General features: G+C 41.5%; 56 protein-coding genes and 1 pseudogene (1 of these 57 cut by a window edge). 24 read left to right on the forward strand and 33 right to left on the reverse strand.

The window, feature by feature from the left end; genetic code table 11:
* Nucleotides 1-390: pseudogene (locus tag IMPJCBKJ_RS06375) on the forward strand (IS4 family transposase); the annotation flags it as partial.
* A gap of 60 nt (nt 391-450) precedes the next feature.
* Here the strand turns inward: IMPJCBKJ_RS06375 and pyrC are convergent.
* Nucleotides 451-1,497 carry a dihydroorotase gene (pyrC, locus tag IMPJCBKJ_RS06380; protein WP_166339404.1) on the reverse strand — a complete coding sequence of 349 codons (1,047 nt, stop codon included), beginning with the start codon at nt 1,495-1,497 and terminating at the stop codon, nt 451-453.
* Nucleotides 1,498-1,688: 191 nt separating this feature from the next.
* On the opposite strand from pyrC, the gene IMPJCBKJ_RS06385 reads away from it, so the two are divergent.
* The gene (locus IMPJCBKJ_RS06385) at nt 1,689-4,061 is read left to right on the forward strand and encodes an EAL domain-containing protein (protein ID WP_166339406.1); all 2,373 of its coding nucleotides are present in this window, start codon (nt 1,689-1,691) and stop codon (nt 4,059-4,061) included.
* 58 nt (nt 4,062-4,119) lie between these two features.
* Here IMPJCBKJ_RS06385 and IMPJCBKJ_RS06390 read toward each other — a convergent pair whose 3' ends face one another.
* Nucleotides 4,120-6,399, reverse strand: a complete 2,280-nt coding sequence (locus tag IMPJCBKJ_RS06390; protein ID WP_138601660.1) for an acyl-CoA dehydrogenase — start codon at nt 6,397-6,399, stop codon at nt 4,120-4,122.
* A gap of 168 nt (nt 6,400-6,567) precedes the next feature.
* On the opposite strand from IMPJCBKJ_RS06390, the gene IMPJCBKJ_RS06395 reads away from it, so the two are divergent.
* Nucleotides 6,568-8,418, forward strand: a complete 1,851-nt coding sequence (locus IMPJCBKJ_RS06395) for a M2 family metallopeptidase (protein WP_166339408.1) — start codon at nt 6,568-6,570, stop codon at nt 8,416-8,418.
* 57 nt (nt 8,419-8,475) lie between these two features.
* Here the strand turns inward: IMPJCBKJ_RS06395 and IMPJCBKJ_RS06400 are convergent, their stop codons facing one another.
* The 11 genes from IMPJCBKJ_RS06400 to IMPJCBKJ_RS06450 form a co-directional block, all read right to left on the reverse strand.
* Entirely contained in the window at nt 8,476-9,264 is a 789-nt protein-coding gene (locus tag IMPJCBKJ_RS06400) for a putative porin (protein ID WP_054551566.1), read from the reverse strand.
* 220 nt (nt 9,265-9,484) lie between these two features.
* Nucleotides 9,485-9,859, reverse strand: a complete 375-nt coding sequence (locus IMPJCBKJ_RS06405) for a PH domain-containing protein (RefSeq protein ID WP_054551567.1) — start codon at nt 9,857-9,859, stop codon at nt 9,485-9,487.
* A gap of 2 nt (nt 9,860-9,861) precedes the next feature.
* A complete protein-coding gene (locus IMPJCBKJ_RS06410) occupies nt 9,862-10,770 on the reverse strand; it encodes an ABC transporter ATP-binding protein (protein ID WP_054551568.1) in 909 nt (302 codons plus the stop codon).
* Entirely contained in the window at nt 10,767-11,585 is an 819-nt protein-coding gene (locus IMPJCBKJ_RS06415; RefSeq protein WP_054551569.1) for an ABC transporter permease subunit, read from the reverse strand. The genes IMPJCBKJ_RS06410 and IMPJCBKJ_RS06415 overlap by 4 nt, the downstream gene beginning before the upstream one ends.
* Nucleotides 11,586-11,700: 115 nt before the next feature.
* Nucleotides 11,701-12,879 carry a cystathionine beta-lyase gene (locus IMPJCBKJ_RS06420; protein WP_054551570.1) on the reverse strand — a complete coding sequence of 393 codons (1,179 nt, stop codon included), beginning with the start codon at nt 12,877-12,879 and terminating at the stop codon, nt 11,701-11,703.
* A gap of 19 nt (nt 12,880-12,898) precedes the next feature.
* A complete protein-coding gene (gene nudC, locus IMPJCBKJ_RS06425; RefSeq protein WP_138601666.1) occupies nt 12,899-13,816 on the reverse strand; it encodes an NAD(+) diphosphatase in 918 nt (305 codons plus the stop codon).
* A 114-nt stretch (nt 13,817-13,930) separates the two neighbouring features.
* Nucleotides 13,931-14,725 carry a glucosamine-6-phosphate deaminase gene (gene nagB / locus IMPJCBKJ_RS06430; RefSeq protein ID WP_054551572.1) on the reverse strand — a complete coding sequence of 265 codons (795 nt, stop codon included), beginning with the start codon at nt 14,723-14,725 and terminating at the stop codon, nt 13,931-13,933.
* Between the two features lie 210 nt (nt 14,726-14,935).
* On the reverse strand, nt 14,936-16,066 hold the full coding sequence (locus IMPJCBKJ_RS06435; RefSeq protein WP_166339410.1) for a DUF5009 domain-containing protein: 1,131 nt from the start codon (nt 16,064-16,066) through the stop codon (nt 14,936-14,938).
* Between the two features lie 63 nt (nt 16,067-16,129).
* Nucleotides 16,130-17,242, reverse strand: coding sequence for an N-acetylglucosamine-6-phosphate deacetylase (gene nagA / locus IMPJCBKJ_RS06440; protein ID WP_166339412.1), 1,113 nt, complete (start codon nt 17,240-17,242; stop codon nt 16,130-16,132).
* Nucleotides 17,242-18,156, reverse strand: coding sequence for a BadF/BadG/BcrA/BcrD ATPase family protein (locus IMPJCBKJ_RS06445; RefSeq protein WP_166339414.1), 915 nt, complete (start codon nt 18,154-18,156; stop codon nt 17,242-17,244). The genes nagA and IMPJCBKJ_RS06445 overlap by 1 nt, the downstream gene beginning before the upstream one ends.
* Nucleotides 18,157-18,525: 369 nt before the next feature.
* On the reverse strand, nt 18,526-19,020 hold the full coding sequence (locus IMPJCBKJ_RS06450) for an NYN domain-containing protein (protein ID WP_138619303.1): 495 nt from the start codon (nt 19,018-19,020) through the stop codon (nt 18,526-18,528).
* A gap of 155 nt (nt 19,021-19,175) precedes the next feature.
* Here IMPJCBKJ_RS06450 and IMPJCBKJ_RS06455 point away from each other — a divergent pair, with 155 nt between their 5' ends.
* Nucleotides 19,176-19,790: a hypothetical protein gene (locus IMPJCBKJ_RS06455; RefSeq protein ID WP_166339416.1), complete on the forward strand. Its 615-nt coding sequence runs from the start codon at nt 19,176-19,178 to the stop codon at nt 19,788-19,790.
* Nucleotides 19,787-20,539 (forward strand): DUF3307 domain-containing protein, encoded by a 753-nt coding sequence (locus IMPJCBKJ_RS06460; protein WP_138619307.1) that lies wholly within the window; start codon nt 19,787-19,789, stop codon nt 20,537-20,539. The genes IMPJCBKJ_RS06455 and IMPJCBKJ_RS06460 overlap by 4 nt, the downstream gene beginning before the upstream one ends.
* Nucleotides 20,540-20,581: 42 nt before the next feature.
* Here the strand turns inward: IMPJCBKJ_RS06460 and IMPJCBKJ_RS06465 are convergent, their stop codons facing one another.
* The 7 genes from IMPJCBKJ_RS06465 to aspS all read right to left on the reverse strand — a co-directional run bounded on the left by IMPJCBKJ_RS06465 (nt 20,582) and on the right by aspS (nt 27,244).
* Nucleotides 20,582-22,030 (reverse strand): DEAD/DEAH box helicase, encoded by a 1,449-nt coding sequence (locus IMPJCBKJ_RS06465; protein WP_166339418.1) that lies wholly within the window; start codon nt 22,028-22,030, stop codon nt 20,582-20,584.
* A gap of 203 nt (nt 22,031-22,233) precedes the next feature.
* Complete coding sequence (locus IMPJCBKJ_RS06470) at nt 22,234-23,076, reverse strand: 2OG-Fe(II) oxygenase family protein (RefSeq protein ID WP_054551580.1); 843 nt, start codon at nt 23,074-23,076, stop codon at nt 22,234-22,236.
* 168 nt (nt 23,077-23,244) lie between these two features.
* Nucleotides 23,245-23,979 carry an alpha/beta hydrolase gene (locus tag IMPJCBKJ_RS06475; protein ID WP_166339420.1) on the reverse strand — a complete coding sequence of 245 codons (735 nt, stop codon included), beginning with the start codon at nt 23,977-23,979 and terminating at the stop codon, nt 23,245-23,247.
* Nucleotides 23,973-24,557 (reverse strand): GNAT family protein, encoded by a 585-nt coding sequence (locus IMPJCBKJ_RS06480; protein ID WP_166339422.1) that lies wholly within the window; start codon nt 24,555-24,557, stop codon nt 23,973-23,975. The genes IMPJCBKJ_RS06475 and IMPJCBKJ_RS06480 overlap by 7 nt, the downstream gene beginning before the upstream one ends.
* A 31-nt stretch (nt 24,558-24,588) precedes the next feature.
* Nucleotides 24,589-25,179, reverse strand: coding sequence for a pentapeptide repeat-containing protein (locus IMPJCBKJ_RS06485; protein ID WP_294407621.1), 591 nt, complete (start codon nt 25,177-25,179; stop codon nt 24,589-24,591).
* Nucleotides 25,176-25,382: a hypothetical protein gene (locus IMPJCBKJ_RS06490; protein ID WP_166339424.1), complete on the reverse strand. Its 207-nt coding sequence runs from the start codon at nt 25,380-25,382 to the stop codon at nt 25,176-25,178. The genes IMPJCBKJ_RS06485 and IMPJCBKJ_RS06490 overlap by 4 nt, the downstream gene beginning before the upstream one ends.
* A 92-nt stretch (nt 25,383-25,474) precedes the next feature.
* A complete protein-coding gene (gene aspS, locus IMPJCBKJ_RS06495) occupies nt 25,475-27,244 on the reverse strand; it encodes an aspartate--tRNA ligase (protein WP_166339426.1) in 1,770 nt (589 codons plus the stop codon).
* A 227-nt stretch (nt 27,245-27,471) separates the two neighbouring features.
* Between aspS and IMPJCBKJ_RS06500 the strand changes: the two genes are divergently transcribed.
* Complete coding sequence (locus IMPJCBKJ_RS06500; protein WP_166339428.1) at nt 27,472-28,320, forward strand: DUF72 domain-containing protein; 849 nt, start codon at nt 27,472-27,474, stop codon at nt 28,318-28,320.
* A 22-nt stretch (nt 28,321-28,342) separates the two neighbouring features.
* Nucleotides 28,343-28,837 (forward strand): YgjP-like metallopeptidase domain-containing protein, encoded by a 495-nt coding sequence (locus tag IMPJCBKJ_RS06505; RefSeq protein ID WP_054551586.1) that lies wholly within the window; start codon nt 28,343-28,345, stop codon nt 28,835-28,837.
* A gap of 37 nt (nt 28,838-28,874) precedes the next feature.
* Here IMPJCBKJ_RS06505 and IMPJCBKJ_RS06510 read toward each other — a convergent pair whose 3' ends face one another.
* The 3 genes from IMPJCBKJ_RS06510 to IMPJCBKJ_RS06520 form a co-directional block, all read right to left on the reverse strand.
* Complete coding sequence (locus IMPJCBKJ_RS06510; protein WP_166339430.1) at nt 28,875-29,891, reverse strand: DUF5924 family protein; 1,017 nt, start codon at nt 29,889-29,891, stop codon at nt 28,875-28,877.
* Nucleotides 29,892-30,023: 132 nt separating this feature from the next.
* Entirely contained in the window at nt 30,024-30,326 is a 303-nt protein-coding gene (locus IMPJCBKJ_RS06515; RefSeq protein ID WP_138599711.1) for a hypothetical protein, read from the reverse strand.
* 74 nt (nt 30,327-30,400) lie between these two features.
* Complete coding sequence (locus tag IMPJCBKJ_RS06520) at nt 30,401-30,679, reverse strand: hypothetical protein (RefSeq protein WP_166339432.1); 279 nt, start codon at nt 30,677-30,679, stop codon at nt 30,401-30,403.
* A gap of 343 nt (nt 30,680-31,022) precedes the next feature.
* Here IMPJCBKJ_RS06520 and IMPJCBKJ_RS06525 point away from each other — a divergent pair, with 343 nt between their 5' ends.
* From IMPJCBKJ_RS06525 to IMPJCBKJ_RS06535, 4 genes are all read left to right on the forward strand, one after another.
* Entirely contained in the window at nt 31,023-31,415 is a 393-nt protein-coding gene (locus tag IMPJCBKJ_RS06525; protein WP_138599713.1) for a hypothetical protein, read from the forward strand.
* 258 nt (nt 31,416-31,673) lie between these two features.
* Entirely contained in the window at nt 31,674-31,799 is a 126-nt protein-coding gene (locus tag IMPJCBKJ_RS20825; RefSeq protein ID WP_267237894.1) for a hypothetical protein, read from the forward strand.
* A gap of 27 nt (nt 31,800-31,826) precedes the next feature.
* A complete protein-coding gene (locus tag IMPJCBKJ_RS06530) occupies nt 31,827-32,144 on the forward strand; it encodes a hypothetical protein (RefSeq protein ID WP_166339433.1) in 318 nt (105 codons plus the stop codon).
* 149 nt (nt 32,145-32,293) lie between these two features.
* Complete coding sequence (locus IMPJCBKJ_RS06535) at nt 32,294-32,995, forward strand: hypothetical protein (RefSeq protein ID WP_166339435.1); 702 nt, start codon at nt 32,294-32,296, stop codon at nt 32,993-32,995.
* A 152-nt stretch (nt 32,996-33,147) separates the two neighbouring features.
* On the opposite strand, the gene IMPJCBKJ_RS06540 is transcribed toward IMPJCBKJ_RS06535, so the two are convergent.
* Nucleotides 33,148-33,828: a DUF3334 family protein gene (locus tag IMPJCBKJ_RS06540; protein ID WP_063705977.1), complete on the reverse strand. Its 681-nt coding sequence runs from the start codon at nt 33,826-33,828 to the stop codon at nt 33,148-33,150.
* A 118-nt stretch (nt 33,829-33,946) separates the two neighbouring features.
* Here IMPJCBKJ_RS06540 and cmoA point away from each other — a divergent pair, with 118 nt between their 5' ends.
* The 5 genes from cmoA (at nt 33,947) to IMPJCBKJ_RS06565 (ending at nt 38,328) form a co-directional block, all read left to right on the forward strand.
* Complete coding sequence (cmoA, locus tag IMPJCBKJ_RS06545; RefSeq protein WP_166339437.1) at nt 33,947-34,672, forward strand: carboxy-S-adenosyl-L-methionine synthase CmoA; 726 nt, start codon at nt 33,947-33,949, stop codon at nt 34,670-34,672.
* 27 nt (nt 34,673-34,699) lie between these two features.
* The gene (gene cmoB, locus IMPJCBKJ_RS06550) at nt 34,700-35,668 is read left to right on the forward strand and encodes a tRNA 5-methoxyuridine(34)/uridine 5-oxyacetic acid(34) synthase CmoB (protein WP_054551592.1); all 969 of its coding nucleotides are present in this window, start codon (nt 34,700-34,702) and stop codon (nt 35,666-35,668) included.
* A gap of 200 nt (nt 35,669-35,868) precedes the next feature.
* A complete protein-coding gene (gene purM, locus IMPJCBKJ_RS06555; protein WP_166339439.1) occupies nt 35,869-36,921 on the forward strand; it encodes a phosphoribosylformylglycinamidine cyclo-ligase in 1,053 nt (350 codons plus the stop codon).
* Nucleotides 36,921-37,568, forward strand: coding sequence for a phosphoribosylglycinamide formyltransferase (gene purN / locus IMPJCBKJ_RS06560; protein WP_138599716.1), 648 nt, complete (start codon nt 36,921-36,923; stop codon nt 37,566-37,568). Before purM ends, purN begins: the two co-directional genes overlap by 1 nt.
* On the forward strand, nt 37,513-38,328 hold the full coding sequence (locus tag IMPJCBKJ_RS06565) for a DUF3108 domain-containing protein (RefSeq protein WP_082389175.1): 816 nt from the start codon (nt 37,513-37,515) through the stop codon (nt 38,326-38,328). Before purN ends, IMPJCBKJ_RS06565 begins: the two co-directional genes overlap by 56 nt.
* A 15-nt stretch (nt 38,329-38,343) precedes the next feature.
* Here the strand turns inward: IMPJCBKJ_RS06565 and IMPJCBKJ_RS06570 are convergent, their stop codons facing one another.
* Nucleotides 38,344-39,108: a class II glutamine amidotransferase gene (locus IMPJCBKJ_RS06570; protein WP_054551596.1), complete on the reverse strand. Its 765-nt coding sequence runs from the start codon at nt 39,106-39,108 to the stop codon at nt 38,344-38,346.
* Nucleotides 39,109-39,444: 336 nt separating this feature from the next.
* Between IMPJCBKJ_RS06570 and fadE the strand changes: the two genes are divergently transcribed.
* Nucleotides 39,445-41,901 carry an acyl-CoA dehydrogenase FadE gene (gene fadE, locus IMPJCBKJ_RS06575; RefSeq protein WP_054551597.1) on the forward strand — a complete coding sequence of 819 codons (2,457 nt, stop codon included), beginning with the start codon at nt 39,445-39,447 and terminating at the stop codon, nt 41,899-41,901.
* Here fadE and IMPJCBKJ_RS06580 read toward each other — a convergent pair.
* Together IMPJCBKJ_RS06580 and IMPJCBKJ_RS06585 are read right to left on the reverse strand one after the other, a co-directional pair.
* Entirely contained in the window at nt 41,898-42,992 is a 1,095-nt protein-coding gene (locus IMPJCBKJ_RS06580; protein WP_054551598.1) for a DUF6136 family protein, read from the reverse strand. The two genes, fadE and IMPJCBKJ_RS06580, sit on opposite strands and share 4 nt — an antisense overlap.
* Nucleotides 42,989-43,579: an ATP-binding cassette domain-containing protein gene (locus IMPJCBKJ_RS06585; protein ID WP_166339441.1), complete on the reverse strand. Its 591-nt coding sequence runs from the start codon at nt 43,577-43,579 to the stop codon at nt 42,989-42,991. The genes IMPJCBKJ_RS06580 and IMPJCBKJ_RS06585 overlap by 4 nt, the downstream gene beginning before the upstream one ends.
* 149 nt (nt 43,580-43,728) lie before the next feature.
* On the opposite strand from IMPJCBKJ_RS06585, the gene IMPJCBKJ_RS06590 reads away from it, so the two are divergent.
* The 3 genes from IMPJCBKJ_RS06590 to IMPJCBKJ_RS06600 all read left to right on the forward strand — a co-directional run bounded on the left by IMPJCBKJ_RS06590 (nt 43,729) and on the right by IMPJCBKJ_RS06600 (nt 46,915).
* Nucleotides 43,729-45,654 carry a S9 family peptidase gene (locus tag IMPJCBKJ_RS06590; protein ID WP_138619333.1) on the forward strand — a complete coding sequence of 642 codons (1,926 nt, stop codon included), beginning with the start codon at nt 43,729-43,731 and terminating at the stop codon, nt 45,652-45,654.
* A 303-nt stretch (nt 45,655-45,957) separates the two neighbouring features.
* Entirely contained in the window at nt 45,958-46,395 is a 438-nt protein-coding gene (locus IMPJCBKJ_RS06595) for a SulA-like leucine-rich domain-containing protein (protein WP_054551944.1), read from the forward strand.
* A gap of 40 nt (nt 46,396-46,435) precedes the next feature.
* Nucleotides 46,436-46,915, forward strand: a complete 480-nt coding sequence (locus IMPJCBKJ_RS06600) for a YchJ family protein (RefSeq protein ID WP_054551601.1) — start codon at nt 46,436-46,438, stop codon at nt 46,913-46,915.
* Here the strand turns inward: IMPJCBKJ_RS06600 and IMPJCBKJ_RS06605 are convergent.
* Entirely contained in the window at nt 46,912-47,736 is an 825-nt protein-coding gene (locus IMPJCBKJ_RS06605) for an alpha/beta hydrolase-fold protein (RefSeq protein ID WP_166339443.1), read from the reverse strand. The two genes, IMPJCBKJ_RS06600 and IMPJCBKJ_RS06605, sit on opposite strands and share 4 nt — an antisense overlap.
* 2 nt (nt 47,737-47,738) lie before the next feature.
* Complete coding sequence (locus IMPJCBKJ_RS06610; protein ID WP_346774154.1) at nt 47,739-48,383, reverse strand: alpha/beta hydrolase; 645 nt, start codon at nt 48,381-48,383, stop codon at nt 47,739-47,741.
* A 362-nt stretch (nt 48,384-48,745) separates the two neighbouring features.
* Here IMPJCBKJ_RS06610 and IMPJCBKJ_RS06615 point away from each other — a divergent pair, with 362 nt between their 5' ends.
* Nucleotides 48,746-49,633 (forward strand): LysR substrate-binding domain-containing protein, encoded by an 888-nt coding sequence (locus IMPJCBKJ_RS06615; protein ID WP_054551603.1) that lies wholly within the window; start codon nt 48,746-48,748, stop codon nt 49,631-49,633.
* Nucleotides 49,634-49,950: 317 nt separating this feature from the next.
* A complete protein-coding gene (locus IMPJCBKJ_RS06620) occupies nt 49,951-50,715 on the forward strand; it encodes a YdcF family protein (RefSeq protein WP_166339445.1) in 765 nt (254 codons plus the stop codon).
* 5 nt (nt 50,716-50,720) lie between these two features.
* Here IMPJCBKJ_RS06620 and IMPJCBKJ_RS06625 read toward each other — a convergent pair whose 3' ends face one another.
* Complete coding sequence (locus tag IMPJCBKJ_RS06625; protein ID WP_138619339.1) at nt 50,721-51,473, reverse strand: Nif3-like dinuclear metal center hexameric protein; 753 nt, start codon at nt 51,471-51,473, stop codon at nt 50,721-50,723.
* Nucleotides 51,474-51,623: 150 nt separating this feature from the next.
* Here IMPJCBKJ_RS06625 and IMPJCBKJ_RS06630 point away from each other — a divergent pair, with 150 nt between their 5' ends.
* Entirely contained in the window at nt 51,624-52,001 is a 378-nt protein-coding gene (locus tag IMPJCBKJ_RS06630) for a hypothetical protein (RefSeq protein ID WP_054561783.1), read from the forward strand.
* 30 nt (nt 52,002-52,031) lie between these two features.
* Here IMPJCBKJ_RS06630 and IMPJCBKJ_RS06635 read toward each other — a convergent pair whose 3' ends face one another.
* Entirely contained in the window at nt 52,032-52,508 is a 477-nt protein-coding gene (locus IMPJCBKJ_RS06635; protein ID WP_166339447.1) for an HPP family protein, read from the reverse strand.
* A gap of 100 nt (nt 52,509-52,608) precedes the next feature.
* Here IMPJCBKJ_RS06635 and IMPJCBKJ_RS06640 point away from each other — a divergent pair, with 100 nt between their 5' ends.
* Entirely contained in the window at nt 52,609-53,151 is a 543-nt protein-coding gene (locus IMPJCBKJ_RS06640) for a TetR/AcrR family transcriptional regulator (protein WP_166339449.1), read from the forward strand.
* Nucleotides 53,152-53,205: 54 nt separating this feature from the next.
* Here IMPJCBKJ_RS06640 and IMPJCBKJ_RS06645 read toward each other — a convergent pair whose 3' ends face one another.
* Together IMPJCBKJ_RS06645 and IMPJCBKJ_RS06650 are read right to left on the reverse strand one after the other, a co-directional pair.
* Complete coding sequence (locus IMPJCBKJ_RS06645) at nt 53,206-56,391, reverse strand: amidohydrolase family protein (RefSeq protein ID WP_166339451.1); 3,186 nt, start codon at nt 56,389-56,391, stop codon at nt 53,206-53,208.
* 106 nt (nt 56,392-56,497) lie between these two features.
* Nucleotides 56,498-57,220, reverse strand: partial view of a M90 family metallopeptidase gene (locus IMPJCBKJ_RS06650; RefSeq protein ID WP_138602575.1) — the 3' portion only. Its footprint extends 102 nt past the window's final position; only the last 723 of its 825 coding nucleotides appear in the window; its start codon lies beyond the right edge, outside the window; its stop codon occupies nt 56,498-56,500.

Here is a 57,220-nt window from a genome sequence, read left to right on the forward strand (position 1 = left end):
CTTGGGTTCAGGGAAATGAAACAGTACTTGCTCAAAAATGAATTAACGTTACGTAGCAAAACCCCAGAGCTAGTAAAACAAGAGTTATGGGGCGTATTGCTCGCATACAATTTAGTACGATATATGATGACTAAGATGGCTTACAGCCTGAAAGGGATATGGCCTTATCAACTCAGTTACAGCAATGCTTCTGGCTATATCATCAAGGAGTTAATGATGTTGCCTCACACCTCAGCAGGAAAAGTACCGAGCGTAATAAATAAACTTATTGCAATGGCTGAAACCTTTGTACTGCCAGAGCGAAGAGAAAGACATTATCCAAGATGTGTGAAAAAGAGACCCAGTCGATACCCTGAACGAAAGCCCCAAAAAATGCCTGTCAGCTCTTAACTGACAGGCATTACATCAAATAGATGGGCTTTTTATTCTCGATTTAGACCTTGCTAAAACTTACTTAACTTGCCAGTCCATTTGTGCTTCTGCTTTGATTGGCACCACTTCTGAATCGCCTAGTTGATAGCTAGCTGGTACTGTCCAGCTCTCTTTTACTAGTGTAATGGTATCTTGGTTTCGAGGCATACCGTAAAAGTCAGGACCGAAGTGACTCGCGAAACCTTCAAGCTTGTCTAAAGCACCCGCTTCTTCAAACGCTTCAGCATAAAGCTCAATAGCTGCATGTGCAGTATATGCACCAGCACAACCACAGGCCGCTTCTTTTTTGTCTTTGTAATGTGGTGCAGAGTCAGTACCTAAGAAGAACTTTTTGCTGCCGCTTGTTGCAGCACCAATTAACGCTTGTTGGTGAATGTTACGCTTTAGAATAGGTAAGCAGTAATAATGCGGGCGAATACCACCTGCTAGCATATGATTACGGTTATAAAGAAGGTGATGAGCAGTAATGGTTGCAGCAACATTCTCTGGTGCATTATTAACAAACTCTACCGCATCTTTTGTCGTGATGTGCTCAAGCACAATTTTAAGACTCGGAAAGTCATTTACTACATCCGCTAAAATTGTATCTAAGAAGACCTTCTCACGGTCAAAAATATCAATTGATGAATCGGTTACTTCACCATGTACTAACAGTAACATCCCTACTTCTTGCATTGCCTCAAGTACAGGGTAAATATTCTTAACTGATGTCACACCAGAATCTGAGTTGGTCGTCGCGCCAGCTGGGTACAGTTTAGCAGCAACAATTTTACCTGTTGCCTTAGCTTTTTTAATTTCTTCTGGCGTAGTTTTATCTGTTAGGTAAAGCACCATTAATGGTTCGAAGTTACCTTGTGGGCCCGCAGCTTTAATTCGCTCATAGTAAGATAATGCAGTGTCTGTACAAGTTGCCGGTGGAACAAGGTTAGGCATGATGATTGCTCGCCCCATGTAACGGCTTGCATCACGAACGGTATCAACGAGTTGCTCACCATCACGTAAATGAATGTGCCAATCATCTGGGCGTGTAATTGTTAGAGTTTGCATCGAATTTAAATCTGACATTGCTTGTTTCCACGGCTAAAGTTAGGGGGATAGCATAAACATTGAGCAAATAACCTCGCTTATTTACCCAAGTTCATTTTCAGGTGCCTAGTTTACACCAGTATACGTTTTTTTTGAAAATAACTTTGTGGATAGTTTGATAGTAGGTTAACGTAATAAATTAATACAACATTTTGGTTACCTTTTATTCTATGCCTAAGAGTTTAGACACGGCTTTTGCACTTGAAGTCAAAACAGACCAATTACATATTATTAATCAGTTCTCATCATCTCTAATGCAGTTAGATACAGTTGAAGAGTTACTCGAATATGTTACATCAGAGGTAGTGAGCCGCCTGGGCTTTATAGAGTGTGTCATTTACCTAGCAGACGATAAAACACGTACCCTAAAAGAAATGGCCTCTATTGGCACGGCAAGTAGCCATGATACTTACCATATCGACCGAACAGAAATTAGCTTTGATCAAGGTATTACGGGTTATGTCGCAAGCACTGGCAAACCCTTAATGATTGGCGATGTCAGTCAAGACCCGCGTTATATTGCCGATTCTCGCCCTGCTCTTTCTGAGCTTTGCGTACCATTAGTTTACAAAGAAAAAGTACTGGGTGTCATTGACTGTGAGCACCCGCAAAAACATTACTACAATGATACGCATTTAGAGATTTTATCAACTGTCGCCCACTTACTCAGTGCCAAGATAAATCAAGTTCGCACCGTAGAAGACTTACAGCAAACTGTGATGCAGTTAAACGATGCACAAAAGCTAGAACGCTCGATGCTGCAAATCGCTAACTTAACCTATCAATCAAGCGAGCTAGATAGCTTCTTTGAATCTTTACACGGCATTATTACCTCTTTACTGAGGGCTGATAACTTCTTTATTGGCCTGTATGACAAGCAACTCGATGTGCTTGATTTAGTTTATATTATCGAAGAAGGCGTGCGCTCTAACGCCCATAAGAAAATATCGAAAGAACAACTAAAAGACACCGCATCTTATTATTTATTAAACATCGACCAATCTTTACTTTTTACGAAAGAAGAATTTCAACAACACATTGATGCGGGTCATTTTAAAATGGTTGGTCGTCAGGCCGAGTCTTGGCTAGGGGTGCCATTTAAAGTAAATGAGCGTATTAGTGGTGTTATCGCCGTACAAAGTTACAGTAAAAGCTATCACTATGACGAACATGACCGTGCCTTACTCACGTATGTGAGCCGCCAAATTAGCATGGCGATAGACCGCCAATTATCAAGACAAGAGCTTGAGCACCGAGCTCTTCACGACGAATTAACCGGCCTTGCTAACCGCTCGTTATTAATAGAGCGTATTAAACATGCGATCCTTCGTTTGGCAAGAGCAGATAAGCGCCACCAACATGCCCTGCTCTATCTAGACTTTGACCGTTTTAAAAGTATCAATGATTCATTAGGTCATGAGGTTGGTGACCACTTTTTGGTAAAAATCTGTGAGTTAATCTTAGGTACCATCCGCAATACCGATACCTTTGCCCGCTTAGGGGGCGATGAGTTTGCCATTTTTATGGAGAACATCACCGATAAACAACAAATTAAAGATGCCCTTGAACGAATTCAACAGGTTCTCGCTGAGCCTCTTGATATTGATGGCCACTTACTTCAGGCATCCACAAGTATTGGTGTTGCGTTTTGTGAAAGTAGTCGCGATCAAGCTTATAAGCTACTACAGCATGCTGATGCTGCAATGTACGAGGCGAAGTCATCAGGCCGCGGTAAAGTTAAGTTTTTTAACAATACCATGCGTAAAAAGCTTAAAAACCATGCGGATATAGAAAATGATTTACAGCATGGTATTGAACATGACGACTTTGAACTTTACTACCAGCCAATTTTTGCTATTCAAGATGCACAGGTTGTCGGCTTTGAGGCGCTTGTGCGCTGGCATCACCCAAGTAAAGGCTTTGTTTCGCCAAATGATTTTATACCCGTTGCAGAAGACACAGGCCAAATTATTAACTTAGATTTACACTTGCTTGAACTCGCGGCAAAGCAAATCGCACTGTGGGCAAGTAAAGGTAAAGCGTTTGGCCGAATTACCGTGAATGTGTCATCACGTCATTTTGCAAGTCTCGACTTCGTCGCGCAAATCCATGCTTTGTACTCTAAATACAAACTCCCTTTAGGCTCGCTGTGCTTAGAAATCACTGAATCTGGGCTAATTGGTAATTTAGAGCTAGCAACAAAAATCATTAAGGGCCTTGAGCCTCTTGAAGTTAAACTGTGCTTAGATGATTTTGGTACTGGCTACTCAGCGCTTGGTTATTTACATCAATTACCTATCCATATTTTAAAAATCGATAAAAGCTTTATCGATCATTTAAATAAAGCACACAACCCCTTGGTGGATGCCATATTATCGTTAGCACAGTCGTTAAAACTCGATGTTGTTGCGGAAGGGATTGAAACAGAAAAACAATTGGCAATCTTAAAACAAACGCAATGTAAGTTTGGTCAAGGCTTCTTAAAAGCGAAACCAATGCCAGCCAGCGAAGCAGAAAAAGTCATCACTCACGGATTGGTATAAGCTAGTATAAAAAAGCCTTGCAAATGCAAGGCTTTATTTATTTCAACTTGGCAAGAAGTTACAGCTCTCCGGGGGCGAAATTATCAACGGCTATCGCTTGTTTACGTAGCTCATTGGCTTGATTCATACGCTCTGCAACGGTTTCGTTTATCAAGTTTTTCTCTGCCGCTGCGGCAATTGCACCCTCAAGTTCAAGGTTTTTGGCAATAGTGCCTTCTTTTTGCCATTTACGAAGCTGCTTAAAGTCTTCATGGGTGTCAATCATGGCTAAAAAGGCATTTTCCATGACACCCGTGCCTGCATTTTCATCAACATAACAAAGATGGGTTAATCTGTCTCTAAAGACCCCTGGTTTGCTCATGTGCTCACACATTGTTTGTGCTAACTCATCGCTTGGACGGTGGTAATGATTACCCAGAGGGAACACAATACGTTTTAGTAAAAAATTAACCACTGGGTTAGAGAAGTTTTTAAAGAAGCCATCGAATGCTTGACCAATGCAGAATAACGAATGCTCAACGGCATATTGCACAAATGGTAGGTCAGCTTGCTGGCGTCCTTCATCTTCGTAGCGTTTCAATACACATGAAGCAAGATATAAGTGGCTAAGCACATCACCTAGACGCGCCGAAATCATCTCTTTGCGCTTTAACTCACCACCTAATACTAGCATCGCAACATCAGTACAAAATGCTAAACCACGACTCATGCGGCTCAACTGTTTGTAGTAAACAGTGGTTGCGCCACACACAGGAGCTTTAGCGAAGTAACTGCGCGTTAAACCGTGCACAAATGCCATACCAGCATTACTGCCAGCGAATAAAATATGTTGCAGCAGTAATGAGTCAAATTCTTTTAAAGCAACATCTTGGTCTTCCATTGCTGCTGCTTCCATTTCTTTTAAAACAAACGGATGACAACGGGTAGCGCCTTGACCAAATATCATCAAGTTACGAGTCAGAATATTTGCACCTTCAACGGTAATCGATACCGGGATCCCCATATAGCCATGGGCTAAATAGTTATTCGGCCCGACTTGAATACCCTTACCCGAATGAATATCCATCGCGTCGTTCATTACAGTACGGCCCATTTCAGTCATATGATACTTAGCTATAGCGGTAACCACAGACGGACTCAATTTTAAGTCTATCGCCCCTGCGGTCATTAACCTTGCTGATTCTAAGGTGTAAGTTAAACCACCAATGCGAGCGAGTGCTTCTTGAACACCTTCAAATTGGCCAATCGACACACCAAATTGTTGGCGTACGGTTGCATAGGCAGATGTCATTCTTGAAGCCAAATGACCTGTTGCCGTACTAAGTGCCGGTAACGAAATACCGCGACCCGCACTTAAACATTCAACTAACATACGCCAACCTCTACCTGCGCCCTTTTCGCCACCAATGATCCAATCAAGCGGAATAAACACATCTTTACCGTACGTTGTGCCATTCATAAAGGCCATATTTAACGGATAATGACGCTCACCTGTTTGCACACCTTCGTGATCAGTCGGAATAAGTGCACACGTAATACCAAGTTCTTTTTTATCACCCAATAAACCTTCAGGATCGTACATTTTAAATGCAAGACCCAGCACGGTGGCAATTGGCGCAAGGGTAATATAACGTTTTGACCAGTTAAGTTTTAAACCAATCACTTCTTCACCGTTATGCATGCCCTTACAAACCACCCCTGTATCAGGAATACTGCCTGCATCAGACCCAGCCTCAGGGCCCGTTAATGCAAAACAAGGCACATCATCGCCCTTAGCTAGGCTTGGCAACCAACGCTCTTGTTGCTCTTTGGTACCGTAATGAAGAAGCAATTCGCCAGGACCTAAGCTATTTGGCACCATAACGGTGACCGCAGCGGTTAAGCTCTTAGTGGCAATTTTCGATACAATGGTTGAATTAGCAATGGCTGAAAACTCTCGGCCACCAAATTCTTCAGGAATGATTAGTGCAAAAAACCCTTCTTTTTTTAGGTAGTCCCACACTTCTTTTGGTAGGTCTTTATCTTTTTGCACGATTTGATAATCATCAAGCATGGCTAGCAAAGTTTCGACTTGCTCACCCATAAATGCGCGCTCTTTTTCGCTGAGTTCAGGTTTAGGAAAACGATGCAGCTTTTGCCAATCAGGGTTACCACTGAATAACTCACCGTCCCACCAAACATCACCCGCTTCCATAGCTTCACGTTCTGTTTGCGATAACGGCGGCAAAACTTTTTTAAATAGTCTAAACGTAGGTCGTGTGACAAGATTGATGCGAATGTCTTTCACAGCAAAAATTACAATCACAGCAACTAGTAACAGAATGATTACGGTCGTCATTGTGCAATCCTTTTATTTTATTTAACTGGTTCAAGTATGACTGATCGTGCCATAAATACAACGTAAGCAGCGCTTACTTAGCTTGTTTTCAACTAGGCAGTTTGTTGTTTACTAAGACACTGCTATTATGCATGGGCAATAAATAACAATAAACTTCTAGGGAACGTTATGAAAAAGACTCAATTTAAGCTCAGCATCAGCGCGCTTATGGTCGCCAGTGCACTAGCACTTACAGGCTGTAATGATGACACTGCGAGCACTAAAACAACGACTGCTGAAGTCAAAACAAGCCAAGTAACCGCACAAGATGCCGCTAAATTTATCGCCGATACTGAAAAAGAATTAAGCGCGCTTTATTTAGAAGCAAGCCGTGCTGAGTGGATTTATGCCAACTTCATCACCCATGATACTGCTGAACTATCTGCTGAAGTAAATCGCAAAATGACAGAAGCTGTGGTTCGTCTTGCTAATGAAGCCGCAAAGTTCGATAGTTTAGAGCTTGATTACGATGCACGTCGTAAACTCGATAAACTTAAACTCGCACTTACCTTACCTGCACCACAAGATGCTGAAAAAACAGCTAAGCTCTCACAATTAGTGGCTGAGCTAGGGGGTATTTATGGTAAAGGTAAATACTGTAAAGAAGATGGTAGCTGTTTAAGCCTTGGCGAGATGACTGCTAAAATGGCAACGAGCCGTGATTACAATGAATTGCTTGATTTATGGCAAGGTTGGCGACAAGTTTCAAAACCTATGCGCCCACTTTATGAGCAACAAGTTGCACTGACCAATGAAGGTGCAAAAGAGCTAGGTTATGCAGATACAGGTGCTATGTGGCGTAGTAAATACGACATGCCAGCCGATGATTTTGCAAAAGAACTCGACCGTATTTGGGGCCAAGTTAAACCGCTTTATGATTCATTACATTGTCATGTTCGTGCCAAGCTAGGTGAAAAATATGGCGAAGATAAAGTACCACAAGACCAGCCTATCCCTGCACACCTACTAGGTAATATGTGGGCACAAACTTGGGGTAACATTTACGATGTTGTTGCACCAGAAAATGCCGATCCTGGTTATGACGTAACAGAACTATTAGCTGAGCACGATTACGACGAACTTAAAATGGTACGTGGCGCTGAGAAGTTCTTCACCTCAATGGGTTTTGCGCCATTGCCAGATACCTTCTATGAGCGCTCACTGTTCACTAAACCGCAAGACCGTGACGTACAATGTCATGCATCTGCATGGAATATTGATAGCAAAGATGATCTACGTATTAAAATGTGTATTCAACGCACAGGTGAAGAATTCTCTGTTATTCACCATGAACTAGGGCATAACTTCTACCAACGCGCCTACAACACACAGCCTATTTATTATCAAGAAAGTGCGAACGATGGTTTCCACGAAGCGATTGGTGACACCATTGCACTTTCTGTAACGCCAGGTTATTTAAAAGAAATTGGTTTATTAGACGACGTGCCTGATGAATCTAAAGATATCGGCCTGTTAATGAAAATGGCATTAGACAAAGTAGCATTTATCCCATTTGGTTTATTAGTAGACCAATGGCGCTGGAAAGTTTTCTCAGGTGAAGTAACGCCAGAGAACTACAACAAAGCGTGGTGGGAATTACGTGAAAAATACCAAGGTGTACAAGCGCCTATCGCACGTAGCGAAGCAGACTTCGATCCAGGTGCTAAGTATCACGTACCAGGCAACACGCCTTACACACGTTATTTCTTAGCGCATATTTTACAATTCGACTTCCACAGAAGTTTATGTGAAATTGCCGGTAACGAAGAAGCGATTCACCGTTGTTCTGTATACAACTCTGCTGAGGCTGGTGAAAAACTAAATGCTATGTTAGAAATGGGCTCAAGCCGCCCATGGCAAGAAGCACTTGCGACAATCACTGGTAAAGAAGAAATGGATGCAACAGCAATCTTAGATTACTTTGCACCGTTACAAAAATACCTTGATGAGCAAAATGAAGGCCGCCAGTGCGGTTGGTAATGATAAAAACGAAAAAGCCCGCATAATGCGGGCTTTTTTATATCATCAAATTAATGATTAAAACTGTAAGCTTAGGTTTGCAAAGTATGCATCGTAGTCTGAGTCATCCCAGTTGTTTGCATAACCAGCTTTTAAGCCAACGTTTTTATTAAAGAAGTGCTGAGCACCAAAGCTGTAGTCATCTTCTTTATTAAACGTTACAAATACCGATGTTGCTTTAGAGAAGTAGTAGTTAGAACCTAGTTCCCAAGAGCTACCACTATCATCAGTATCAGCAATTGTACCTTCAATCGTTAGGTAATTACCTTGTTGAAGATCCATAAAGTATTTAGCGCTAACCGCACGATAATCAAACTCGTCGTCTGCAGTGAACGTGAAACCTAAGTAATCAGTGCTGTTAATTTGATGATTGTACTTAAGGTCGAACATTACATAGTTATCACCATCTTCAACGTCAGTGAAAGTCGCTTTTAGAAGAAGGTTAGGGTTAAAGAAGTAACCCGCAGACACATTGAATAAATCAGTGTCTGAACCGTAATCGTAATTGCTGTAACCCGCACCGATTACAAAATCTTGTACGAAGTACTCACCGCCGATGTTAGTCACATCACCAAAGTCATCATCTGCGTACGAACCAAACACGTTAGTTGTTCTGTTGATGTATTCAAACTGGTCGTATGGACCCATCGTTTTCTTTGGTGCGAAGTAATAAGTTGAATCAACACTTACAGTGTCGTTGCCATCGGTGTCCTTGTATCCTAAATGGCTAATTGATTGGTAACTATCCGCAGCAGTCGCGGCAGTTGACAGAAGCATACTCGAAATAATAACTGCTAACTTTTTCATAAACAGATTTCCCTATTAACATTGTTTCATTGCTGTTGAAAACTAGCCTGATGGCTAAGTTGGGCACATGCTAACGTCAGAAAACTGAATGGAAACTTAACTAAGCGTTTGTTTTTACTTGATTAATTGTAATAAAGTGTCGGTAAATGTAAAGAAAAAGTTGGCCAAAACTTTCATCTTTTAGCCAACTTTTAATAAAAAAACAAGATTTGTCAGTACTTTATAAAGCAAATTGACTTATAATTCTATAAACCTCATTAATGTTATCTCCTGCTTTAAAGTCTTTACTGATTGGCGTTGGATCTGAACCAACCCAAATTTTCAGTTCAGCATCTAGGTCAAAATGCCCGGCACTTTCTTTACTAAACTTAGTAATTTTTGAGTAAGCAATACTCAGCATTTCAACTTTAGAACCGGTAACACCTTGTTTATCTATGATAATTAATCTTTTATTAGTAAAGATGAACATATCACGAATAACTTTATAGGCTTTTTGAACTGTTTCACCATCAATCAATGTATTAGCAAGCAGCTCTTCTAAGTCGTCGTTATCGACTTCACTTGCATTACCCATTAATCCACTTAATAGACCCATAACTAGCTCTCCTTATGAAAAATTTGATTTTCGAGTGTGTGACCATTTACCAGTTGACGATACTGCCAACCTTGCTGATAACAAAATTGTAGAAGATTGATGTCAAAAGGCTCAGCGGTTTTCTCAAACTCGATCACATATTCTTTTGCTTGGCTCATATAAACATGATGTACATGGGCAAGGCCAGCAAGCTTTGCTTCTACATCATCATAGTGTTGATTTAACTGCAGCGTAATAAAGTGTTTATTATCTTGCGTGCTAGAACGGGCTTGATGCTCACTTAACACCCCTTTATCGAGGTGTAAAACTTGTGAGCATAAACGCTCAAGCTCAGTTAAGTCATGGGAGCTTAAAATAAATGTTGCTTCGTTACTTAAAGAACTTACCAGCTCCCTTACCTCACGAGCATGAATTGGATCAAGGCCTGCAGTTGCTTCATCAAGCATCACTATTTCAGGTGAGCCAATTAATGCCTGTGCAATCGTCACTCGCTTACGCATACCATGAGAAAGATCATCTGGTCGTTGCTTAGCCACTTCTGATAAACCAACCAACTCTAAGACGCGAGCCGTTTCTTTTTTACGAACCGCACCACTGAGCCCTTGTAATTGGCCATAAAAGTTAAGTTGATGCGCAATACTAAAACGAGGATCAAGCTGGGCATCTTGCGGTAACGCGGTTAGCTTACCAAATAACGCCGCACTGCCTGGGGTATACCCCATTACCGATAGCTTTCCTGAGCTAGGTAAAATATAGCCACATAACAAACTGAATAACGTTGTTTTACCTGCACCATTAGGACCAACTAGCGCTACCGGTGCCCCTTTGTTTATCTCAAAGCTAACGTTATCGAGCGCTCGCTTAGCCCCATAGTTTTTTGACAAGCCTTGTGCTTGAATTAAAACGGTCATAATGAGCTCCTTGCAAAAATTCGTTCACCAGCAACCAGTAGCACTGCCGTTTGTAAAAGTGGTAAACCAAGAGCCAGTGTCACACCTGCACGTTGACCTGCCATTAAATCAAGTTGATAGCCCGGAAATATGTAATTTAAAACCTCAAACGCAGGCCATTGCCATGTTAGTAAGCCAATCACAATATTACCGCCAGCAAAAAACAAAATAGCCAAAACAAACGCAAGACGCGATGAACGGGCAAACGTGTTCAAAAAGCTCATCAAGGCAATAAATGGCATAACTGCAACAAGCAAATAAAATAACAACATAAAGCTTCGCGATAAGCCAGAAAGCAGTAAACTTGGCTCACGATAGCCAAGCATTGCAACCGTTGCCATCAAGGTAACAAACAACAATGCCGCTAAGATGAGTAGCTGTCCCAAAAAGCGGCCAATAATAATTTCTGAACGAGTCGCTCTTAGCGATAAAAAGCGTAACGTACCTCGCTGTCTGTCGCCCACTGTTTGGTCACTACATAAAAACAAACAAAAGCTTGGGAAGCTAAATAAAGCAATCAGCCAATAAACGGCAAGTTCAGATTCAGGCCAATCAAGTAATTTACTGATGCCAATGGCGCCAAATGCTTGCCTTGCAAAGTCGGCAAAATCAGGTGAGCTAATCAAGGTCACAGATTGGGCAATGGGATAGCGTAAAATTAGTAGCCAACAAATGGCAAAAGCGGCAACCGCCAACAAACCACGTTTGGTCAGAAATAGTCGTACCAGCTCAAATTGGGCAATTTGTGCAAGGCGTTTAGGATGTAACTGCGTCACTCATAATCCTTAATGAATTTTATTATTAGAATTACACTAAGTTGAAACAGCTTGAATTACCAGAAAAAAAAGACCCGACAAGCGGGTCTTATGTAACAAAGTATAAACTTTTAACCTAGAGGTGGCTTTCGTACACTGCAAGCGCTTGGTCAAGATCGGCTAGTAAATCAGCCACATCTTCAAGACCAATGTGTAGCCTTATTACCGGGCCTTGTGACCAACCTGTTTCAGAGCGAAGCCCTTTCATGCTCAGGTTTGCCGTGACCAAGCTCTCATAGCCGCCCCAAGAAAAGCCCATTTTAAAATGGTGCAGGCTATCTAAAAACGCATCAATTGCTTGTTGATTACCCTGCTTCATTACAAATGAAAATAAGCCGTTGCTGCCATCAAAGTCTCGTTTAAAGAACTCATGACCCGGGCACGTTGCAAAAGCGGGATGGCGAATATGATCAACCAATGGGTGTGTTTCAAGCCATTTAGCTACTTCGATGGCGGCTTGCTCATGCTGTTTTAAACGCACAGCCATAGTACGCAGACCACGTAGCGCTAAATAAGCATCATCCGCAGAGGTGCATTGCCCTAGTAGGTATGAATTTTCTCGAAGGGTTGGCCAATACTTTTTATTAGCGACCGCCACACCCATCATCACATCAGAGTGACCAACAATGTATTTTGTCGCTGCTTGAATACTAATATCTACGCCATGCTCAAGCGGTCTAAAATGCAGACCATTACCCCAGGTGTTATCTAGCATGGTCATTACACCGCGCTCATTAGCCTTAGCAACCATGGCTGGCACATCTTGTACTTCCATAGTGATTGAGCCTGGTGATTCTAAAAACAATACGCGAGTGTTATCTTTAATAAGCTCACTAATTCCTGCGCCAATTCCCGGTGGGTAATAGGTTGTTTCAATACCTAATCCAGCCAGTATTTTGTCGCAAAAATCACGGGTTGGCTCGTAAGCGGTATCCACCATTAAAATATGATCGCCCGTTTTTACAAACGATAGCAGCGCATTGCTTATTGCAGCCGCACCTGATGGATATAGCGCACAGCCTTCGCCGCCTTCAAGTTCAGCAATTGCTTCTTGCAAAGCAAAGTGTGTCGTCGTACCGCGACGGCCATAAAATAACGTTTTGTCGCCCCGTTTCTTCGCCGCTGCTTTTAAATCAGCCACTGAATCGAATACCACTGTTGATGCACGTTGCACCACAGGGTTCACAACCCCTTGTGTATATGCTTTTTTACGCCCTGCAGAGACGATTTGGGTATTTTTATTTGTCTTTGTCATAATTTGTCCAAGCTGTGCTTTACAGGTTGCGCCAGTGCTCAACCAAAAATCGAGAAATAGAATCTTGTCTGGTTAGTTTAAGATGGCTACCCTGCTCATGCCATTGGCCGAATTCATTAAGTTCAGCACGGCTAAACCATCTCGCATCGTCTAACTCGTCTTTATCTACCTGAATATCTTCTGAAACCGCTGTGGCCATAAAGCCAAACATGATTGATGATGGAAATGGCCAAGGCTGTGACGCGATATATTGAATATCTGTCACCGCAACACCGGCTTCTTCCATGACTTCGCGGGCAACGGCCTGCTCTAGTGTTTCACCTGGGTCAACAAAACCAGCAAGAGTTGAAAAAACACCGTCAGGCCAGCTTGCTTGACGGCCTAGTAAGCAGCGCTCAACTCCATCTGAAAAGGTTTTAGTCACGATCATAATCACCGCAGGATCAGTTCGCGGAAAAGTTTGATGCTGGCAAGTTTGGTTCTCACATAAACGTGAATGCCCTGCTTCAACCATGTTATTTTCATGACCACAACGACCACAAAAACGGTGCGTTGCGTGCCAAAAACACAAGCCCCTTGCCAGTGCGGCAATCGAGCCTTGTTTTAGCTCAACTTGTGGGCCTAACTTGCGAATATCAACAAATTCAGCGCCATTAAGCATAGGCTCAATGAGTGAGTCTGGAACATGGCTGACATCTAAAGCAAAATGCGCCACATCATCGTCGTCTAGACCCAATAAAATGCCTTTTGATAAATCGAGATGATCCACTTGAGATAAGCGTAAATAACACACTTCAGGACTGTCTTTAACAAATAAACTTTGATTGTTATTGACCAATAACCAGCGACTCTGAGAATTCATTTGAGCCTTTAACCACTTTGGATCTTTACGGCGATTTGATGCACGATCCAATGGCATTTGAGAGTAATTCAGCATGGCGTTCCTTGAAAATAGTTTACTCGCTAAAACTACCATAAGCGGATAATAAACCCAATTTATTACAGGCATAAAAAAAGCCCAAACTGGGCTTTTTTATTCTCTCTCACAATTTTACAAGGTCGCTAGATGCGCTTGTAGTTTTTGGTTCTCAGCTTCAATATGCTGATAGAACTCTAAATCTTCTAATTTACTCGCGGCAGCTTTATCAATGATGATCACCGCATCTTTATGAAGTTGCAGTGCTGAAGCTGGGCATTTAGCCATTAACGGGCCTTCTACCATGGCATGAACGGCATCCGCTTTACTTGCACCCGTTGCTAAAAGCACAACTTTTTTGGCTTCTAAAATAGTGCCAATGCCCATAGTGATTGATAAATGCGGTTGATATTCGCCTTCTGCAAAAAATCGTGCATTGTCTTCAATCGTCGCTTTCGTCAGTGTTTTTACACGGGTGCGTGATGTCAAACCTGATGAAGGTTCGTTAAAACCGATGTGACCATTACGGCCAATACCAAGTAGTTGTACGTCAACACCACCAGCCGCTGTGATTTTTTGCTCATATTCAGTACAAGCAATAAGCGGATTTACTGCATCACCCGGCGGTACATGGGTGTTTTGTTTGTCGATATCAACATGGTTAAACAGCTGCTCATTCATAAAGTAACGGTAACTTTGAGGATGCTCGCCAGTTAAACCTAAGTATTCGTCTAAGTTAAATGTTGTCGCTTGGCTAAACGAAATATCGCCAGCTTTATTTTTTTCGATCAGTTGTTGGTACAAAGCAACAGGTGTTGAACCTGTGGCAAGACCGAGTACCGAGGCTGGTTTTTTTAGTAATTGTTTAGCAAAGATGTTGGCACCATACGCTGCAACTTGGGCTGCATCATCAAGAATCACTATTTGCATATCGATTAGCTCTAATTATAAGTTGGAAAAAAATGGGACCTAAAACCCAACCCCACGTGCAATCGAGCTGGGTTTTAGATCAAACCACTGCCAGGATACGATGCAGTAGCTACAACCATTATGACAACGCTGTCATTATCACTTCTAGTTTTATCTTTGTAAAGTAAAAGTGAATAAAAAATTACTCTTTCTGTTAGTGTTTAATAATTATCAAACACTAACAAAGATCTTACGGCGATACATCCAATGCAATACCAGCATTTGTACTGCTAATAACGCAATCACCGCCATCAGGGGTTGCCATGCCGCTGGCACAGCTCGAACCACCCCACCAAATACGCTTTGGCTTACATAACCCCAATTCACTAGACTTGACGCTAAATAAATAATAATCGAGTTTGCACCTATGATCACAAATGGATACGCGGCGCGTTGCCCTGGCAGAATATCAACCAGTGCATAAAATACGGCGAGCAATATGGCACTCCAGCCAACGGTCACAAGCACAAATGAGCTGGTCCAAAGTTCTTTATTTACTGGGAACTGTAAATCCCATAACCAGCCTAAGCATACACTTACCACACCTGCGGCGAACAATAAGGCGGTCATTTTCCACTCGCCAATTTGCTGAGCACGTGCCACTAATTGACCTGCAAACACGCCCATTAATGCATTAACTATCGCAGGGATATTCGACAACACACCTTCTGGGTCTACTACACGGTTTTGATAACTAATCCCCGGCAGTAAGTGTGCATCAAACCATGCATTCCAACTCCCTGCTGCTGAAAGGTCACCAGCACTGCCACCCGGCACTGGAACAAAACAAAGTAGTAACCAATAACCCACTAAAATAGCCGCAGCGGTAATAATTTGTGTTCGTAAACCAGTATGCCAAACCAACATTGCACAGAAGAACCACGCAATAGCGATGCGGCCAAGCACACTGGCATAGCGAATTTCATCTAACGCCATCGGCATCCCTGTGCCCCAGCCGTGGTTATACAAAATACCCAATAAACACAATAGTAAAAGACGTTTACCCGCCTTACGGTAATACACTTTGCGCTCATCAAACGGTAAATGGTCAATGCGTTTCGGGGCTAACCCCATCGCAACACCCGATAAGAATATAAACAATGGGAAAATCAGATCGTAAAATGTGAAGCCATGCCAAACGCTGTGCACTGTGTGTGCTTCAAAAACTTTCCAGCCAGTCCAGCCAGTTAAAACGAAGAGCGCTGCGAATAGTGACTGTCCGCCTAATATCCAAAACATATCCATGCCGCGCAGTGCATCCAGCGATGCCAAACGTTTTCTTGTTGGTTGTGTTGTTGTCATTGTATTACCTTAAATAGAAAAAGCCCCGCGATACAACGGCGGGGTTTTTACCAGGGAAGCTTGTTATAGCGCTTTTCCAGCAATAAAGGTGGCTTGTACATTTTGCTGTGCGTCTAACACTACAAAGTCAGCGTCAAACCCGTTCAGTAAGCGACCTTTTTTATGTAAACCTAAATATTGTGCAGGATAAAGTGATGCCATACGTAAGCTCTCAGCAAGGCTAACATCCAATGTGTTCACTGTGTTGCGCACCGCACTTGCCATATCAAGTACGCTGCCTGCTAATTCACCGGTCGTTGAATTTAATCTATCGCCAGTACGAATAACTTTACGGCCATCAAAGAAATCAAACTCCATATCATCAGTCCCCACAGGTGGCATTGCATCTGTGACTAACATAATTTTTCCGCGCTGTTTGCTGCGAATTGCTAATTTAGCTGATGATGGGTGTACATGGTGACCATCAACAATTAAACCGCACCAGCTGTTATCATCCCAAAGTGCAGCACCCACAACACCAGGCTCTCGCGATGTAAATGCTGACATAGCATTAAATAAGTGGGTAAAACCATCTGCCCCTGCAGCAAGTGCTGCATTTGTGGTCGCAAAGTCTGCATTGGTGTGGCCAATTGATACTTTTACACCACACTCAACCAAGCGCGCGATATCATCAGCACTGACATTCTCAGGTGCTAAGGTAACCATTTTAATGCCTAAGTCTTGGCGGGCATAAATTGCAAATTCTTGCTCTGTAATAGGGCGAATAAATTGCTCGCTGTGGGTGCCTTTTTTCGGCAATGAAAGGTGCGGTCCTTCGAAGTGCACACCCATTACGCCCGGAACACCTTCAGCAATTGCTTGTGCAGTTGCATCGGCCGCTTTTGCCATGACTTCGACTTGGTCAGTGATCAGCGTTGGCATAATCGCTGTTGAACCAAACTGACCATGTGCTTTGGCTATTCTATCTAAGCAATCTGGCGTTTGTTCAGCGTTAAAAAACGCCCCGCCACCGCCATTCACTTGCACATCAATAAAACCGGGGGCCACTAACCCCGTTAATGCAACGGCATTAGCATCTGCTTCAACACGGTTAAATACACCATTATCGACGCTAAAATATACATCAGATAAAAATTCGTCACCGGTAAACAATGAACTTGCATGATAAATCGTCATTACAAACTTACCTCTTGGTTTTGTTCAAGCACAGATTGCTGAGCAAAATACACAGCGCCCATTTCCGGTGGTTGAATAGGAGATTCAACGCGTTTCGCAATATCTTCTGCAAGCCATTTATTTAATGGCTCAGCTAAACCGCCAATCATAGATAAACGTGGCGGGTTATTCTCTAATAAACGCTGAGCTAATTTACTGACGTAATCAGCACCCTCTTTAACAATCGAAACCGCAACTTTGTCATTGTTATTGGCTGCTTCAAATACATAGCGGGCTAATTTGGCAAAACTACTCGAAGGCTGACCTGACATTTGCTCAACAATCGCCATCGCATTGTCAGCTGCAAAATGCTCTGTGATCACGTTAGTTAGGTTTGTTGATTCGCCTAAGCCATCAAGGTCTAGTAATGTCGCTTTTATTGCTTCAAGACCCATCCAGGCGCCACTGCCTTTATCTCCCAGAGCAAAGCCATGACCGCCAAAGTTAGTTGTGCGACCATTTACACATGAGAAACCACATGAGCCAGTGCCTGTGATGATCACCGCACCATCACTCCCTTCGTGTGCGCCGATACAGGCTGTATGTAAGTCAGTAGTGAGGAACATTTGTTTAAATGGATGTTCCCATTCCATAACCTTGTCGTACAAACTTGGTAGGTTTACGCCTGCTAAACCTAAGCCAGCATAAAGCTGATGAACGGTTTCAAGCGGTAAACCCGCATCACGAAGTGCTAATTGTGTTGAGACCATAATTGATTCGAGAGTACGTTCCAAACCATGTAATGGATTTGCAGGACCACCTAGGCCAGTTCCTAATACACCTTGTTTAACAGAGTAGATAGTTGCTCGACATTTCGTTCCGCCACCATCAATACCAATAAACAATTGGTCCTCATTCACACTCTTCGCCATCATTTAACGACCCCTAGCCTTCGTTTAGTTTTTGTCTAAATCGCATTATTTTTCTTATCAGAATGCGAAATCATCTCAACCTTTGTTGATTTAATGTTACACAACAAATGACAGCGTTGTCATTATATTTTTTATAAAAATTCGTATAACTTTCATATTTATTTTTAATTTATTGAATTAAAACGCTTTATTTAACAGACAAGAAAATTAGAAACCACATCAACAATGTCCTATTACACCTTTATTTATGCTTTTTTGCATAATTTAGTGCGTTGTGCGTGACTATTCCTTTATTTATCATCAAGTGTAGCTAATGTTAGCTTAGCTGAAATAATACTTTAGTTAAACATTTTATTTTTATAGGAATATTTTTTACCTTGATAGTAGCAGTGAATCGTCAATACAATGAAATTCAGCAGCAGATTGCTTTAAGATATCAGCGGTGAGGTACTCTGCCCCATAGACATCACACGGTAGCTGATACTTATTCGCTAAGTGACCTAGTAATAATGCAAAATCACCATCACCCGAAAGTAATACCATTTTATCGAGCTGCTTAGCATGCTCTAGCATATCAATGGTTATGCCAACATCCCAATCCCCTTTCGCACTGCCATCTTTGCGTTGAATAAAAGGTTTCAGTTTTACCTCAAAACCAATTGCGCGCAGAATATTTTGAAACTGCGATTGCTTTTCATCGCCACGATATATTGCATACGCAATGGCGCAATCAATTTGATAGCGTTCGCTCATTTGTGCCCAAAAGGCATTGTAGTCAAAGTTTTTCTTGTAGCTTTCTCTACAGGTGTAATAAATGTTTTGTACATCTACAAAAATACCGGCTCTTGGCTTATCAGCTGCTGACATAGTTTTCTGTTCTTTAGTGATTTGTGTTCACTGTAGCATATCTAGGTTGATATTTACGAAAAAGTAACCTAAATTGGTTACATAAAACAAAGTAACCAAATTTGGTTACTTATCGCGATGTAACTAAATTAAGTTACTTAATCTAAGGGATCATAATGATTGCGGTGATCAGCGGTGATTTAATTAAATCACAAAAAATTCCACAGCAAGAATACGACGCTATGCTTTATCAGCTTGATCAAAGCTTGCGCTTTGTTGCCAAGCGTTTTAATGCAAGCTTTACCATTTACCGTGGCGATGCATTACAAGTACAGCTAACAAAGCCAGAACTGGTGTGTCATGCAGCCATCTTGTTGTATTTGCAAATGAAAGCAGCCAATTACGAGCTGCGACAAAGCTTGGCTATTGGCTCACTCGATAACCCCCGCGCCGATATTAAAACAGCCACAGGCAGTGCTTATACCTTATCAGGCCGTGGTTTAGATAACATGAGCCAGCAACGCTTAGTGTTAAATATTGAAAATAACACCCTTGAAGAAGCCTTTGCGCTTAATATTGCGCTTGTCGAAGTCCTGCTTGAAAAAATGAGTCAAAAGCAGGCCAATGCCCTGTTTTATTATTTAACCGCTGAGAACAATAGCCATGCAGAGCTTGCCAAAGAGCTTAATACTAGCCGAGAGAATGTCACTAAGTTACTCAACCTAGCCCATTATCAACTTATCGAGCGCTTTATAAATTATAGCCAAACCACACTCAAAGGATTGTTATGACCAGTTTTGCTCTATTACTCACCGCGTTAGTACTGGGCCACTTACTTGCAGACTTTTATTGGCAGCCAATGAGCTGGGTACACGACAGAAACAACCGTCACTTTCGTGCCAGTAAACTCTATTTGCACGTATTAACACACGGCGTGACTTCTTTAGCAGTGCTAACACTGTGGGAATACACCTACGGCTGGCAAGAGTTCTCTCGTGTATTGTTAGCAACGGTTGCGATTATGCTAAGTCACTATGTCATTGACTTGGCAAAGTCATACTCAAATAAAGGCGTAGTGCCGTTTTTACTCGACCAGTTGGCGCATCTTGTTGTGATTGTAATGCTAAGCGTTTGGCTTAGTGATAAGAATGAATTTTATAGCTTAGCGTGGCAAAAGCTGATTGCCCTCGATACTTTGTTTGTTATTGCAGCTTATTTATTGGTGCTTAACCCAAGCTCTGTGTTTATTCGCATGATGCTAGAGAAAATCAATATTCAGATAAACAATGAAGGCAGCATTCCTGCCGCGGGGCATTTTATTGGCTTGCTCGAGCGAGTGTTAATGTTGAGCTTTATCTTGTTAGGTGAATACGGCGGCGTGGGCTTTCTACTGGCGGCCAAATCTATCTTTCGATTCGGTGATTTAAAAGAAAGTAGCGAAAAACAACTTACTGAGTATGTCATGCTGGGCACTTTGTTAAGTGTCACCGTGACACTCTTTATTGGTGTCGCCACCTTATATTGCATTAAACTCATTTAAAACAAAAAACGCGCAATTGCGCGTTTTTTGTTTTAACTGTTATTAACTATCCGCAGCGGGTTTACGTCTTGGGCGAGATGGCCCCGATACACGCTGACGATTACCCGCAGGTTTATTACCTGCTGGTTTAGTGCTATTCGATTTTTTCCCGTTGTTAGCGCCTTTTTGGTTTTGGCCCTGCTCTTTACCCTTACCCTGCCACTTACCTTGTGAAGGTCGCTTTTGCGATTTAGGTTTTGGCTTTTGTGCAGATTTTGCTGCACCTTGACCATCTTGAGCTGGTGCTTTTGGCTTTTTCGGTTTCTTTGGTTTTTTCGGCTTGATTGGACGCGTATCTAGTGGCTTTTCAGCAACTGGTTTGCTTGGCTCAAAGCCTGCTTCGGTTGCACGCGGAATAAGCTCACCAATAAATCGCTCAATACCATATAAATCGTCAGCATCATCTGCTGTTACAAACGAAATAGCATGGCCCGATGCACCAGCTCGGCCTGTACGGCCAATACGGTGTACGTAATCTTCATAAATATTCGGTAAATCGTAGTTAACAACGTGAGGTAGCTCAACAATATCAAGACCACGGGCAACGATATCGGTTGCAACTAGTACGCGCACTTCACCGGATTTAAAGCCTTCGAGTGCTTTAACACGAGCGCCTTGCGATTTATTCCCGTGAATGGCAGCGCCGACAATATCATCGCGTTCAAGCTGCTTAACTAAACGGTTAGCACCATGCTTAGTACGGCAAAATACCAATACTTGCTGCCAATCGTTAGTACGGATCAGGTGGCTAAGCAATGCTGTTTTACGTGATTTATCTAGCGCATAAACAGATTGAGCAACCGTTTTAGCTGTGGTGTTTTTTGCCGCGACTGAAATTTCAACGGGGTCGTTAATGAGCCCTTTTGCAAGTTCACGAATTTCGTCAGAAAAAGTCGCTGAGAACATCAAGTTTTGACGTTTAGCAGGCAATTTAGCAATGATACGTTTGATGTCATGAATAAAGCCCATATCAAGCATACGGTCGGCTTCATCAAGGATCAGCACTTCTAAATCATCAAACTTAACAGCATTTTGATTGTGTAGGTCTAATAAACGACCAGGTGTGGCAACTAAAATATCAACACCTTTACGAAGGCGCATCATTTGCGGATTAATTTTAACGCCGCCATAAACAACAAATGAGCTAACATTTGAATGCTTAGCGTATTGCTCAACATTTTCGCTTACTTGTAAAGCCAGCTCACGGGTTGGTGCCAATACTAATGCACGTACTTTATTGCCACCCGCTTTAGGGCCTTTTGACAAACGCTCAATTAACGGCAGCGTAAAACCTGCAGTTTTACCTGTGCCAGTTTGCGCTGCGGCCATAACATCACGGCCTTCAATGATCGCAGGGATAGCTTGTGATTGAATAGGCGTAGGTGCTTCATAGCCCTTTTCTAAAACTGCATTTACTAAAGCTGGTGATAAACCTAACCCATCAAAACTCATACTATCTCTCTTTAAAAAATTCAGCCGATTCGGCGAAGTGCGCGCATTATACCTAGGATAGTCAATAATGCATGGAATTATTTACAAACTAGTACTTAATAGTGAACTTAGCAGCCTAATTTCAGGCATAAAAAAAGCGGCTCAAATGCCGCTTTGTCTTATATACCCATATCACCTCAAGGTGGTTCGGGTATAACCAATCTTTACTTAACACCAAGTTCGCGTAAACGCTCTTGTAAGTAACTGTCTGCTGTGTAGCGCTCAGAAAGCACAACATCAGGACGCGGGTGTAAGAATAATGGTAACGAAATACGTGATTTCGTTGACGCTTTACCCGTTGGGTTGATCACGCGGTGAATCGTTGATGGAAAGTAACCACCTGACGCTTCTTGTAACATGTCACCAATATTGATGATCAGGTTACCAAAATCACATGGTACGTCTAACCAACCACCATCTGTTTTTTGTACTTGTAAACCTGGCTCATTCGCCGCAGGTAATACAGTTAGTAGATTGATGTCGCCATGCGCTGCTGCACGGATTGCACCTGGCTCTTCATCACCTGTCATTGGTGGGTAATGCAGAATACGCAGAAGTGTTTGCTCAGAGTTAGCAATCATATCTTTAAGGTCGATAGAGAACTTAGCGCGCACCTCTTCTGGTGCTTCAGCTTGAACCCAGCTTAATAATGTTGCTGCAAACTCATTCGCTAAACGGTAGTACTCACGGATTTCTTCTTCTAGCTGTGCTGGAACGCGGCCTTTTGGATAAACGTGGTAGTACTCTTTAATATCTTTAACGGTAAAGCCTTTTGCAACTTCTGACACTGATGGTGGGAAGTAACCATCTTGTGTTTCTTTTGAAAATAAAAACTCGTGCTTTTGCTCAGAATTAAAGAATTCTTGCCAATTTTTGTAAATAGACTCAACTAATGACTGAGGGATTGGGTGATTTTTTAGTACACCGAAACCTGTGTTTCTTAGTGACTCAACAAATTGAGCGGCCGCATCGCTCGCTTTATAATCAACGGTAGGTAAATGTTGCATTTGTCTTTTCCAGTGAATAAGGTTCAAGAAGTCTGTGCTAAGCATAGCATTTCTTCATTATAGCGCTTCGCGAGGATAGAGAAACACAGGTAAAAACATAAGGACTTATGTCCGCTCCACCTTGCTTAGCTCCTTAACTTTGATACAGATCAAGCAACAAATCATTTGCTATTTATTAGCAAGTAAAAATGCGTTGAGCTCTTTACTCATTCGTTCTACAAGCGCTTTTGGGCCACCATCATACATATCGTTATGGCACGAATCTTTAAGCTTAATTTGCGTCACTGGGTACATAGCAAGTTCTTGCTGCGTTAGCAATACGTTGTCATCTGCTGGAAAATCGCTACCGCGTAGTGTCAGTACAGCAATATTTTTGTTTCTTGGGGTCAGCATACGGCGATGATCAAGGGTGATCAGCTTAGCTACCTTAGCAGGATAAATAGCGGCATATAACGCTGCAATATCACCGCCATTTGAGTGCCCAAATAAAGTGAGCTGATTAAAGTCATACGCAGGGTATCGCTTTGCAAGTTCTACGGCTAAAAACTCAAGGGTTTGTACACCGCGGTGCCAGTTTTCCATGCGTGTGGTCATGTAGGGTGGCTCAGGGTTTAAACTCGGATCGCCTTTTAACTCATGAGCCACTTCAACCGTTAAATAACCATGCTGATGAAAGGCCTGCTGGGCAAATTGATACTCTGTATGCGCCATACCATAGCCTGCCCCAATAAACGCCACGGGGCATTTCTTTTTTATCGTGCATTTGCTATCGGCTGCTGTAATGGTCACCGGAATATGGCGTGCCCGCTCAGTATCAAACAGTGTCTCTGTTTGATTTGCAAAGGCTGTTTGCCCGCAAAGCGTTAAAGCGAGCAATAGCGCCGGCTTTTTAATATTTAACATGCTAATTTGAATTCTAAACTACGTTTAACCATAGGCCACTCACCATCAATAATTGAAAACACCACGGTGTCGCGTACGCATCCATAAGCCATTATTTGGTGATTACGAAGCACCCCATCTTGTTTCGCCCCTAAGCGAGCAATGGCATTGCGCGAAGCCTGATTATGCCAATGGGTACGAAACTCAACAGCAATCACATTAAGTGTTTCAAATGCATAACTCAGTAGCAGTTTTTTACATTCAGTATTAACTCCAGTACGCTGAAAACGCTTGGCATACCAGGTATAGCCAATTTCTAAACGGCGGTTTTTACTGTCGATATTACAAAAGCGAGTTGAGCCTATCACCTCATCGGTGTGTTTATCGATGACAGCAAATGGTATTGCGCGACCAAGTGACTGTTGTTCAAACGCCATATTTAAATAATCGTCAACACGTTCTTCATTGGGCACTGAGGTAAACCAAAGCTCCCAAAGCTTTCCATCTGAAGCGGCGTTTACTAAAGCATCACGGTGCTCAAGCGTTAACGGCACTAATTTAACAAATTGACCTTCTAAGGTGATGGGGCTTAAATCCATAACTTTCCTTAACCTTAATTAGTAATAATATTTAATCCACCAGCTCTATATCGAGCCCTGCTAATAAATCCAAAGCGGCATAACGTTCAAATTTGGCCTTACTGATATTGTTAGCTGTTATATCAATGGCGAAATGACTGGCACCAATAAAATTAGCTTTACTGAGGTTGGTTTGTTGAAACAAGCTGTCACGAAAGTCCGTATCAGTAAAATCAGCAGATGTTAAATCTGCATGTCTAAAATCAACATCTTTGGCAAAACAGCTACGCATTTTTAAAGCTTTTAAACTAAGTTCAAAAAAGCTGCTGTGGCTAAGTTCACAGCCAACAAAACTCACTGGAGCACGGCTGGCGAGTAGCGGCCAATCAACATCAGTAAAACGAACACTGGTTAATTTACACTGTTTAAAGCTTACTTCTTCAAGCGAGGTGTATCTAAGCCCAAGCGCAGCTAAATTACAATTTTTAAACTCACACTCTATAAACCGGCAGTTTTCAAACTGACTATTGCTAAAGTCACAGTCAATAAATTCACATTGCTCAAATTCGCAATGCGAAAATGTTTGCCCTGCAAGGTTTGCTTCAAAGGTGTGTTCAAAATAAAGGGAATGGCTTGCGATCACGCGGTGGTCTCAATATCTTGTTTAAGCGCAAGTACAGCAATAAAAATAAGACCAAACAATGGAATTAACGCTAGTAACCCACCAATAACGGCCACCATGATAGGCGTGGAGGTTTTGCGCTTACCCAAGAAATAGCTGATAGCGGCAAACACAGGGATTAAAATAACAATTATTTGCCCGATTAAAGTTGCATTGATATTCATACTCTTTCCTTGAAGAACATACTAAATATTCATTTAAGCACAAAAAAACCCTAAGGCATACACCTTAGGGTTTTCGTTGATCAGCTTATAAATTATTCAGCGTCTTTCGCTACAACATCAATTGCAAGCTCAGTTAATGCATCGGCATTTGCTTTGCTTGGTGCATCTGTTAATAAACATGATGCTTGCGTTGTTTTAGGGAAAGCAATAACGTCACGAATATTATCAGTACCGCATAGCAGCATAACTAAGCGGTCAAGACCAAACGCAAGACCTGCATGCGGTGGCGTACCGTATTTAAGTGCATCAAGTAAGAAGCCAAACTTGTCTTGCTGCTCTTGCGCTTCGATACCTAAAATTCTAAATGCTGTTTCTTGCATTTCTGCATTGTGAATACGTACCGAACCACCACCAACTTCGTAGCCGTTTAATACCATGTCGTATGCATCTGATAGTGCACCAGCTGGGTTTGCTTCAAGCTCTTCAGGAGAAATACCTTTCGGTGCAGTGAATGGGTGGTGAACCGCATGCAATGTACCTTCGTCGTCTTCTTCGAACATTGGGAAGTCAACTACCCATAATGGTTTCCAGCTATCAAGATCAGTAATACCTAAATCAACACCAATCTTAAGACGTAGCGCGCCCATCGCTTCGTTTACAACGTTACGCTTATCAGCACCAAATAAAATGATGTCGCCAGATTGTGCGTTAGTACGCTCAAGTAACTGGTTGATCACCTCTTCGTTTAAGAACTTAGCGATTGGTGACTGTACACCTTCAACGCCCGCTGCACGGTCGTTCACTTTCATCCATGCTAGGCCTTTCGCGCCATAGATACCGATGAATTTAGTGTAATCGTCGATTTGTTTACGAGAAAGCTCAGCACCGCCTGGTACAGTTAATACAGCAACACGGCCTTTTTCGTCATTAGCAGGACCAGAGAATACTTTAAACTCAACGTCTTTTACTAAATCAGCAACGTCTACAAGTTGCATTGGGTTACGTAGGTCTGGTTTATCAGAACCATATAAACGCATTGCTTCGCTGTATGGCATTACTGGGAAGTCGCCTAAGTCAACGTCTAGTAATGATTGCCACATTTCGCGGATCATTTTCTCAGTCATTGCACGCACTTCATCAGAGCTCATGAATGACGTCTCTAAATCGATTTGTGTGAATTCTGGCTGACGGTCAGCACGTAAGTCTTCGTCACGGAAACATTTAACAATTTGATAGTAACGGTCAAAGCCCGACATCATTAATAATTGTTTAAATAACTGTGGTGACTGAGGTAAAGCGTAGAAGCTACCTTTATGAACACGGCTAGGTACTAAGTAGTCACGGGCACCTTCTGGTGTTGCTTTTGTTAGTACTGGTGTTTCGATATCTAGGAAACCGTTGTCATCTAAGAAACGACGCACAAAGCTGCTCGCTTTTGCACGAAGTTTGATACGGTCGCTCATTTCAAGACGACGTAAATCTAAGTAACGGTATTTTAAGCGGCGCTCTTCAGAGTTTTGCTGATTAAAATCAAGTGGTAATGGCTCAGAACGGTTGATGATAGTTAAGCTTGTGCCTAAAATTTCAACTTCACCTGTTGCCATGTCTTTATTTACTTGGCTATCAGGGCGTGCGCGAACAACACCTTTTAACTGCACACAAAACTCTTGACGTAGTTTATTCGCAGTATCCATTAATCCTTCTACTTCAGGATCAAAAACAACTTGTACTAAACCTTCTCTGTCACGTAAATCGACGAAGATAAGACCACCAAGGTCACGGCGTTTGTTGATCCAACCACATAGTTCAACTTCTTGATCTACGTGAGATTTATTTAGCTGTCCGCAATATATAGAGCGCATAGTATTCCTGTCAGTTAAAGACTTATAGCCGCCTGCTCTTAAGAGTTCGCTATTTTGAGAGCAAAAGCCACTATACAAAGTAATCATTTAAGGCAGAGCATTATACCCAAACCATCGCAAAATGCGAGTGCCAGCAGTGCCTGTCGGGGGCTAAATATACACCCCGACTTCTGAGCAAACATTTCTTTTGATACACTAGCTAAAGTTTAAATTTATTGGTTGATTTAATGCTGTATTTAGGTTGTCCGCAGTGGTCTAGCACCGCATGGAAAGGAAATTTGCTCTCTAGTCACTGTAAAAGCGCCGACATGCTCAGTGAGTATGCGCAATGCTTTAACTCAGTCGAGGGCAACACCAGTTTTTATGCTGACCCAAGTCATGAGTCATTATTACGCTGGCATGATGCGGTACCCGAAGACTTTAAATTTACGTTTAAGTTTCATCGGCGTTTTAGTCACGAATTACAACTGACGAATATAACTAGTGAGCTTAATGCATGGCTAAACTTATTTGAGCCAATTTTTGCTAAAACGGGGCAAATCATGTTACAGCTACCCCGCGCCTTTGGACCAGATGCCCTACCCCTTCTTGCAAATTTTATTGCACAACTCCCCAAACAACTTAGTTACGGTGTAGAAGTACGTCACCCCGGCTTTTTTAATAAAGATGATGCTGAAATTCGTTTAAATCAGCTGTTAATTGAAAATAATATAGATCGCATCAGCATGGATACCCGCGCTTTATTTGCTGTTCCCGCCGATACCGATGCACTCATTGATGCGCAAAAGAAAAAGCCTTATTTACCTGTGCATGCCATTGCAACAGGAAATCAGCCTATGCTGCGCTTTGTGATTGCCAGTCTTGAACATGAATACAAGTCGTATTACCAGCCATGGCTGAAAAAAGTAAAACAGTGGCTTGATGAAGGAAAATCACCCTATTTGTTTTTTCATACCGCAGATAATCGCCAGTCACCACTTTTAGCAAGACAGTTTTGCCAAGATTTAGGTTACAATCACCCCGTGCTTGCACCTTTTATGGGTGAACGCGAAGCAAGCCAAAGCAGTTTATTTTAGCGCCCGATTTATCAGAGAAAACATGAAAGATTACAGCCGTTATTTTCAAGGTTACCCGCCTCAAATCATTGAGCAAGTGTTACAGCTATTTAATGGCGACAGGGCCGCAAAATACCTTAAAGGCAAATACCCTGATGCGCATAGCATTACCAGCGATAAAGCTTTATACAATTACGCCACTGAACTAAAAAAGCGCTACCTTAAAAATGCCCTGCCTTTTGGTCGTGCCGCATTCAAAAAACAAGGCGATATGGTCACAAATGCCTTAGGCACCCATACTTTTCGTATGCAAGGTAAAACCCGAAAACACGATCTTGCCATTAATAGCGACCTGCTTCGCGCACCTGAACCACTTCTCAAAGCACTCGTCGTACATGAGCTGGCTCACTTTAAAGAAAAAGACCACAACAAAGCCTTCTATCAACTTTGCTGCCACATGGAGCCGCAATATCATCAACTAGAACTAGATTTAAGAATATTCAGTGTGTTGGTAGGTGAAGGGAAAAATCCGTATTAAAACTATCAGCTAAAAACTGACGGCTGAAAGCTGACAGCTAAACTTCTGAAACCTCAAACCTTCTTTGCCCTATCAGCTGCCCAGACTCGGTAACCACTTTGACGACCCATTTCCCTGCAGCATTAGCAGGGAAATTCGTTTTATGGCTCCACGCTCGATAGCCCTCTTTACGACCACCAGAAATATCCAAGGCTATACGGTCAACTTCTTTTCGATTATGCACCCAAACGTGGAAGATTTTCTCATTTAAACCTCGCGGTGCTTTTACCGCACTAAAACTATATAGACCGTTTTCATGTAAGCTCTGCTCAGTGAGTTCTGTTATTGGCGAAAGCGGTTTACGAGCTTGTGCATCTAGCTGATATGACATACTCATATCGGTTAAACGCAGTGCTGCAGGTGGCACAAAACTACGTAATTGCCAAAGCCCGGCACCTAATGAACAAAGCAATAACACCAACAACGGAAAACGCCACCATTTAGCATTAGGCATCAAATTGCCAAGACTGGGGACCGTTAAAATAACAGCTGTTATTAGTGCAATTTCAAAACTTTGGCTGGTCGTTAACTTTAATAAAATAGGCAAGGTAACCGACAGCACGACAAACAAAGAAAAGCTATGAAACACACTAAACCAGACACTGTGCCTTGCAAGCTTTTTATAATAGAGAGGATCAACAACAGAAACGAACGCACAAAGTATAATTAAAGCGGTAAACGCGGCCTGACCATGGTCCCAAGTAGTCACCGCTAAGAAAAATGGTAAAGCAAAAAACAAACTTTCTTGCTGCACAACTTGCAGCGCAAAGCGCATCACATTAGGCGACACCGCCACACCAAAACGCTCCTCTACCTTATCTCTTAGCCAGTTATCTATTAACAACCACAACCAAGTGACTAATAACAAAATAGAGATAAGCTGCGAAAACGATTCTTTTCGTTCAACAAAGACATAGCTTGCTACACCACTACAAAAAGCCAACACCGCCATCAACCCCGGCCGCTTCTGCATCATGAAAACAAATTTAGTTATAAAGTTTTTTAAGTAATTCATGCAATCATCAAATCCATTTAAGGCTTTATGAGTAAAGCATAAATTGGATGAATGTAGGCTTTAAAACGAGCTTTAAGTTCAAAGCTTTAAGCTGTAAGTTTTGAGCCAAGACTAATTACTCAACCGCATCGATTATGAAGGTTCGTAAATAACAATTTGACTCAACCACCAGTTAAGTTCATCGTCAATTTGCCATGCCTCACATGAATTCAGATGTTTTAAAATTACCTGCTTATCAGACTGACAACACATAGCTTTTAATACAAGATTACCATTTTCCCAAAGTGTTGCTCTTGCTATAAGGCCATTGCCTTTAATTTCGATGTATTGAGCTTTAATTGGCTCACCCAATTGAGCAGAGAGAACCACCTTGAGCTTTTCAATTGTCAAAATTTTAGATTTTGAATTTCTCCAATTATCTAATTCTTGCAGCATTATTTTCCTCAACATAAGAATGTAAGCAATTGCTACCAAGCACTATTTTTATACCGAGGTAGCTTACAAGGCTCTTAACCTAATGAGTCAAAGCAAATTTCCGTATAACTCTCATGTGAAATACCTAGGGTAAATTTGCCATACTCAGCTTGATCAGATTCGCTATATTCGAGCCAAAGTTGTTTTGCTTCTAACAAATCAGAAATATTATCAATCTCTCGGACTCCATTAAGTACAACATGTAGAGTCTCCGATTGAGTTTGGAATGTAACAAACACTTGAAACTCACTCCCAGCGCGTTTTAACTTCACTTCATCGACTATAACATCTTGGTATATGTGATTAAACTTCAATTCAATTGCCTATTGAGTTATTTCAGTAGATTAATTTATGTATTACACACCAAGACATTAACTTAATGAAAGCTGAAAAACCATATTTCAAACTTAGGGTTCGGTACCCTCAATTGAATTTCAGCGTTGAAATAAACTCAACATAGAACACTAAGTCTTATAGCCTTTTCAAAACAAAAAAACGCGGCCTGACCCGCACCTCTATTTTATCTGACGGCTGAAAGCTCATGTTAAATAAAAACACTTTTGACTATTCAATCAAACTTGGATAACTTCAGTCGAACACCTAAAATGCTTGAAATTATTTTTTCACAGTGGAGGGGGTGGAGAATAGAGGTAGATTATGCACGTTAAATTGAAATTCACTTTAATACTTTCTTTATCATTACTTTCTATTGGCTGCGCAAAAGCAGAGCAATGTGCAGAGTCAATGCAACTAGGTGAAACTACTTTGTATTCAGAGTGTCGAGGTGCTGAAGCAATTTCATCCAGTACTATACACTCATCAATGAGCCTAGATGAAGCATTCGAGATGATGTTGAATATTTTAGAGTCTAAGGGTGATATTCAAGCTTCAAAAAACGATTTATATGTTTCTATTTTTTCAATAATGCAGACAGAAAAATTTAATTTTAGAGTAACTTCTTTTCCTAACGGGATATTATTGGCTTCTGAGAATACTAGCGCAATTTATCTGAAAATAGATGAGAAAACATGGTTACAAAAGGTTCTGTAACGTACACATTAAAAAATGTTAAATTGCAACTTAAATCGCATTCCACCCTGCATTTATTTACTATTTAGCATTTTATAACAATACACATAACGCCTCCCATTTATTGATTCAACAAACCTCGCATTAATATCAAATTAATAACTGAACCCAATATAAGCCCAATATACAATTGAAAAGTTAGTTTCCAGTTAATATTTAATCTTGTTAATAACTGAAATTAACTCCTAATAAAATAAAAGGTAAAGAAAGGAATATCTAATGCCATTAAATGCAAACGTAAAAACAGAGGTTATTAAAAATACTGAGAAGTTTGAAGGACGAGTTCCTCATTTGTATCTTGATACCAGAGGATTAGATACTGTGGGAATCGGTCATCTAATTTAAAACAAAGCAGCCATGGCATCAGTTGTCATGTATAAAAATAATTCAAACAACACGCTTGTGTTAGCTTCATTAGCTGAGAAGCAAGCTGAGTATGACTCGATAAAAAAGCAACCCTATGGCTTTAGTCGCAATGCAAATTTTTACAAATTGCATACAACTTTAATTATGAAAGACCATGATATAGTAGCGCAAAAAGAAAAACACATTTTAAAATTCTATAGTGAACTTACTAAATATTACACCACGTCTAATGGCTTCGTTAAAAGCTTTGATTTAATGCCCTATTCAGTACAGAAAGCATTACTTGATATGGTCTTTAATTTGGGCTGCGTACGCAGTATGTAAAAATGAATAACGCCATTAAGAAAGAAGACTGGATTGTTGCAGCAGTTGAGAGTAAAAGGGTTGGCATTTCAAGTTCAAGAAACAACTATGTCAGCAACTTATTCCTTTCTGCCCAAAAACAGTCAATCACACCTTAAGAGGTTAAAAGCATGTCTCAGCAATTATTACGTTTAGGAATATACGTTAGTGTTATTTTTACCTTGTTAAGCGCTTGCTCTACAAGCAACCAACCATCAAAACAACAGCAAAACATTGAAACTGCTTGGCTAAACCCTTTGATATTTGAACAACAAATCGAGACTAATGACTCTTTGGAGGATATCAAATTCAATATTGAGTTTACAGGAACTCACAAAAAGCCATTTTTTGCTAAAGGGTGCTCTTTTGTACTTCAAAGCGGCGATGATATTGTTGTGGACTGGGAGTATGACCGCTGGCAATGGCTTAAAGCCAACTGTGTGGGGGCAAATAGATACTTCAACGCACCAAAAACTGCCTATAGTTTCTGGCCTGAATTATTTGACTTCGAAACAATTAAGCACCTTCCTGCTTCGGCGATTCCCAATTTAGGAGGCGAAAGTTTAGAAGGGCGAACTGGTAGTTTATCTTCTTACGATAAAAGCCTTACGTTCGTTGCAGCATCACGTGAAAACAGTATTTCGGTAGAGGTAGATGGTTTAGAGGTGCATTATACTCAAGTTGCACGTGCAGACTTTAATCATGATGGTTACCAAGATATTTTCATCCGTATGGATTGGTTTGTAAAAGATGCGTTTGGGAAAGGAACTGATTGGGTAGTACTAACTAAATTATCCTCAGTTGAAGATCCTATGTTGCTATGGCGAAATTAGAAAATTAAATATGGATGTGTAATTTAGAATCTATAAACAAATCCACATTGAACTCAACAAACAATTTAAACACAAAAAAAGCGCGGTCTAACCCGCGCCTCTATTTTTATCTGACGGCTGAAAGCTGATGGCTGACAGCTCAAGTCTTTGGGTTACAAACCAAGTTCTGCCATAAAATCATCATCTGCATCGTCTGCTTGTGATGATGCTTTTTGCTTTTCAGCTTTTTGTTTAGCTTCGTTTTCGATGATGTCATCTGGGTCAACCGCTTCTGAAATATCAAAGTCATGTAGTTTGATAAATTCAGTTTTATCCATGGCTAATTCTAGATAGAAGATATTTTGCTTCGCTGTGGTGAAAGTCACACGGCGTGCTTGTGGTCTATCCATGGTGGTATCAACAGAAATTTGCACCTGTTTATTAATCGCCATCATCTTAGGTTGGTTTTGCGTAATAGAAGTATGCAGTTGGTCGCGTACTTTTGACGTAAAGTCACCAACGATTTGGTTCATCAGCTCGCCGAGTACGTTTGCCACATCATCTGATAAATGGCTTTGTGCAATTTCGTCTTCTGGCATACCCATGTTACGCATATAGTCATGGTAAATTTCCATGGCTGCTTGCGCTGTGAAGTTTGTTACCACAAGACCGGTAAAGCCACCATCGAACAATACAAAACAGCCAATATCTGGGCGCATACAGGTGCGGGTGATTTTTTGAACCATGGCAGAATAACTAATACCGTTACCGCTTGCTGAAGACAGAACTCCAGTCACTGAATGACACAGAGTTGATAAGATATCTTCTGTACTGATCACTTTGCTTTTTGTCATTAAACTTCTCTTTTTTGTACTTGTTATTGATAATTCTAGCCAAGCTACTGAATTTATCACTGACTATCCAGTTAAAAATGCTAAAATAGCGGTATTATTTTTTAAAGAGACTGTTCACGTGACGCAAAAAGACAGTATTTATGCCACTGAGCAAGCGGTTAAAGACTTTAGCTTTGACCAACATGTAGTAGAAGTTTTCCCTGATATGATCCAGCGCTCGGTGCCAGGTTATGCAACTATTGTTAGCACCATGGGTAAGCTGGCTGGTGAGTACGCGCAAAGCAATTCAAACCTATACGACTTAGGCTGTTCTCTTGGAGCCGTAACTTTAAGTATGCGCCGCAATATTCGCACTGATAACTGTAATATCATTGCTGTTGATAATTCAGAAGCGATGGTTGAGCGCTGTAAATTACATTTACAAGGTTTTCGCTCTGACGTGCCGGTCACAGTTACACTGGGTGATATCAACGATTTAGCTATCGAGAATGCCTCTGTGGTCGCGATGAACTTTACACTACAGTTTATTCCACCTGAAAAGCGCCAAGCGGTGCTTGAAAAGATTTACGCAAATTTAAAACCAGGCGGTGTTTTGCTGCTGAGCGAAAAAATTAGAGGTGAAAATGAGCAATCCGATAATTTGCTCATTGATTTACACCATGATTTTAAACGTCACAACGGCTATTCGGAGCTTGAGATCAGCCAAAAGCGTACGGCTATCGAGAATGTCATGCGCCCTGATCATTTATCTACCCACTTAAACCGATTAAGTGAAATTGGTTTTAGCCAAACGCAAGTGTGGTATCAATGTTTTAACTTCTGCTCGATGATTGCAATCAAGTAATCATCACAACGATATAAAGAGTATTTCATGTCTCAATGGTTTAACCAATTTTACGCTGCGATTGCACAAAGCCCGCTTAGCCACTGGCTCGAAACTTTGCCTGGTCAATTAAAACACTGGGAACTCGAAGCCAGCCACGGTGATTTACCGAAATGGCAAAAAGTGCTGAAAAACTTACCTGAGGTAAGCACAAACCATGTGAATCTTCAGGATAAAGTACAAATTGGCACCGGTGATGAGCTATCTGAAGGTCAGCAAAAACAGTTAACGCATTTATTAAAGCGCATGATGCCATGGCGTAAAGGGCCATTTAGTTTACACGGTATCGAAATTGATACTGAGTGGCGCAGTGATTGGAAATGGGATCGTTTACTGCCTCATATCGAACCGTTAAAAGGCCGCACTGTGCTTGATATTGGCTGTGGCTCAGGTTATCACTTGTGGCGCATGCGCGGTGAAGGCGCTAATTTTGTAGTGGGCATTGATCCATCCGATTTATTCTTATGCCAATTCCAAGCGATAAAGCATTATCACCAAGATGAAAACGTGCATTTATTGCCATTGGGTGTTGAAGCTCTGCCTGAGCTAAAAGCATTCGATACGGTATTTTCAATGGGGGTTTTATATCACCGCCGTTCACCTATCGACTTTTTAGCGCAATTAAAAGCACAGCTTCGTCCAGGGGGTGAGTTAGTCCTTGAAACACTGGTTGTAGAAGGTGATGAGCACACAGTTTTAGTGCCAACTGACCGCTATGCAAAAATGCGTAATGTATGGTTTATCCCAAGCACCGCGGCATTAAAACTATGGATGGAACGCGTTGGCTTTAAAGATGTACAAGTTAAAGACTGTGCAATCACAACGCTTGAAGAACAACGCAAAACCCAGTGGATGGAAAACGAATCATTAGTCGACTTTTTAGACCCTAATGACACCAGCAAAACCATTGAAGGTTACCCTGCCCCTCTGCGCGCTATTTTAACCGCGAAAGCTTAACAAATAGTGAGAAGTTTCGAGTTTCAAGGTTAAAAGTTCATTTGCTTGATACTTTTGCCTTGTAACTTGAAAACAAAAAACCGGACAACTGTCCTTGTCAAGTCGGTTAAAGTGATTTTTCAACTAGCCGCGCCAGTGCAATTGTTGTAAAATACGCGCGTTTCTAAGCAACCCACATGCAACTTTTTTGAGGAAAACCTGTGAGCGAACAAAAACAGTCTCTTAGCTATAAAGACGCGGGCGTAGATATCGATGCCGGTAATGCACTTGTTGAGCGTATTAAAGGCGTAGTTAAAAAAACCAGACGTCCTGAAGTAATGGGCGGTATCGGTGGTTTTGGCGCACTTTGCGAACTACCAACTGGCTATAAAGAGCCTGTACTGGTTGCTGGCACAGACGGTGTTGGTACAAAACTACGTTTAGCAATCGATCTTAAAAAGCACGACACAGTGGGTATCGACCTTGTTGCTATGTGTGTAAACGACCTTATTGTACAAGGTGCAGAGCCACTATTTTTCCTTGATTACTATGCAACGGGTAAATTAGACGTAGATACTGCGGCTGATGTTGTAACAGGTATTGGTAAAGGCTGTGAGCTTTCTGGCTGTGCATTAATCGGTGGTGAAACTGCTGAAATGCCAGGTATGTACGACGGTGAAGACTACGATATGGCTGGTTTCTGTACTGGTGTTGTAGAAAAATCAAAAATTATCGACGGTACTAAAGTTGCTGCAGGCGATCAATTAATCGCTCTTGCATCAAGTGGTCCTCACTCAAACGGCTTCTCATTAATTCGTAAAGTTCTTGAAGTATCTGGCGCAGACACGAGCGCTGAGCTTGAAGGCAAAACACTTGGCGATCACCTTTTAGAGCCAACTCGTATCTACGTTAAACAACTACTTGAGCTATTCAAGCAGGTTGACGTACATGCGTTATCTCACATCACGGGTGGTGGTTTCTGGGAAAACATCCCGCGCGTACTTCCTGAATCTGCAAAAGCAGTAATCAAAGGTGACAGCTGGAAATGGCCTGTTGTTTTCAACTGGTTACAAGAAAACGGCAACATCACAACACACGAAATGTACCGTACATTCAACTGTGGTGTAGGCATGGTTTTAGTTGTTCCAGCTGACAAACTTGAGCAAAGCTTAACAATCCTTAAAGATCTTGGCGAAAATGCATGGCATATCGGTGAGATCCAAGATGCGAAAGCAGGCGAAGAGCAAGTAGAAATTTTAGGTGGTCGTGACTAATGACCCCTTGTCGTCTTGTTGTATTAATTTCTGGTAGCGGTTCTAACCTTCAAGCCATCATTGACGCGTGTGCGCGTGGTGAGATAAAGGCCGAAATCGCCGCTGTAATTAGTAATAAAGCCGACGCCTATGGCCTTGAGCGAGCAAAAAATGCAGGTATACAAACATGTGTACTAAGCCATAAAGATTTTGACTCGCGCGAGGCCTATGATGCTGAGTTAATGGACATTATTGACAATTTTGAACCAAATCTAGTTGTATTAGCTGGTTTTATGCGTATTCTTACACCTAGCTTAGTGCAAAAGTTTAAGGGAAAAATGTTGAACATTCACCCTTCTTTGTTGCCTAAGTACCAAGGGCTGAATACCCACCAGCGAGCGATAGATGCAAAAGATGAGGTTCATGGTGTTAGTGTTCACTTTGTCACAGAAGAGCTAGACGGCGGTCCCGTTGTTCTTCAAGCCAAAGTGCCGGTACTCGAAAACGATACCGCAGAGACACTCGCACAACGTGTTCATCAGCAAGAACATATAATCTATCCGTTGGTGGTCAAGTGGTTCAGTGAACAACGACTCAAGATGGAAGCAGATTATGCAGTTTTTGACGAAAAGAAACTTCCTGCACACGGCGCGCACTACCCAGAATAAAAATCTAAGTGCCCTACTCGCTTGTGTGGGCACTTTATTACTTCCTACCAGTGTATTAGCTGGCGACCTCACTCAATACGAAGCCAAATACGATGTACTTCGTAAAGGCGAAACCCATGGTAAAGCAGTACGCGAGCTGAAAAAAGCCGCAGACGGTAACTACGTGATCACTTATCACAGTGAAATCGAATGGATGATTTTTTCAGACTCACGAAAAGAAACATCCATGTTTACTTATCATGATCAGAAAATTTCTCCGCTAAGTTACACTATGGAGCGTTCGGGCACCGGGCCTGATAAAGAGTACAGCTTAAAATTTGATGCTACGCAAAAGCAAGTTCAAAGCAGCCAAAGTAAATACCCTCTTAAAATTGATTGGTCAGATGATTTTCAAGATTCACTGTCTTATCAAGTGCAAGTACGCGAAGAGCTAAAACAAGGTAAAACGCAATTATCGTATCCACTGATTGATAAAAAAGGCAACCTTCGTAATTATGACTTTGAAGTTGTCGGCACAGAAATGATTTCGCTACCTATTGGTAATGTAGAAGCGATTAAAGTAAAACGATTATACGATAACGATAAGCGTCAAGCGCTTGCTTGGTTTGCCCCAGAAATGGACTACATGCTAGTTCGTATGTGGAAAGGTGAAAAAGGCGTAGAGCAATTTGAAGTGCAGCTTAATTCATTCACCGTGACCACACCTGTTAGTGTTCCAAATGAAGTGCAACAAGAAGTGAGTAATGAAGCGCCTGAGTAGCGCTTCATCTTTTATTTAAATCTTTTCGCCCATTTTAAACAGTGCAAACTCACCTGGCTCCATTTTCTGCCAGCGTTCATCATTGGTGAGCGGCCTTGTTGCAATCACAGTAACCACATCGTTCGGTGTGGTTTCTTTTTGAAAATCAATCACCATGTCTGCATCAATTAATGTCGCTTTACCAAACGGTGCACGGCGTGTGATCCAATGTAGGTTATTGGTGCAATAAGCTAAAACATAAACACCATCGGTAAGTAGCATATTAAATACGCCTTTCTCACGCAGCGTATGAGCAAGCTTTGCAGCATAACGAAATACAGACGCCATATTTGATGGGCGTTTAGGGTATTTTTCGCGAATTTTATCGAGCAGCCAGCAAAACGCCAGTTCACTGTCTGTATTCCCCACAGGTCGATAGTAATCTGGTTTTAAATCATGATAATTCGATAATTGCCCGTTGTGAGCATACGTAATTTCACGGCCCCATAACTCACGGGTAAATGGGTGGGTATTTTCAAGGCACACTCGACCACGATTACCTTGGCGAATATGGCTTATCACCGAAATACTTTTTATTGGGTAAGCTTTGACGAGTTTGGCAATTTCTGATTGGCAACTTGGCTCAGGATCTTTAAATGTACGACAGCCTTTGCCTTCGTAAAAAGTGATGCCCCAGCCATCTTTATGCGGGCCAGTATTACCACCGCGTTCTAATAATCCTGAAAAACTGAAACAAATATCCGTTGGTACATTGGCCGACATGCCAAGCAACTCACACATAGAACTCTTAACCTATAAAACTAATCGAAGGAAGGCATGATGGGCTGATCCCTGCCTGCGCTCATTGTTAAACATAGCGTTAAAGATGGCAACTGCTATGCTGAGATTTTCAGAACTATCTGAGCAATTCAAAACTAATCGTAAGTATAACGGCGCTGATTATAAGTAATTACTCAACAATTCCTCATCTGCTGTAAATGTTTTTGCACTGATAGCCATTTTTAAAATAATAAAACTCACCAAACAAGCCGTTTTAATCCTTGTTCCCCTCTTGATAATTCGCTTTTCTAGCGCTACTCTAAAAGAGGTGGTCTGACCTCTATTAAGGAATAATCAATGACTCTCATATTTTTACTTGGTTTACTCGTACTGCTTAGTATTGCGAGTTACCACAGAGCAAGCTGGAATACCTGCTTAGGTATTGCCGTTGCGACTTTACTTGTTGGCACATTTGCTGGCGCGTTTGGCGCAATTAGTTGGCTACTATTCTTACTTATCGCTGTGCCACTTTCTGTGACTGGCGTTCGTCAACAATACATCATCAAACCTATCTTCGCTGCTTTCAAAAAAGTAACCCCGACGATGTCGGATACTGAAAAATCAGCAATCGATGCCGGTACGACGTGGTGGGAAGCGGATCTTTTTTGTGGTCGTCCTGACTGGAACAAATTGCACCAATACCCAGCACCTAAACTGACTATCGAAGAACAAGCGTTTATTGATGGTCCAGTTGAAGAAGTGTGTAGCATGCTAGATGACTGGCACGCAACTCACGAACTAACTGATTTACCGCAAGATGTTTGGCAATATCTAAAAGATAATAAATTCTTTGCCATGATCATCAAAAAAGAATTTGGCGGTTTAGAGTTTTCTGCTTATGCACAATCATGTGTACTGCAAAAGCTAACCAGTAAATCGACGCTACTTTCTTCTATCGTAGGTGTACCTAACTCATTAGGTCCAGGCGAATTACTTCAGCACTATGGTACTAAAGAGCAAAAAGATCATTACTTACCACGCTTAGCAAGTGGTCAAGAGATCCCATGTTTTGCTTTAACATCACCAGAAGCCGGTTCTGACGCAAGTGCAATTCCAGATTACGGTGTTGTTTGTAAAGGTCAATGGAACGGCGAAGAAGTTGTTGGTATTAGCCTAACGTGGAACAAGCGTTACATTACTCTTGCTCCTGTTGCGACTGTACTTGGTCTTGCATTTAAACTACAAGATCCAGACGGTTTACTAGGTGATGATAAAGAGCCAGGTATTACCTGTGCGCTGATCCCTACAGATACTCCAGGGGTCGAAATTGGCCGTCGTCACTTCCCGCTAAACGTCCCATTCCAAAATGGTCCTACTCGCGGTAAAGACATCTTCGTACCACTTGATTACATCATTGGTGGCCCGAAAATGGCTGGTCAAGGCTGGCGTATGCTTGTTGAATGTTTATCTGTTGGTCGTGCAATTACATTGCCGTCTAACTCAACAGGTGGCATTAAAACAATTGCGCTTGCAACAGGCTCTTACAGCCGTATTCGCCGTCAATTCCGTTTACCAATTGGTCAAATGGAAGGTGTTGAAGAATCAATGGCAAAACTTGCAGGTTACGCATATAGCTCTGATGCTGCAGTGAGCATGTCTACAGGGGCTGTTGACCTTGGTGAAAAACCATCGGTTGTATCTGCGATTATCAAATACCACTTAACTGAGCAAATGCGTGAAGCAACGATTCACGGCATGGATGTTCATGGTGGTAAAGGCATCATGCTTGGTCCAAACAACTACTTAGGTCGCGGTTACCAAGGTGCGCCAATTGCAATTACCGTTGAAGGTGCAAATATCTTAACGCGTAACATGATCATTTATGGTCAAGGTGCAATTCGTTGTCATCCATTCGTGTTAACTGAGCTAGGTGCTTGTGCAATTGAAGACCGCGAAGAAGCGCTTGCTGTATTCGATAAAGCATTAATGGGTCACGTTGGCTTTACTATTTCGAACCTTGTTCGTACTAAGTGGTTAGCATTAACAAATGCTCGCTTCACAAGTACACCGTACAAAGACGAAACAGCTGAGTTTTATCGTGTTGCGTCACGTTTCAGTGCATCATTAGCATTAATGTCAGATATCAGCATGGCGGTATTTGGTGGTTCATTAAAACGTAAAGAGCGTATCTCTGCACGTTTAGGTGACTTACTAAGCTACTTATACCTTGTATCTGCAACGCTTAAACGTTACAACGACGAAGGCCGTAAAAAAGAAGATTTTGCGCTTGTTCAATGGAGCTGCCAAGATCACCTTTACCACTGCCAACGTGCACTCGCTGACTTAATCAATAACATGCCATCTGCACCACTACGTGCGATGCTAAAAATCATGTTATTCCCATTCGGTCGTCCAGTACGTAAGCCTACTGATAAGCTTGAGCACAAACTTGCTCACTTATTACAAGTACCAAGCGAAACTCGTAACCGTTTAGCTAACTACATTTATCTTAAAAACGAGCCACTTAACCTTGTTGGTCGTCAAGAGCAAACGCTTAAAGACATCCTTGAAGTTGAGCCTCTGTTTGACAAGGTATGCCGTGAAAAAGGCGTAAAACTGCCTTTCTTCCAGCTTGATAAAGTAGCGCAAATGGGCCTAGAAGCAGGCATTTTAAGCCAAGCTGAAGCTGACAAACTAGCTGCTGTTGAAAAAGCCCGTCTTGACGTTATTAACGTTGACGACTTTGACCCAGCAGACTTAGTTGCAGGTAATGTTGCCCGCGGCGAGAGCGATAAAAAAGCAGACGCCGCTTAAGCTAGCAAAACAATTCCAATTGTTATGAAAAACCAAACCAGCGCAAATTGCGCTGGTTTTTTTTGCGCTAAATATTGCTGCAATACACACCACACTGCCCCAATAGGGATGTAAATCAAGTTAGTGCCAAGCATGCTTATAACGACAATGAAAGCCACAGAAAAAAATATAAAGCTCGGTAAAAACTGGCTTATATAAAACGGCTTATCTTGGTTATTGCTTTGAAAGAACAGCCGATATTTTTTAAAAACAGCCAAGCAATCGAACTGCAGCGAGCTTGTTAGCAACACGCATACTGAAAAAGCCAAAGCCAGTACCAAGTCGCTAAAGTCATTACGCACTGCAATTAGCTGTAATAAAGCGAGCAAGCATGCTAGCAAGACTGAACCACGCCATATTAAGCTCCAGCTATGCTGTATAAAGTAACTAAGCCAAAACAAAGCAAGCGAGTGTACTTTTAACTTATGACTTATTCTTACAGGTGGGAGTAAAATCGAACAGCCGAAAATTGCAATAAAACTTAGATAGTATTGCAGTGAAGTTAAACTAGCAGGCAGTAATACCAAGATAGAACTGAGTAATAAACTATAAAAAAGTGCACGTGGCCTATAAAGAACAAATACTCCACATAGCCACTGCAACAGCATAAACAGTATAAAATGAGGCACTTGTAGCCATTGCTTTAACGATAGGTCGACTGCTATTAGTAAACTGGCAATAAGCCAAGCATTACTTAACAGTAGTAACTTGCAGTCAACACATACTCGCCAAGAGGATTTATATAGACTTCGCTGAAATGCCCTATTTTGCTCATTTTTAATGGCTGGTGCCATGGCCCATAACATTACTGATTCAAGTAAAAGATAAATCACTGCTAATTTTGCACCGTAACCAGGTGCTGCATGGCTATCGACTATTTTACCAAGTCCTAAAAACAACAATAAAACCATACCAAGAAAAGCTGGGCCCAGTACCAGTGCAAACAACAAGCTAAAATTCTTTAACTGAGACAGCATGCTCTTGAGGGTGGTCGTATATGCTAAGTATCGAAAAGAAAGGAATGAGAAGTAACTTGCAAAGGAATTTATCATAGTGATGTGCACTCAAAACCGTGCTGTATAAACACTTCTGGTTCGTGGCTTGTAATGATAATTTGCCCATTAGGTTTATCATCAAGGTAGTCATCAAGTAAGGTCAGCAAAAATTTTATACTTGTTTGATCAAGTGCAGCACTCGGTTCATCTAATAGCAAAAATGGAGCTTGCTTTAAAAAGGCAGTGATAAGCTGACACTTCTTTTGATTGCCACTCGACAAAGCACTAAAGCGAGTATTTAGGTGCTCTTTAAAGTTAAATCCAGTAATGAGTTGCTCTGGCATGTCTTTCTTTAACGCCTTGCAACTAAGTTCAATAACTTGTCGCGCAGTTAAAAAATCTGGCAGAGCAATACGGTCGCTAGCAATTGAAACATTGTTTTGCGGCGATTTTAATGCTTGATTATTATATAAAACCTGCCCTGATTGAGGCTTTTCAAGGCCTGCTAGCATCATCAGTAATGTTGTTTTTCCTCTGCCATTGGCTGCCTGTAAACAAACTCGTTTACCTTGAAATTGCTTATTATAGTTTTCAAAAACGTGGGCTGAAGCAAAGCGCTTATTGAGGTTGTTAATTTCAATCATGTTTATCCCTTTAATAGTGAAAAAATAGTAACACACTCATATCTCTTATTAGTTACATGATTTGTAACAAATATCGAACGGGTAAAACTTGCGTTTAGATTATGAACAGGCAACACTTGATAACGAAAAATTAACAAGGAATAATTACAATGAAACCGAGTTTTCAACTAGCAGCCGTTGCATGCGCGCTTAGCCTGGCGCTTGCAGGATGTTCTCAATCAACCCCATCAACAAGTAGCACCGAAAGCGTGCAACAAAGCCAAACTGTTAAACAGTATGATGCTGAAACCTTTTTTGATACAACCTCAATTATGGGCAGCAGCTTTTCACCAAAAGGCGACAAAATACTCGTTAGCAGTGACGAAAGCGGCATTTATAGCCTTTATGAAGTAGATATAAAAACCGCCAAAAAAACCCGCTTAACAGACTTTGAAGACAGTACGTATGCTGTGGCTTATTTCCCTAAAGATGAGCGCGTACTATTTACTAAAGACTCTGGCGGTAACGAGCGTTATCACATCTATGTTCGCGAAACAGACGGCACAGTTAAAGATCTTACGCCAGGTGAAGAAACCCGTGCAGGATTTGCAGGTTTCACAGAAGACAGTAAACACTTTTTTATAACCAGCAATCAGCGTGATGCTAAGTTTATGGACCTATATCGTGTTGATGCTAATAGCTATGAAGTAACGCCTGTTTACCAAAATACCATGGGGCTAGATGTCGGTGCGATCAGCCCTGACGGCCGTTTTATTGCTTTATCGAAAAACAATTCGAACAAAGACAGCGATGTGTTTATTCTCGATACGCGTAAGAAAACACTGAAACCAGAGCTCATTACCCGTCATGACGACGACGCTAAATATGGCCCAGAAACCTTCTCCAGAGACAGTAAATCATTATATTACTCAACCGACGCCAAAGGTGAGTTTGCAGAAGTGTGGCGCTATGACTTAACGACCGGCGAGCACAGCCCTGCCCTCAAAGATGAGTGGGATGTGAGTTTTATCTACTTCTCTAAATCTGGTCGTTATCAAGTAAGCGGTGTTAATGCTGACGCAAGCACTAAAGTGTCGATAATTGATACCACCACAGGTAAAGGTATTGCCATGCCATCGCTGCCAGCTGGTAATTTACGTGGTGTGAACTTTTCAGCTGATGAAAAGACCATGGCGTTTTATTTAAATTCAGATACCTCACCAAGTAACCTATTTGTTTGGCAACTCGGAGAATCAAAAGCTAAACAGTTAACCAACACATTAAGTGATGCAATTAATCAAAATGACTTGGTTGAAAGCACAATTGTGCGCTTTAAAAGCTTTGATGGTTTAGAAATCCCCGGGGTTTTATATAAGCCTAAGCAAGCTAACAGCAACAACAAAGTACCAGCTTTAGTTTGGGTGCACGGCGGTCCTGGCGGCCAAAGTCGTACAGGCTATAGTGCAATGCAGCAGCATTTAGTCAATCATGGTTATGCCATTTTTGCAGTTAATAACCGTGGCAGCTCAGGCTATGGTAAAACCTTCTTCCATTTAGATGATAAAAAGCATGGCACTGACGATTTACAAGATATTGTTTACGGTAAAAAACACCTGCAAAGCCTAGATTGGGTTGATGCTGATAAAATTGGCATCATGGGGGGCAGCTATGGTGGCTTTATGACCGCCGCCGCACTTGCCTTTGAACCTGAAGAGTTCAAAGTAGGCATTAATATATTTGGTGTAACAAACTGGGTTAGAACCTTAAACTCAATTCCACCATGGTGGGAAAGCTTTAAAAAGGCACTGTATGATGAAATGGGCGACCCCGCGACAGACGGTGAACGTCACCGTGCCATTTCGCCACTATTTCATGCTAAAAACATCACCAAGCCATTAATGGTGATCCAAGGTGCTAACGACCCACGCGTTTTACAAGTTGAAAGCGATGAACTTGTTGCCGCTGTAAAGGCAAATGGTGTGCCTGTCGAATATGTATTATTTGATGATGAAGGCCATGGTTTTACTAAAAAAGAAAACCGCATAAAAGCCTCAAATGCATACCTTGAGTTTTTAAATACCTACTTAGATAAATAGCAAAATTGCAAAGCTAAAGAGCCGGTATTATGCCGGCTTTTTTATGCAAAACACCTGTATAGAATCAAAATTTAGCAGTTTACACAGTACTGTATAAAACACTGTATATCTTTAATGATAAATTTTTCACCTTTTTTCCACCTTTAAACCAAAACTATAAACCATTGTTAAATAACAATTAAATTGTTTTTATTAAAATAAAACTGAATCATTGGTTAAAAAATAGCAAAAAAGTACTTGCGCAAAAACACTGTATAAACTACTGTATGCACATACTGTATAAACAACCAGTGAGTGAAAGTTATGTTACAGCCAATTACCTTAAGAACAGTTAAAAGCTACCAACAAGATAACGACAAAGCGTCTGTTAATTTAATTCAAATTGAAGACGAAATATCAGCAACCTTTGAGCTATTAAAAGTATTGCATCATTACAATAGCCAAAATGCATGGACACTACTAATTGCTCCTGATCATGTTCCTAGTAAAGCATTATTAGATTCGTGTTCGATTGATACCAGTAAACTACTTGTGATCAGACAAAAACATTTAGTTAATCTTGAGTACGTTCTTAGTTCAGCATTACATAACGGTAATTTTGCTGCAGTGATCACATGGACAGATATTGTAAACAATCATCAACTTGATTCGATGAACTTAAACCTTGAGCAGGCATCTGCTAAATTTTATTGTTTTACAAAAAGCGCTCAATTAAACAATTTAGTACCGCAGCCACAATAGGCTTGTTAAAATAACAATTTATAGTTTTAGGTAAGTTGTTATGACATCACTCACACACTCCCTTTGTCCTTGTGGCAGCGAATCGACTTACGAGCTTTGCTGCCAGCCTTTTCATACAGGTGCAAGCCAAGCTGATACGCCAGAGCAACTTATGCGTTCTCGTTTTAGTGCTTACGCACTAAAAGATGCAAAATATGTATTTAGTACCTATGCACAAAGCCAGCAAGCCGCTAACCCTGTTCGCGAAATTAAAGATTTTGCTAATAGCTGCCGTTTTACCAAGCTAAGTGTTTTAGATACTGAACATAACGAGCAAGAAGGTTTTGTCGAATTTAAAGCTAATTACTTTTATCAAAACTTGTATTGTGAGTTACACGAGAAGTCGCGTTTTATTAAAGAAGATGGCCTATGGCGTTACCTAGACGGTGATATAACGCCAGTTGCAGATATTAAAATAGGCCGTAACGACGAGTGCCCTTGTGGGAGCGGCAAAAAATATAAAAAGTGTCACGCTCTTTAGTTACCATTAACCTGGTAAATCCAGTCTAAGGCTTGGGTAATCGTTGTTGGGAATGCGGTTGCATGGCGTGCCTGAGGAATAACAAATAAATTTGTTATAACCAGCGCGCCGCTTTGTTTATTAATTTTAGCTGCTAATTGCCTTGCGCCCGACACCATTTTTTCACCTTCGCTTTCTTCAAGTTCTCCGATACCAATGTACACTTTAGTTGCTTTACCTGCAGGTACGACAGGCAAAGCTAACAGGCTGTGCTGCTTAAACCACACTGAAGGACTGCCGATAATATAATTTGAAAAAAGCGAAGGCTCAGTGAATAAGGTATAAGCCGCAAATAAACCGCCAAGTGAGTTACCGACTAACGTACCTTTTTGGTTAGTTCTGTAGTGAGCCTTAATGTATGGTAATACAGAGTGTTTTAAATAGTTTAGGTACTGGCTTGCTCCGCCAGTTTTACGTTGCCAATTTTTATCTTCAAATGGCGTATAGTCATAAATACGGCTATTAAGCCCAGATACACCCTTTTGATATCCTACTGCAACGATAATTACCTCTTCTATAGCCCCCGAATTCATCATAAAGCGACTAGCACCAGAGGCAATTGGCAAACTGTAGTTTGCATCTAATAGGTAAACAACTGGGTAGCGCTTCTGGTTTTGCTTTTGGTAGCTGCGTGGCAATTTAATCGTAATGGGGTATTCGTTTTTGGTATGTTTATCTTTAAGTAACACAGTATTAGTACGTGGCAAAGTAAACGGCTCAGCATTGCTTACAGAGCTCACACTCAAAACACTGATCACAATAACTAACAGTAAATAAGGCATAGTTAATCCTTTAGCCACTTCTTAATTGGTAACAGCCACTCATCTTTTGGTTTATAAAATGCGCCATGGGAGAGCCCTGTATTAATGCTTATTTCTTCGAACTTGGTTACGTCACTTCTATCAATTAAAAATTGGCAAGAGCCAACCTGATCTGAGCGCTCAAAGATAGAATACACTTTGCCATAAGCCTTAACTGATGTGTGATTTTTTATATGGCCTGCACAACCTGCCAATATAATTAAGTTAATATGTGTACGTTTAAGTTCATTAGCCGCCAGTATCGATAATGCCCCGCCCCGTGAAAAACCAACCAAACTAATGTTCGACTCAGCAACACCGGCACTGATCAATGCTTCAACATCTGCAGCGAGTTTTTTCGCAAACGTAAATGGCTCAGTACCTTTTGGCCTGTGATAGGCAATTAAATGATAGCTTTCATCTGCCAGTGCTTCTTTTACGGCCACAAAATCATAAACCCCAAAGGTTTTGTGAACAGGCTTAGGGTTTGTCCCTTCAACGATAAAACCATGTGAATAAAAAACGTAGTGACCATGCGGGTCAATCTCTGTTGGAAACTGGCTGTAAATAGTGCCAGCGCAAACAGGCAAAACCCAGCATGCACAGAGTAAAATTACGGTACGTATCACAAGCATTCCTTTAAAAATCACGTTACACCTAATAGAAGATAATAACACCTTAAAAAATAATATCTTAGCAAACAACTAAACCCTACTCTCAGTAATTTTAATTAAATATCAAATTACTAATCGCAAGCTGTATCACGATTTAAACGGCTAGTTTCAACTTGAGGTAAATTCATGGAATTTCATAGTTAAACTACAAAAAACAACATGACAACGCTGTCAAAAATTTATCGAAAGGCGTATTGTAAAAAAGCAGTTAAAATAACCACATATTTTAGACGTCTAGACGTTGAAAAAATAAATTCTAAGGCGTAGTATGTTCGTAATCTGAGTTAGACTCACATTTTCCATGAGATTTTTTAAAGATGATTGATATAAAGCACCTAAAAACCATAGCGACCCTTAAAGAAACAGGCTCTTTGGTCAATACCGCCCGTGAGTTGTTTTTAACTCAATCGGCTTTATCGCATCAAATTAAAGATCTCGAGAATAAGTTAGATTGCCAGCTGTTCGAACGTAAAACACAGCCTGTGCGTTTTACTCCGCAAGGTATGCTACTTCTGGAGCTTGCTAATGAAGTATTACCTCGTGTTGAGGCAACAAAATGTCGGTTAAAAGAAAGCCTTAACCAGCCAATCTCAAATTTACGTTTAAGCGTTGAGTGTCATGCCTGCTTTCATTGGTTGCTCCCAACCATCAAAGAATTTAATAATTTTTGGCCTGATATTAAAATTGATTACGAGCGCGGCTTTAGTTACGACGCCATTCCAGATTTAATTAATGATGAATTAGATCTAGTGCTGACTTCTGATATTCGTGAACCCGATCAACTTGAGTATGCTCACCTGTTTGATTTTAAATTAAAACTAATCGTTGCACCGGATCATGAGCTAGCAAAAAAAGCCTATGTCACCGCCCTTGATTTAAAAAACGAAACAATTATTTCGTACCCTATTCCCCGTGAGCGCCAAGACATCTTTAAACATTTTATTCAAAATGCACGCTTTGATGGCACGCTTAAAACGGTTGACCAAGGCTTATTGATATTTCAATTAGTGAGTGCAGGTATGGGGGTTGCAGCATTACCAGACTGGCTAGTCACTCCTTATGAAAGCCAAGGACTCATTAAGTCTATTCCGTTAGGTGCACTAGGCCTTACTCGCCCTATGTATTTAGCGATGAAAAAGAATATGAAAGATAACCCAGTTTATCGCCACTTTTTAAATACGTGTAAGCAAAATAACGGTCGCTAAAACAAGGCAAAATAACTAACATAGCTGCATCAATTACTAATAATAATGTTAATACCCAAACCACCTCAAGGTGCGAGTTTCAGTTGGAATTAAAAGCGATTTAGGCAAGGCATTGATTGCAAACAATAGTGGTTCTATGGTTAAAATCAATAACGCAGTATAATTCGCTTTTAAACCAACCCTTTGGGCGCTTCACAGGTGCTTACTCTCATCGTTGTTACTTCTTAAAAGGGGCTGCCATTTTTGCAAAGTAACGCCTTGATATTAAGGCACCTGTGAAACGCTGAATTCTGTACCTTGAGGAGGCTTGGGTATACATGTTTGAAATTAAAAAGATCATTGGCTCTTTATTAATGCCCCTGCCTTTGCTGGGGCTGCTTACTTTAGTGATGGTATTTTTAGCCATTGCACATAAACGCAAAGCACTCTATTTTGGCTTTGTTAGCATTTTAACTTTAATGCTGATAAGCACGCCATTTATTGGTCAGTCACTGATAGCTGCAAGCAATAACCCTGCATGGCAATTTAACCAAGCAAAACACCCTAAACTCGATAACATTGTGGTACTTGGCTGCTCTATAATGCCCAACTCGCGCCTTCAAGCAAACCACCAGCTAGGCGATTGTGCGCTTGCTCGATTACTTGAAGGTGTTAAGCTTGCCTATCACTACCCAAATGCCACCCTCTATGTATCAGGAGGCGGTTTTGCTAATACCACCAATAGTCAGCTCATGTTTGAAACAGCAAAAGCGTTGGGTATTTCTGCGACGAGAGTTAAACAAAATCCTCTCGCTATGGATACCGCAGAAGAAGCGAAACGACTTGCCATTTATTTAGTCGATAAAAAAACAGCGCTTGTCACCTCAGCGAGCCACATGCCACGTGCGAAAGACTTATTTAATGCACAAGGCATTGATGTGATCCCAGCGGCAACCGACTTTCAAGATTTTAGTCAGTATCCAACGTATAAGCAGTTTATACCTAACATTGCAGTACTTGTTGCAGTGACCAGAGTCGCGCATGAGAAAATTGGCAGTGCTTGGGTGAGTGTGCGCCGCTGGATTGATCCAGAGGCGCTGTAGAACAATCAGACTGGATTGTCGATATCGATAAACGTCACATCAAAACCATGCTGCTCAGCTAAAAGCTCGCCTAAGGCTTTAATGCCATAACGCTCAGTAGCATGGTGACCTGCTGCAAAAAAGTCGATACCTTGCTCGCGTGAACTATGAATCGTTTGCTCAGAGGCTTCACCTGTAAGATAAGCATCAATCCCTTGGGCAGCTGCTAAATCAATATACCCTTGTCCGCCACCTGTGCACCAAGCGATGGTTTCAATTTTCTCTTTTCTTACCAAACTAGCTAATGGTGCACGGTTAAGTACTTGGGTTATTTTGGCGGTAAACTCTTCACCACTTAAAGGTGTTTTTAAACGCCCTTTTACCGGCACACTATTTGGACCAGATTCAAGCCCACCTGTGAACTCAATATCGAGTAACTTAGCCAGTTGCGCGTTATTACCAATTTCAGGGTGTATATCTAGCGGTAAGTGATAGCCATATAAGTTAATATCATTATTTAAAAGTGCTGCAATACGGCGCTTTTTCATGCCCGTGATTGGCTGCGATTCCCCTTTCCAGAAATAGCCGTGATGTACCAAAATAGTATCTGCATTTTCTGCAATAGCGGCATCAATCAATGCTTGGCTAGCTGTGACACCCGTCACTATCTTTTTTACTTCGCTCGCACCTTCAACTTGTAAGCCATTTGGGCAAAAGTCAGCGATAGAATCAGGTTTAAGAATGTCGTTTAATAATTGAGTAAATTGTTTGCGTTGCATATAAAAATCGTCCTTCAACCCTCTATTTTGTGCAAATTTTGGCGTTTATGAGTGAAAAATGGAAGGAAAATCGCAAAAAATTGAAAAGTAAGCTGAAAATAGGTATAAATATATATTCTTAATCTGTGTTTACAACGTATAGGGTCTCTGATGAGCAAACTAGACAAAACAGAAGTGTTAAATGCCTTCGAAGCAGCATACGAAGCAGCGAATGGTAAGAAACCTGAAATCACAACAAAACCTGGTTGGTATAGCATCGACGGTGGCAAAAATATGCGCCTTGCTGATGTTGCAGCACTGACTGAAGAGCTCACTTCTGGTAAAACAGCTGAGCCTAAAGCAGAAGAAGCACCTAAAGCACCAGCGAAAAAAACCAAAACTAAAACCGCTGCACCGGCTAAAACAGCTAAGAAAGCATCGTTCACTGTTGTTACAGCAAACGATGACGGTTACAAAGCTGAAGAGCTTTGGATTGTTAACCTAGCTGAAAAAGACCACGATTGTCGTTTACCGCGTGGTGTTGTGTAATCAAATTACACTTAGCAACTTTAAAAACCGCTACTCGTTAGCGGTTTTTTTATGGCTGATCATTTGGCTAGTTATAATCCATTGACTAAATTGGCCAAACAACACAATAAATACGGTTCCAATCAATACAGGCATCACTAAAAAATCCCAGCTTTGCATAGATTGCATTATCAAAATTGGGTTTGCGCCTGCAGCTGGATGTACTGTGTCCGTCAACATCATTAGGCTAATTGCCAACCCTGTGGCTATAGCAATTTCAACTGGCCCTACTCCAACATAATTTACAAATACGACACCGATTAGTGCAGTTAAAAAGTGCCCACCGATAACATTCTTCGCTTTCGCAAGCGGACTATGTGGCACACCAAATACCAACACCGCAGTTGCTCCAAATGGGGCCATCAACCACACACCAAAACTTCCTAATTGCTGTAAATAGGCCAACACAAAAATTGCCATACAAGCAAATATACCCGCAATGGCCGCCTTGCTTACTTTATTCTCCATAAAACCTCCAATAGGTAGACCGACTTGTCTACCCGGTAGATAGTAGACAAGTCGGTCTACTTCTGTCAAGCTGTCATTAGTCACCCAATGAGGCCTTGTTATGGATAAACGAACACATATTATTTTGACCGCCCTGTCACTTTTTTATCAAAAAGGCATTCATAGTGTGGGGATAAACGAAATTATTAGTGTGGCGGGTGTCGCCAAAAAAACCATGTACCACCATTTCACAAGTAAAGATGAATTGTTATTAGCGTGCCTTAGTGAGCGACATACCCGATTTTTAAATTGGTTAACGCATGCCACCAGCAAGCTAACCACTGTTGAAGAGTTTAAAGTCGCTTTGATCAGCTGCCATGAAGCTTGGTTTAATTCTGAGGTGACTGAGTTAGGTGATTTTAATGGCTGTTTATTTATTAACACCGCTGCTGAGTTTGCTGATCCTGCAAGCCCGATAAATCAAGCCTGCAAAGAGCATAAAATGGCAGTACAGCAGTTAATTAAACAGCGTCTATCAGCGTGTGAAAACATGGAAAGCTCGCAGCTCGACTCACACAGCCACTATTTAATGACGCTGGTAGAGGGCATGATCTGCCAAGCAAAACTAGTAGGAATTAAACAGTTTCCTTATTTAAAGCAATAAATAAACAATAAAAAAGCGGCACAATGGCCGCTTTCAGTTTAGATTTTTGCTATGTTAGATTTTTTCAAAATATAGCTTTTCGCGTTTTTTCTCACCCACTTCGTTCATGGTTGCAGCATCAAATAAACGACCATTGATCATGGTGTAATCGATTTTATCAGTATCACGAATGTTAGTTAGCGGGTTACCGTCAATAACAATTAAATCGGCAAGTTTACCCGGCTCAAGAGAACCGATGTTGGTATCAAGGCCAATGTATTTAGCAGGATCTAAGGTTGCTGCACGAATTGCTTCAAGTGGTGTCATACCGCCTTGCGCAAACATCCAAATTTCCCAATGTGCCGCTAAACCTTCACGTTGACCGTGAGCACCAAGGTTTACTAAAACACCTAAGTCTTGCAGCTCTTTAGCAACACGGGCATTGTTAAAGTGGTTATAGTGATGATCGGGCGCCTTAACACGACGCATTGAGCGAGGCAAAAGCTGATTCTTTGGTACAAATTTACTTAAGCGTGGGTGATTCCACACATCTGTCTTGTCGTACCAATAATTTTCACCCCAAATACCACCGTAAGCTACACCCAGTGTCGGCGTATAACCCACATCGCTTTGAGACCAAAGCTGGCGAATATCATCGTAAATATTGGCAACAGGAATTGAGTGTTCAATACCCGTATGACCATCAACTACCATAGTTAAGTTGTGCTGCAGTAATGAACCGCCTTCAGGCACAACCATCATTTCAAGTTCACGACCTGCTTCAATAACTTGTTGGCGCTGTTCACGACGAGGTTGGTTATAGGATTTAACACTAAACGCACCTACTTTCTTTAAACGCTCAAGATGGAATTTAGCATCTTCTAACGAGTCAATATGCGATGTATAACCTGGCATATTTGCACCATATAAAATGGTACCCGTTGAGAAAATACGAGGGCCGACAATCATGCCCGCTTTTTGCATTTCGCTTGCAGCAAAAATCTCAGTGGTGTCGTTTGATGGATCGTGAATCGTTGTCACGCCTAACGCTAAACCCGCTAAGTTCTTCCAGTTTTGCTGTGGAATGATCTCATCGCTGCCTTGCGAGCCGTGCGCATGTGCATCAACAATACCCGGCATAATTGTCTTCCCAGTTACATCAATTACTTCTGCACCTTTAGGAATAGCAACACTGTCTTTACTACCAACTGCTTTAATATGCTTACCATCAGTAACAATAACGCCGTTTTCAATAACCTGCTCACCGTTCATGGTGATAATACGCGCACCAGTTAACGCAAAGATTGATTTAGGCTCCGCCATGGTTTTTGTAAAACCGATGTTGTCGCCGCTTTTAACTATAAAGTCAGTCTCTGCATTTTGGTTAATATCAAATAAACCCGCTAGGCTGGCATGATATAACTCTGGGCCTAAGCTCCAATAAAGTTTATCGCTTGTGCCACTCCAGCTGATGTTTTCACCCGCGCGAACAGAAAGCTGCTCAATTGGGAATTGGCTATCTTTCGGGCCAATATTAATGGTTTTGCCACGCTCAACAAATGGCGTAACAAATACTTTAAAACGCTCTGCAAACGCTAAGTATTGGCCATCTGGTGATACTCTAAACTCTGTAGCATGTTCTGATTCGTAAAGTTTACGAACTTGCTTTGATTCAAGCTCAACAACACTTAATGTTGGTTTCGGCCAAGGGCTCATCACATAAATACGGTCATTCGCTGCACCAAATTGCGGCTGATAGCCTGATTTAGTGATTAGCGTCGCTTTACCGCCTTTAGCACTTACTGAGTAAATACCTGGCTCTAATGACCATGTTGGGTTAAGGATACTGCCGCCAGACGCTTTACGGTAAACAACCGTTTTGCCATCAGGGCTGAAAGTTGGCTCTACATATTTACCCGGCTCTTTAGTAATGGTATCGCCACGGCCACTGCGCGCAGATACAACACGAACTGAGCCCTGTTCGTTATCATCCCATGTTGTATAAACAATCTTCTTACCATCACGAGAGAACTGCGGGAATAATTCAAAGTGGTCGTCTTGCTTAGTCAGGCGCTTCACTTTGCCAGACTCTAAATCACGTTTATAAATATGACCTAGCGCTTCAAATATAGTCGTTTCACCATCAGGTGAAATTTGTACATTGCGCAGCATTTTCACATCAAAATTATCGCTATCAATGTTTTGTGTAAAACGCACGGCTTTTTGAATTTGCTTATTGGTCTCCACTTTAAACGGAATAGTCGAGACAGACTTATCATCTACATCTAGCTTATGAATTGACCCGCGCGCCCAAAAGACCAGTTGTTCGTTATCTGGTGTCCAAGCAATTGTTGGGTATACGCCATGAATTGCCCATGTCTCTTGCATATCACGCTCAAGCTCGCCATACAGCTTAGTATGCTCACCGGTGTGAAGATCATATAAGTACAAGCTTGTTTGGAAATCATCGCGCTTAATATACGCAAGCTTTTTACCATCTGGTGAAGGTGTCGGTCGAATAGCCCCACCCATGCCATCAATAATTGTTTCAATCTCGCCAGTTTCACGGTCATAGCGTTTAATTTTATAAATACCCGCTACAGAATCTTTAGAGTAATGGAATGTTTTACCCGGCGTTGCATCATGCGAGAAATAAACATAACGACCATCCGGTGAGAACATTGGTTCGCCTAAGTCTTTTTGGTCGTTCTCACGTGCGGTTAGCTGCACACCTTTACCACCCGCTTTGTGGTAAAGCCATACTTCACCAGCCCCTAAAGAGCGGCTTGCAGTAAAGTGCTTACGCGCAACTAAGTAGTCACCATCTGGGCTCCAAGCTGGGCTGTTTAACAAACGAAATGTTTCGTTCGTTACGGCTTTTTGATTTTCACCATTTAAATCCATAACCCAAATATTGTCGCCACCTCCTTGGTCTGAAGTAAACGCAATGTGCTTACCATCAGGGCTAAAGCGTGGTTGCATTTGCCATGCAATATCACTGGTTAATTGCGTTGCTGTGCCACCTGACATTGGCATGGTATAAATATCACCGAGTAGGTCAAACACCACTGTTTTACCATCAGGGCTAATATCTACGTTCATCCACGTGCCCTGCTCAACACTAATTTTAGCGTCTAGGAATTGGCCTTTAGGTGCGTCCACCTGCCATTTGTCGTCATTTGATTGCTCAGCTGCCGCCACTTGCCCAGTTAGAGCAAGTGAAATAGATACAGCGAGCGCTGTATGAAGCATTTTCTTCATTGAAATCTCACTTTTTATTGTTTTGCTTATATGCACACTTTTAAGATTGCACCAAATAGCATAGCAAGATTCCAGTGATTCGTGTTAAACAGACGTAAATAGTCGACTAATGCCACGCAATCGGATCAAACTGATAAAAGCCAACCAGTAAATGATAAATTTCTGGGTCAAACTGCCTGAGCTCAGCGGGTTTTTCTAAAAAGGTTTCGGTGATAACAGCAAAAAACTCTGCCTCATTAGTCGCGCCATAGCTATGAATAACATGAGGCATGCCATAAGCTAAATGAGTTTTCAGTTGATTAAAGGCGCGGCTAAATACTTTTGCCCACTTTTGGTAATCCTCGTTACTCGAAAGCAGTGGTGTACCCGTGGTTTTGCCGGTTTCTTGGTCGAGCTGATGGGCAAATTCATGAAACACTAAATTATGGCCATCGCTTGGTAAACGGTTCCCCTCAAGGACATCATGCCAACTCAATACCAGCGTTCCGCCTGGCCATGATTCACCTTGACGCACCGTATTGTGATAACTAACAAGTCCGGCATTATCGCGGGAAGTTTGCGGGGCATAATACGCGCTTGGATATAACAGGATCTCTTTTACATTACGATACAGTGGCCATGGTTTATTAAGCACTAAAACACAGGCATCAGCTGCCACAATCAGCTTCATTGCATCATTAAGCTTAAGGCCATCACAACCGATAAAGCGTTTTTCATTTAAAAACCAAACGATATGACGCTCCAGCTTTTCACGATCGGCATCCGTCATCTTTCGGTAGATGGGCATATATTTTAACAGCAGATCTTTTTGCTGAACATTGAGGGAGTT

The sequence above is a fragment of the Pseudoalteromonas sp. MB47 genome (assembly GCF_011319765.1).
Taxonomy (GTDB): Bacteria; Pseudomonadota; Gammaproteobacteria; order Enterobacterales; family Alteromonadaceae; genus Pseudoalteromonas; species Pseudoalteromonas simplex.

Excerpts from the sequence above, each read along its gene's own strand:
- IMPJCBKJ_RS06580 (WP_054551598.1), bottom strand. The coding sequence starts at position 42,992 with ATGATAAATTCCTTTGCAAGTTACTTCTCATTCCTTTCTTTTCGATAC.
- IMPJCBKJ_RS06635 (WP_166339447.1), bottom strand. The coding sequence starts at position 52,508 with ATGGAGAATAAAGTAAGCAAGGCGGCCATTGCGGGTATATTTGCTTGT.
- IMPJCBKJ_RS06615 (WP_054551603.1), top strand. The coding sequence starts at position 48,746 with ATGATTGATATAAAGCACCTAAAAACCATAGCGACCCTTAAAGAAACA.
- nagB (WP_054551572.1), bottom strand. The coding sequence starts at position 14,725 with ATGCAAATAGTGATTCTTGATGATGCAGCCCAAGTTGCAGCGTATGGT.
- IMPJCBKJ_RS06445 (WP_166339414.1), bottom strand. The coding sequence starts at position 18,156 with ATGATGGCGAAGAGTGTGAATGAGGACCAATTGTTTATTGGTATTGAT.
- IMPJCBKJ_RS06640 (WP_166339449.1), top strand. The coding sequence starts at position 52,609 with ATGGATAAACGAACACATATTATTTTGACCGCCCTGTCACTTTTTTAT.
- IMPJCBKJ_RS06450 (WP_138619303.1), bottom strand. The coding sequence starts at position 19,020 with ATGTCAGCAGCTGATAAGCCAAGAGCCGGTATTTTTGTAGATGTACAA.
- IMPJCBKJ_RS06490 (WP_166339424.1), bottom strand. The coding sequence starts at position 25,382 with ATGAATATCAATGCAACTTTAATCGGGCAAATAATTGTTATTTTAATC.
- IMPJCBKJ_RS20825 (WP_267237894.1), top strand. The coding sequence starts at position 31,674 with ATGCCATTAAATGCAAACGTAAAAACAGAGGTTATTAAAAATACTGAG.
- IMPJCBKJ_RS06505 (WP_054551586.1), top strand. The coding sequence starts at position 28,343 with ATGAAAGATTACAGCCGTTATTTTCAAGGTTACCCGCCTCAAATCATT.
- pyrC (WP_166339404.1), bottom strand. The coding sequence starts at position 1,497 with ATGTCAGATTTAAATTCGATGCAAACTCTAACAATTACACGCCCAGAT.
- IMPJCBKJ_RS06465 (WP_166339418.1), bottom strand. The coding sequence starts at position 22,030 with ATGAGTTTTGATGGGTTAGGTTTATCACCAGCTTTAGTAAATGCAGTT.
- IMPJCBKJ_RS06620 (WP_166339445.1), top strand. The coding sequence starts at position 49,951 with ATGTTTGAAATTAAAAAGATCATTGGCTCTTTATTAATGCCCCTGCCT.
- IMPJCBKJ_RS06585 (WP_166339441.1), bottom strand. The coding sequence starts at position 43,579 with ATGATTGAAATTAACAACCTCAATAAGCGCTTTGCTTCAGCCCACGTT.
- IMPJCBKJ_RS06385 (WP_166339406.1), top strand. The coding sequence starts at position 1,689 with ATGCCTAAGAGTTTAGACACGGCTTTTGCACTTGAAGTCAAAACAGAC.
- IMPJCBKJ_RS06590 (WP_138619333.1), top strand. The coding sequence starts at position 43,729 with ATGAAACCGAGTTTTCAACTAGCAGCCGTTGCATGCGCGCTTAGCCTG.
- IMPJCBKJ_RS06435 (WP_166339410.1), bottom strand. The coding sequence starts at position 16,066 with ATGACAACAACACAACCAACAAGAAAACGTTTGGCATCGCTGGATGCA.
- purN (WP_138599716.1), top strand. The coding sequence starts at position 36,921 with ATGACCCCTTGTCGTCTTGTTGTATTAATTTCTGGTAGCGGTTCTAAC.
- IMPJCBKJ_RS06455 (WP_166339416.1), top strand. The coding sequence starts at position 19,176 with ATGATTGCGGTGATCAGCGGTGATTTAATTAAATCACAAAAAATTCCA.
- IMPJCBKJ_RS06400 (WP_054551566.1), bottom strand. The coding sequence starts at position 9,264 with ATGAAAAAGTTAGCAGTTATTATTTCGAGTATGCTTCTGTCAACTGCC.
- fadE (WP_054551597.1), top strand. The coding sequence starts at position 39,445 with ATGACTCTCATATTTTTACTTGGTTTACTCGTACTGCTTAGTATTGCG.
- IMPJCBKJ_RS06410 (WP_054551568.1), bottom strand. The coding sequence starts at position 10,770 with ATGACCGTTTTAATTCAAGCACAAGGCTTGTCAAAAAACTATGGGGCT.
- IMPJCBKJ_RS06535 (WP_166339435.1), top strand. The coding sequence starts at position 32,294 with ATGTCTCAGCAATTATTACGTTTAGGAATATACGTTAGTGTTATTTTT.
- IMPJCBKJ_RS06600 (WP_054551601.1), top strand. The coding sequence starts at position 46,436 with ATGACATCACTCACACACTCCCTTTGTCCTTGTGGCAGCGAATCGACT.
- cmoB (WP_054551592.1), top strand. The coding sequence starts at position 34,700 with ATGTCTCAATGGTTTAACCAATTTTACGCTGCGATTGCACAAAGCCCG.
- IMPJCBKJ_RS06570 (WP_054551596.1), bottom strand. The coding sequence starts at position 39,108 with ATGTGTGAGTTGCTTGGCATGTCGGCCAATGTACCAACGGATATTTGT.
- IMPJCBKJ_RS06480 (WP_166339422.1), bottom strand. The coding sequence starts at position 24,557 with ATGGATTTAAGCCCCATCACCTTAGAAGGTCAATTTGTTAAATTAGTG.
- IMPJCBKJ_RS06395 (WP_166339408.1), top strand. The coding sequence starts at position 6,568 with ATGAAAAAGACTCAATTTAAGCTCAGCATCAGCGCGCTTATGGTCGCC.
- nagA (WP_166339412.1), bottom strand. The coding sequence starts at position 17,242 with ATGACGATTTATCATGCAAGTTCATTGTTTACCGGTGACGAATTTTTA.
- IMPJCBKJ_RS06510 (WP_166339430.1), bottom strand. The coding sequence starts at position 29,891 with ATGAATTACTTAAAAAACTTTATAACTAAATTTGTTTTCATGATGCAG.
- IMPJCBKJ_RS06605 (WP_166339443.1), bottom strand. The coding sequence starts at position 47,736 with ATGCCTTATTTACTGTTAGTTATTGTGATCAGTGTTTTGAGTGTGAGC.
- IMPJCBKJ_RS06645 (WP_166339451.1), bottom strand. The coding sequence starts at position 56,391 with ATGAAGAAAATGCTTCATACAGCGCTCGCTGTATCTATTTCACTTGCT.
- nudC (WP_138601666.1), bottom strand. The coding sequence starts at position 13,816 with ATGCTGAATTACTCTCAAATGCCATTGGATCGTGCATCAAATCGCCGT.
- IMPJCBKJ_RS06405 (WP_054551567.1), bottom strand. The coding sequence starts at position 9,859 with ATGGGTCTATTAAGTGGATTAATGGGTAATGCAAGTGAAGTCGATAAC.
- IMPJCBKJ_RS06540 (WP_063705977.1), bottom strand. The coding sequence starts at position 33,828 with ATGACAAAAAGCAAAGTGATCAGTACAGAAGATATCTTATCAACTCTG.
- IMPJCBKJ_RS06460 (WP_138619307.1), top strand. The coding sequence starts at position 19,787 with ATGACCAGTTTTGCTCTATTACTCACCGCGTTAGTACTGGGCCACTTA.
- IMPJCBKJ_RS06625 (WP_138619339.1), bottom strand. The coding sequence starts at position 51,473 with ATGCAACGCAAACAATTTACTCAATTATTAAACGACATTCTTAAACCT.
- IMPJCBKJ_RS06500 (WP_166339428.1), top strand. The coding sequence starts at position 27,472 with ATGCTGTATTTAGGTTGTCCGCAGTGGTCTAGCACCGCATGGAAAGGA.
- IMPJCBKJ_RS06390 (WP_138601660.1), bottom strand. The coding sequence starts at position 6,399 with ATGACGACCGTAATCATTCTGTTACTAGTTGCTGTGATTGTAATTTTT.
- IMPJCBKJ_RS06630 (WP_054561783.1), top strand. The coding sequence starts at position 51,624 with ATGAGCAAACTAGACAAAACAGAAGTGTTAAATGCCTTCGAAGCAGCA.
- IMPJCBKJ_RS06515 (WP_138599711.1), bottom strand. The coding sequence starts at position 30,326 with ATGCTGCAAGAATTAGATAATTGGAGAAATTCAAAATCTAAAATTTTG.
- IMPJCBKJ_RS06420 (WP_054551570.1), bottom strand. The coding sequence starts at position 12,879 with ATGACAAAGACAAATAAAAATACCCAAATCGTCTCTGCAGGGCGTAAA.
- IMPJCBKJ_RS06470 (WP_054551580.1), bottom strand. The coding sequence starts at position 23,076 with ATGCAACATTTACCTACCGTTGATTATAAAGCGAGCGATGCGGCCGCT.
- IMPJCBKJ_RS06475 (WP_166339420.1), bottom strand. The coding sequence starts at position 23,979 with ATGTTAAATATTAAAAAGCCGGCGCTATTGCTCGCTTTAACGCTTTGC.
- IMPJCBKJ_RS06525 (WP_138599713.1), top strand. The coding sequence starts at position 31,023 with ATGCACGTTAAATTGAAATTCACTTTAATACTTTCTTTATCATTACTT.
- aspS (WP_166339426.1), bottom strand. The coding sequence starts at position 27,244 with ATGCGCTCTATATATTGCGGACAGCTAAATAAATCTCACGTAGATCAA.
- IMPJCBKJ_RS06530 (WP_166339433.1), top strand. The coding sequence starts at position 31,827 with ATGTATAAAAATAATTCAAACAACACGCTTGTGTTAGCTTCATTAGCT.
- IMPJCBKJ_RS06595 (WP_054551944.1), top strand. The coding sequence starts at position 45,958 with ATGTTACAGCCAATTACCTTAAGAACAGTTAAAAGCTACCAACAAGAT.
- IMPJCBKJ_RS06565 (WP_082389175.1), top strand. The coding sequence starts at position 37,513 with ATGCAGTTTTTGACGAAAAGAAACTTCCTGCACACGGCGCGCACTACC.